The organism is Vibrio cionasavignyae (genome assembly GCF_050337155.1).
Taxonomy (GTDB): Bacteria; Pseudomonadota; Gammaproteobacteria; order Enterobacterales; family Vibrionaceae; genus Vibrio; species Vibrio nomapromontoriensis.
Map to the genome: position 1 here is coordinate 115,344 of NZ_JAKJSR010000011.1, position 57,671 is coordinate 173,014.

51 protein-coding genes, 4 tRNA genes and 1 pseudogene (2 of these 56 cut by a window edge) are annotated in these 57,671 nt (G+C 43.0%); 23 read left to right on the forward strand and 33 right to left on the reverse strand.

The features are described from left to right. Positions 1–1,099 carry the 3' portion of an aromatic amino acid transport family protein gene (locus L4D74_RS06335; protein WP_428751290.1) on the forward strand. The gene continues 173 nt to the left of window position 1, outside the view, so 1,099 of the gene's 1,272 nt are visible here — the last part of the coding sequence; the start codon falls outside the window, past its left edge; its stop codon occupies positions 1,097–1,099. A gap of 154 nt (positions 1,100–1,253) precedes the next feature. Further along, positions 1,254–2,681: a methyl-accepting chemotaxis protein gene (locus tag L4D74_RS06340; RefSeq protein ID WP_428751291.1), complete on the forward strand. Its 1,428-nt coding sequence runs from the start codon at positions 1,254–1,256 to the stop codon at positions 2,679–2,681. 101 nt (positions 2,682–2,782) lie between these two features. On the opposite strand, the gene L4D74_RS06345 is transcribed toward L4D74_RS06340, so the two are convergent. Next, positions 2,783–3,130, reverse strand: a complete 348-nt coding sequence (locus L4D74_RS06345; protein ID WP_428751292.1) for a DUF3024 domain-containing protein — start codon at positions 3,128–3,130, stop codon at positions 2,783–2,785. Between the two features lie 182 nt (positions 3,131–3,312). Between L4D74_RS06345 and L4D74_RS06350 the strand changes: the two genes are divergently transcribed. Both L4D74_RS06350 and L4D74_RS06355 read left to right on the forward strand, forming a co-directional pair. Then, positions 3,313–4,128, forward strand: a complete 816-nt coding sequence (locus tag L4D74_RS06350; protein ID WP_428751293.1) for a phosphate ABC transporter substrate-binding protein — start codon at positions 3,313–3,315, stop codon at positions 4,126–4,128. Positions 4,129–4,276: 148 nt separating this feature from the next. After that, positions 4,277–4,597, forward strand: coding sequence for a heavy metal-binding domain-containing protein (locus L4D74_RS06355; RefSeq protein WP_428751294.1), 321 nt, complete (start codon positions 4,277–4,279; stop codon positions 4,595–4,597). 126 nt (positions 4,598–4,723) lie between these two features. Here L4D74_RS06355 and pulA read toward each other — a convergent pair whose 3' ends face one another. The 3 genes from pulA to L4D74_RS06370 form a co-directional block, all read right to left on the reverse strand. After that, positions 4,724–8,377, reverse strand: coding sequence for a pullulanase-type alpha-1,6-glucosidase (gene pulA / locus L4D74_RS06360; RefSeq protein WP_428751295.1), 3,654 nt, complete (start codon positions 8,375–8,377; stop codon positions 4,724–4,726). Positions 8,378–8,910: 533 nt separating this feature from the next. Beyond that, positions 8,911–8,984: transfer RNA gene (locus L4D74_RS06365), tRNA-Cys, on the reverse strand. 69 nt (positions 8,985–9,053) lie between these two features. Beyond that, positions 9,054–9,140: transfer RNA gene (locus tag L4D74_RS06370), tRNA-Leu, on the reverse strand. 603 nt (positions 9,141–9,743) lie between these two features. On the opposite strand from L4D74_RS06370, the gene L4D74_RS06375 reads away from it, so the two are divergent. The 4 genes from L4D74_RS06375 (at position 9,744) to L4D74_RS06390 (ending at position 16,318) form a co-directional block, all read left to right on the forward strand. Then, positions 9,744–11,141 carry an aminotransferase class V-fold PLP-dependent enzyme gene (locus L4D74_RS06375; RefSeq protein WP_428751296.1) on the forward strand — a complete coding sequence of 466 codons (1,398 nt, stop codon included), beginning with the start codon at positions 9,744–9,746 and terminating at the stop codon, positions 11,139–11,141. 90 nt (positions 11,142–11,231) lie between these two features. Then, on the forward strand, positions 11,232–12,167 hold the full coding sequence (locus L4D74_RS06380; protein WP_428751297.1) for a transporter substrate-binding domain-containing protein: 936 nt from the start codon (positions 11,232–11,234) through the stop codon (positions 12,165–12,167). Beyond that, positions 12,164–14,494 (forward strand): putative bifunctional diguanylate cyclase/phosphodiesterase, encoded by a 2,331-nt coding sequence (locus L4D74_RS06385; RefSeq protein WP_428751298.1) that lies wholly within the window; start codon positions 12,164–12,166, stop codon positions 14,492–14,494. Before L4D74_RS06380 ends, L4D74_RS06385 begins: the two co-directional genes overlap by 4 nt. 450 nt (positions 14,495–14,944) lie before the next feature. Further along, entirely contained in the window at positions 14,945–16,318 is a 1,374-nt protein-coding gene (locus tag L4D74_RS06390; RefSeq protein WP_428751299.1) for an MATE family efflux transporter, read from the forward strand. 185 nt (positions 16,319–16,503) lie between these two features. On the opposite strand, the gene L4D74_RS06395 is transcribed toward L4D74_RS06390, so the two are convergent. From L4D74_RS06395 to L4D74_RS06430, 8 genes are all read right to left on the reverse strand, one after another. Further along, entirely contained in the window at positions 16,504–17,415 is a 912-nt protein-coding gene (locus L4D74_RS06395; RefSeq protein ID WP_428751300.1) for a galactosyltransferase-related protein, read from the reverse strand. A gap of 17 nt (positions 17,416–17,432) precedes the next feature. Then, positions 17,433–18,635 carry a type III PLP-dependent enzyme gene (locus L4D74_RS06400; protein WP_428751301.1) on the reverse strand — a complete coding sequence of 401 codons (1,203 nt, stop codon included), beginning with the start codon at positions 18,633–18,635 and terminating at the stop codon, positions 17,433–17,435. 23 nt (positions 18,636–18,658) lie between these two features. Beyond that, the gene (locus tag L4D74_RS06405) at positions 18,659–19,960 is read right to left on the reverse strand and encodes a DUF6271 family protein (protein ID WP_428751302.1); all 1,302 of its coding nucleotides are present in this window, start codon (positions 19,958–19,960) and stop codon (positions 18,659–18,661) included. Positions 19,961–20,412: 452 nt separating this feature from the next. Continuing rightward, positions 20,413–20,486 (reverse strand) — tRNA-Cys (locus L4D74_RS06410). A 62-nt stretch (positions 20,487–20,548) separates the two neighbouring features. Beyond that, positions 20,549–20,635, reverse strand: a tRNA-Leu gene (locus L4D74_RS06415). Between the two features lie 305 nt (positions 20,636–20,940). After that, entirely contained in the window at positions 20,941–21,510 is a 570-nt protein-coding gene (locus L4D74_RS06420) for a YceI family protein (protein ID WP_428751303.1), read from the reverse strand. Further along, positions 21,507–22,088: a cytochrome b gene (locus L4D74_RS06425; RefSeq protein ID WP_428751304.1), complete on the reverse strand. Its 582-nt coding sequence runs from the start codon at positions 22,086–22,088 to the stop codon at positions 21,507–21,509. Before L4D74_RS06425 ends, L4D74_RS06420 begins: the two co-directional genes overlap by 4 nt. Before the next feature lie 125 nt (positions 22,089–22,213). Beyond that, the gene (locus L4D74_RS06430; RefSeq protein WP_428751305.1) at positions 22,214–22,447 is read right to left on the reverse strand and encodes a DUF2164 domain-containing protein; all 234 of its coding nucleotides are present in this window, start codon (positions 22,445–22,447) and stop codon (positions 22,214–22,216) included. 203 nt (positions 22,448–22,650) lie between these two features. Between L4D74_RS06430 and L4D74_RS06435 the strand changes: the two genes are divergently transcribed. The 4 genes from L4D74_RS06435 (at position 22,651) to L4D74_RS06450 (ending at position 25,996) form a co-directional block, all read left to right on the forward strand. After that, positions 22,651–23,295 (forward strand): helix-turn-helix domain-containing protein, encoded by a 645-nt coding sequence (locus tag L4D74_RS06435; protein ID WP_428751306.1) that lies wholly within the window; start codon positions 22,651–22,653, stop codon positions 23,293–23,295. Positions 23,296–23,343: 48 nt separating this feature from the next. Then, positions 23,344–23,976 (forward strand): hypothetical protein, encoded by a 633-nt coding sequence (locus tag L4D74_RS06440; protein ID WP_428751307.1) that lies wholly within the window; start codon positions 23,344–23,346, stop codon positions 23,974–23,976. A gap of 128 nt (positions 23,977–24,104) precedes the next feature. Continuing rightward, positions 24,105–24,893: a lipase family protein gene (locus tag L4D74_RS06445; RefSeq protein WP_428751308.1), complete on the forward strand. Its 789-nt coding sequence runs from the start codon at positions 24,105–24,107 to the stop codon at positions 24,891–24,893. A 311-nt stretch (positions 24,894–25,204) separates the two neighbouring features. Further along, the gene (locus tag L4D74_RS06450) at positions 25,205–25,996 is read left to right on the forward strand and encodes an EAL domain-containing protein (protein ID WP_428751563.1); all 792 of its coding nucleotides are present in this window, start codon (positions 25,205–25,207) and stop codon (positions 25,994–25,996) included. 10 nt (positions 25,997–26,006) lie between these two features. Here the strand turns inward: L4D74_RS06450 and L4D74_RS06455 are convergent, their stop codons facing one another. Beyond that, a complete protein-coding gene (locus L4D74_RS06455; RefSeq protein ID WP_428751309.1) occupies positions 26,007–26,873 on the reverse strand; it encodes a hypothetical protein in 867 nt (288 codons plus the stop codon). Positions 26,874–27,089: 216 nt separating this feature from the next. Between L4D74_RS06455 and L4D74_RS06460 the strand changes: the two genes are divergently transcribed. Further along, positions 27,090–27,815, forward strand: a complete 726-nt coding sequence (locus L4D74_RS06460) for an AzlC family ABC transporter permease (RefSeq protein WP_428751310.1) — start codon at positions 27,090–27,092, stop codon at positions 27,813–27,815. After that, positions 27,812–28,126 carry an AzlD domain-containing protein gene (locus L4D74_RS06465; RefSeq protein WP_428751311.1) on the forward strand — a complete coding sequence of 105 codons (315 nt, stop codon included), beginning with the start codon at positions 27,812–27,814 and terminating at the stop codon, positions 28,124–28,126. Before L4D74_RS06460 ends, L4D74_RS06465 begins: the two co-directional genes overlap by 4 nt. Positions 28,127–28,149: 23 nt before the next feature. On the opposite strand, the gene L4D74_RS06470 is transcribed toward L4D74_RS06465, so the two are convergent. The 4 genes from L4D74_RS06470 to L4D74_RS06485 form a co-directional block, all read right to left on the reverse strand. Continuing rightward, positions 28,150–28,554 carry a nitrous oxide-stimulated promoter family protein gene (locus L4D74_RS06470; RefSeq protein WP_428751312.1) on the reverse strand — a complete coding sequence of 135 codons (405 nt, stop codon included), beginning with the start codon at positions 28,552–28,554 and terminating at the stop codon, positions 28,150–28,152. Further along, positions 28,554–29,030 (reverse strand): LabA-like NYN domain-containing protein, encoded by a 477-nt coding sequence (locus L4D74_RS06475; RefSeq protein WP_428751313.1) that lies wholly within the window; start codon positions 29,028–29,030, stop codon positions 28,554–28,556. Before L4D74_RS06475 ends, L4D74_RS06470 begins: the two co-directional genes overlap by 1 nt. A 170-nt stretch (positions 29,031–29,200) precedes the next feature. Next, positions 29,201–29,857, reverse strand: a complete 657-nt coding sequence (locus L4D74_RS06480) for a potassium channel family protein (protein ID WP_428751315.1) — start codon at positions 29,855–29,857, stop codon at positions 29,201–29,203. 16 nt (positions 29,858–29,873) lie between these two features. Next, a complete protein-coding gene (locus L4D74_RS06485) occupies positions 29,874–30,392 on the reverse strand; it encodes an NUDIX hydrolase (RefSeq protein WP_428751316.1) in 519 nt (172 codons plus the stop codon). A gap of 184 nt (positions 30,393–30,576) precedes the next feature. Here L4D74_RS06485 and L4D74_RS06490 point away from each other — a divergent pair, with 184 nt between their 5' ends. Next, positions 30,577–32,115 carry a DUF3943 domain-containing protein gene (locus tag L4D74_RS06490; RefSeq protein WP_428751317.1) on the forward strand — a complete coding sequence of 513 codons (1,539 nt, stop codon included), beginning with the start codon at positions 30,577–30,579 and terminating at the stop codon, positions 32,113–32,115. A gap of 250 nt (positions 32,116–32,365) precedes the next feature. Next, positions 32,366–32,623, forward strand: coding sequence for a putative hemolysin (locus L4D74_RS06495; RefSeq protein ID WP_428751318.1), 258 nt, complete (start codon positions 32,366–32,368; stop codon positions 32,621–32,623). A gap of 96 nt (positions 32,624–32,719) precedes the next feature. Here L4D74_RS06495 and L4D74_RS06500 read toward each other — a convergent pair whose 3' ends face one another. Together L4D74_RS06500 and L4D74_RS06505 are read right to left on the reverse strand one after the other, a co-directional pair. Further along, entirely contained in the window at positions 32,720–33,103 is a 384-nt protein-coding gene (locus tag L4D74_RS06500) for a nuclear transport factor 2 family protein (protein WP_428751319.1), read from the reverse strand. Between the two features lie 127 nt (positions 33,104–33,230). Next, positions 33,231–33,941, reverse strand: a complete 711-nt coding sequence (locus L4D74_RS06505; protein WP_428751320.1) for a pseudouridine synthase — start codon at positions 33,939–33,941, stop codon at positions 33,231–33,233. Between the two features lie 204 nt (positions 33,942–34,145). Between L4D74_RS06505 and L4D74_RS06510 the strand changes: the two genes are divergently transcribed. Then, complete coding sequence (locus L4D74_RS06510; RefSeq protein ID WP_428751321.1) at positions 34,146–35,381, forward strand: leucine-rich repeat-containing protein kinase family protein; 1,236 nt, start codon at positions 34,146–34,148, stop codon at positions 35,379–35,381. 186 nt (positions 35,382–35,567) lie between these two features. On the opposite strand, the gene L4D74_RS06515 is transcribed toward L4D74_RS06510, so the two are convergent. After that, a complete protein-coding gene (locus L4D74_RS06515; RefSeq protein ID WP_428751322.1) occupies positions 35,568–35,849 on the reverse strand; it encodes a hypothetical protein in 282 nt (93 codons plus the stop codon). Between the two features lie 152 nt (positions 35,850–36,001). Here L4D74_RS06515 and L4D74_RS06520 point away from each other — a divergent pair, with 152 nt between their 5' ends. Further along, entirely contained in the window at positions 36,002–36,703 is a 702-nt protein-coding gene (locus tag L4D74_RS06520; protein WP_428751323.1) for a tRNA (adenine(22)-N(1))-methyltransferase, read from the forward strand. On the opposite strand, the gene L4D74_RS06525 is transcribed toward L4D74_RS06520, so the two are convergent. Both L4D74_RS06525 and L4D74_RS06530 read right to left on the reverse strand, forming a co-directional pair. Continuing rightward, on the reverse strand, positions 36,683–36,928 hold the full coding sequence (locus tag L4D74_RS06525) for a hypothetical protein (RefSeq protein WP_428751324.1): 246 nt from the start codon (positions 36,926–36,928) through the stop codon (positions 36,683–36,685). The two genes, L4D74_RS06520 and L4D74_RS06525, sit on opposite strands and share 21 nt — an antisense overlap. 305 nt (positions 36,929–37,233) lie before the next feature. Continuing rightward, positions 37,234–38,931, reverse strand: a complete 1,698-nt coding sequence (locus L4D74_RS06530; RefSeq protein WP_428751325.1) for a bifunctional metallophosphatase/5'-nucleotidase — start codon at positions 38,929–38,931, stop codon at positions 37,234–37,236. Positions 38,932–39,184: 253 nt separating this feature from the next. Here L4D74_RS06530 and L4D74_RS06535 point away from each other — a divergent pair, with 253 nt between their 5' ends. Next, a complete protein-coding gene (locus tag L4D74_RS06535; RefSeq protein WP_428751326.1) occupies positions 39,185–40,816 on the forward strand; it encodes a DUF2813 domain-containing protein in 1,632 nt (543 codons plus the stop codon). 193 nt (positions 40,817–41,009) lie between these two features. Here L4D74_RS06535 and L4D74_RS06540 read toward each other — a convergent pair whose 3' ends face one another. After that, a complete protein-coding gene (locus L4D74_RS06540) occupies positions 41,010–41,486 on the reverse strand; it encodes a DUF1097 domain-containing protein (protein WP_265674016.1) in 477 nt (158 codons plus the stop codon). A 128-nt stretch (positions 41,487–41,614) separates the two neighbouring features. Next, positions 41,615–42,520, reverse strand: a complete 906-nt coding sequence (locus L4D74_RS06545; protein WP_265674017.1) for a LysR substrate-binding domain-containing protein — start codon at positions 42,518–42,520, stop codon at positions 41,615–41,617. A 387-nt stretch (positions 42,521–42,907) separates the two neighbouring features. On the opposite strand from L4D74_RS06545, the gene focA reads away from it, so the two are divergent. Continuing rightward, positions 42,908–44,356 (forward strand): formate transporter FocA, encoded by a 1,449-nt coding sequence (focA, locus tag L4D74_RS06550; RefSeq protein WP_428751327.1) that lies wholly within the window; start codon positions 42,908–42,910, stop codon positions 44,354–44,356. A 236-nt stretch (positions 44,357–44,592) separates the two neighbouring features. Here focA and L4D74_RS06555 read toward each other — a convergent pair whose 3' ends face one another. Then, positions 44,593–44,829 carry a hypothetical protein gene (locus L4D74_RS06555; protein WP_428751328.1) on the reverse strand — a complete coding sequence of 79 codons (237 nt, stop codon included), beginning with the start codon at positions 44,827–44,829 and terminating at the stop codon, positions 44,593–44,595. A 433-nt stretch (positions 44,830–45,262) separates the two neighbouring features. On the opposite strand from L4D74_RS06555, the pseudogene L4D74_RS06560 reads away from it, so the two are divergent. Beyond that, a pseudogene (locus tag L4D74_RS06560) lies at positions 45,263–45,814 on the forward strand (CBS domain-containing protein); the annotation flags it as partial. A gap of 117 nt (positions 45,815–45,931) precedes the next feature. Here L4D74_RS06560 and L4D74_RS06565 read toward each other — a convergent pair. Both L4D74_RS06565 and L4D74_RS06570 read right to left on the reverse strand, forming a co-directional pair. Continuing rightward, positions 45,932–46,519, reverse strand: a complete 588-nt coding sequence (locus tag L4D74_RS06565) for an outer membrane beta-barrel protein (protein WP_428751329.1) — start codon at positions 46,517–46,519, stop codon at positions 45,932–45,934. A 315-nt stretch (positions 46,520–46,834) separates the two neighbouring features. Beyond that, a complete protein-coding gene (locus tag L4D74_RS06570; protein WP_428751330.1) occupies positions 46,835–48,856 on the reverse strand; it encodes an alkyl/aryl-sulfatase in 2,022 nt (673 codons plus the stop codon). Between the two features lie 117 nt (positions 48,857–48,973). Between L4D74_RS06570 and L4D74_RS06575 the strand changes: the two genes are divergently transcribed. Next, on the forward strand, positions 48,974–49,885 hold the full coding sequence (locus L4D74_RS06575) for a LysR family transcriptional regulator (protein ID WP_428751331.1): 912 nt from the start codon (positions 48,974–48,976) through the stop codon (positions 49,883–49,885). Positions 49,886–50,599: 714 nt separating this feature from the next. Here L4D74_RS06575 and hflX read toward each other — a convergent pair. Continuing rightward, entirely contained in the window at positions 50,600–51,937 is a 1,338-nt protein-coding gene (gene hflX / locus L4D74_RS06580; protein WP_428751332.1) for a GTPase HflX, read from the reverse strand. Positions 51,938–52,220: 283 nt separating this feature from the next. After that, complete coding sequence (locus L4D74_RS06585; protein ID WP_428751333.1) at positions 52,221–52,520, reverse strand: hypothetical protein; 300 nt, start codon at positions 52,518–52,520, stop codon at positions 52,221–52,223. 360 nt (positions 52,521–52,880) lie between these two features. Here L4D74_RS06585 and L4D74_RS06590 point away from each other — a divergent pair, with 360 nt between their 5' ends. Further along, on the forward strand, positions 52,881–53,411 hold the full coding sequence (locus tag L4D74_RS06590; protein ID WP_428751334.1) for a DUF4823 domain-containing protein: 531 nt from the start codon (positions 52,881–52,883) through the stop codon (positions 53,409–53,411). A 186-nt stretch (positions 53,412–53,597) separates the two neighbouring features. On the opposite strand, the gene L4D74_RS06595 is transcribed toward L4D74_RS06590, so the two are convergent. From L4D74_RS06595 to L4D74_RS06610, 4 genes are all read right to left on the reverse strand, one after another. Further along, a complete protein-coding gene (locus tag L4D74_RS06595) occupies positions 53,598–54,041 on the reverse strand; it encodes a hypothetical protein (RefSeq protein WP_428751335.1) in 444 nt (147 codons plus the stop codon). Beyond that, positions 54,025–54,369 carry a hypothetical protein gene (locus L4D74_RS06600; protein WP_428751336.1) on the reverse strand — a complete coding sequence of 115 codons (345 nt, stop codon included), beginning with the start codon at positions 54,367–54,369 and terminating at the stop codon, positions 54,025–54,027. The genes L4D74_RS06595 and L4D74_RS06600 overlap by 17 nt, the downstream gene beginning before the upstream one ends. A 431-nt stretch (positions 54,370–54,800) precedes the next feature. Beyond that, positions 54,801–55,847 carry a GMP reductase gene (locus L4D74_RS06605; protein ID WP_428751337.1) on the reverse strand — a complete coding sequence of 349 codons (1,047 nt, stop codon included), beginning with the start codon at positions 55,845–55,847 and terminating at the stop codon, positions 54,801–54,803. 501 nt (positions 55,848–56,348) lie between these two features. Next, positions 56,349–57,671: the 3' portion of an NAD(P)H-hydrate dehydratase gene (locus L4D74_RS06610; RefSeq protein WP_428751338.1), read on the reverse strand. Its footprint extends 291 nt past the window's final position; the window shows 1,323 of its 1,614 coding nt (coding positions 292–1,614); its start codon lies off the right edge, out of view — the gene reads right to left on this strand; the stop codon is at positions 56,349–56,351.

The window sequence follows — 57,671 nt, forward strand, 5'->3', positions numbered from 1 at the left end:
CCAGCATGCCGACCACTCAGCTACTCTGCATACGCTTGCAAAACAAATTTTAGGTAAAAAAGGTCAATACATTGCGAGCATCGCTATGCTGGTCTTATTTTACGCCTTATGTGCTGCTTACATTGCAGGCGGCGGCGGTCAGTTTCGTGAACGTGTGGAAATGATCTTAGGGGTTGAACTGTCGAGCACCGTCGCGACGCTTATCTTTACCTTCTTAGTAGCGTTAACTGTTGCCTTAGGAACACACGCTGTCGACAAGCTCAATCGAGTTCTGTTCACCATCAAACTTCTTGCGATGGGTGGCGTGCTTTTTCTTCTGGCACCGAGTGTCACTCACTCATACCTGCTGAGCATGCCAGTACAGCAAGGATTAATTCTTGCTGCAATCCCTGTTATCTTCACTTCATTTGGCTTTCACGGCAGTATTCCGGCGATAGTCAACTACCTTAAAGGTGACACTCGCTCACTGCGCAAAGCGGTCATGATTGGCTCTAGCCTTCCATTGGTCATTTATATTTTCTGGCAAGTTGTCACGCTTGGTGTCGTCAGTCAAAGTAACTTATTGGACAATACTGGCCTTAGTAACCTTATCGCGTCATTAGCCCAAACCGTACATATTGATAAGTTAGCAACCGTCATTGGCGTGTTTGCCGATCTTGCTTTGATGACGTCTTTCTTAGGGGTGAGTCTAGGGTTGTTTGAATATCTTCGCGACCTCGGTAGCCGCTACAACACATCAGTAAACACCACGAAAAGCACAGTGAATAGCACTAATGCTAAGGACGATGACGTAGGTACACTTACTACGCAGCAACGTATTATCGCGGCACTGGTTACTTTTATTCCGCCGCTTTGCTTTGCCCTTTTCTACCCACAGGGCTTTATTATGGCACTTGGCTATGCGGCTATCGCACTCGCTACCCTAGCGATCTTTTTACCAGTAGCAATGATAAAGAAAGTACGCAAAACGTCGCTAGACAACGACCAAGCTTATGTTGTTGCTGGTGGGCAAGTGGCGCTAAACCTATCGTTTGCGGCTGGGCTAATCATCGTCGTATCACAGGTATTGATTTCGATGAATATCCTACCTAGCTTGTAAATATAGACATTAGTCACATTAACAATGTAAAAGCTCTCAAGAAATTACATCTTCGCCGATATCAAAGATAGCATGTGGAACAGGAGGCCTTCATTCGAAGGCCTCCTGTTCATTTGTCTATTCAAACAAATTATAAGAAAGCAGCGGAGTCTCTATGAGAGAAGTTCAATTTAGAAAAATCGACTCAATTTTTATTAAAATGTCGATAAGCGATAAGGTTTGGGTACTTTTTGCCCTCTTTTTACTTGCCCTATCCTTTACTGCGATAAATCGATACCAAGATGCCGTCATTCACGCGGAACAGCTAGCGCTCACCGCAGCGGAGTCACGCTTACAAGGTTACCTTGAAACAACGCCAAGTCCTGAGCAACTTCGTGCTCTAGGTGTTACAACAACATCAGCGCAAGTGAGCTCCATCAACAACGGAACCGTACAGGCAGTCGCACAAGCAAATAATGGCAAACGGTACGGCTTACATCACTCTGCATCTACCAGCATCGAAACAGCCAAATCTAATGCGTTAACCTCTCTTGCTCTCACTTCTCTTTGGATACTACCATTTGGTATTTTTGCGTATTGGCTAAGCACCTTTTTAGGTGGTGCACTGTGGACACTTTATGCCACCACCAAAAAAATTGCTGATGGCGATCTCACCTCAAGGTTGAACTTTGTCGCAGGTCGAGACGAGTTTGGCACGATTGGTGTGGCACTTGATCAAGCCATGGATACGCTAACCGAGCTTGTTGTGACCGTAAAGTCGTCTGCAACCAGCTTAGAGCAAACCTCGGTACAGTTTCATTCAGAGTTGGCCCGCAGTAACAGTCAAATTAGTAGCCAATATTCATCCCTTGACTCCGTGGCAACCGCAATGGAAGAAATGACCGCATCGTCACAAGAGGTCTCTAACATTTCGCAGCAATCAAACCAACAAGCCGAAGATGACGCTAAGCAAGTTGAACAAAGCTATCAAAGAGTTCAGCAAGCTATTGGCGACATTAACAAGTTGTCTAATTTCATCCAAGAGGCGTCTCACTCCGTCTCTGCACTAACAGAAAACACGACTCAAATTAATGAAGTGATTACCACCATTAATGCCATCTCTGAGCAAACAAACCTGCTCGCGCTCAACGCAGCTATCGAAGCCGCCCGCGCAGGTGAACAAGGTCGTGGGTTTGCTGTTGTCGCTGATGAGGTTCGTACTCTTGCTAGCCGAACTCAAGCCGCCACGGTTGAAATTCAAACGATGATAGAGAAACTGCAATCTGAAAGCCATAACATCGCCTCTATTACTCAACAAACCGTTGAACAAGCGCAATCGAGCAGCGCACTTATTTCTGATATTGGACATGATATCAATTCAATTTCTGATTCGGCTCAAGCGGTAATGGATATGAGTACCCAAATTTCCACTTCAGCTACGGAGCAAAGCTCAGTTGCTTCCAGTATTGCAAGCGAACTCAGTGATATACGCTCACAATCGGCGACGATTAAAGAAGTCGCCCAACGAAGCGAAGCCTCTATTACCACGCTATCGGAAGCAACACGCTCACTTAGCGAAGTCCTTATCCGATACCGTACTTAATGGCGTTTTCCTAGACATCGATACTCAAAAGGGAGAGCTAACGCTCTCCCTTTCTATTTCTATTTCTATTTCTAGCAATTTTTCAAGATATTACGGAAAAATTACCAAAAATAGGCTTTTGGGTCTTTCTCAATTTCRCGCATGATCGCAGTAAGATCGCGGCTTTGCGACAAAAATGGATATGGAATCCATTGTGATTCATCATCCTCAAAAGGAATCGACAGATGCCAAGTTTTATCAACACTATCAAACTCAACTTTAGCAACTGGATTGGTATAATCAGAAAACGTCGAATCGAGCAAGTAATGGGCGTTAGAAAACAACACGCCGTTAGGAATCGTTTCAAATAAAGACTTTCCAAGCTCAACCGGGATACTTTTATTCCGGTTCATACATACCATTTCGGCACAGCGTTCAAGCCGACATTGGGACATTTGAATTAATGTCATACACTCCCACCCTTCTATCTCACTGTCATTTAATATAACTGTTTTTTCAGGATTTTGTTAGACGCCTAATCTCGATGTAGAAAAATATAACCGCCGAATGCTGAGTTCTTTACCTTAATCACAAAAGTGTCATACAAACGACATATGATGTGTCGAATCGTTACTTTATATGGAGTTATTCTATGCTACGCGTCGCTATGGCCGCCCTTATTTCAATTTCAGCCACTTCCTTTTCTTATGCTGAAGAAGTGAATATTTCCGGCTCTACCTCCGTCGCTCGAGTGATGGATGTGCTGGCTGAACAATATAATACCTCTCATAAAGACACGTTTATTGCCGTTCAAGGTATAGGGTCTACCGCTGGTATCACACTCGTTGAGAAAGGTGTCGCCGACATTGGTATGAGCAGTCGCTACTTAACCGAGCGAGAAAGCAGTGAAGCGTTAGACGTCTTCCCTATCGCTTATGATGGTTTAGCCATTGTGGTTAATATCACCAACCCAGTGCCTAACCTTTCGCGCGAACAGGTTTTTGATATTTATAAAGGCAAAATCACCAACTGGAAGCAAGTCGGTGGTGAAGATAAAGAAATTGCGGTTGTCACTCGTGAAGCGTCTTCGGGGACACGTTATAGTTTTGAGAGCCTATTAGGGTTAACTCGAATTGTGAACGATAGATTGGTCTCTGATATCAACCCGACAAATTTAGTTGTTAACAGTAACAGCATGGTGAAAACTATTGTCAATCACAACCCACATGCTATCGGTTTTGTTTCTGAAGGCTCGGTAGACCGTTCCATCAAAGCGATTCAATTTGAAGGTGTCGAAGCGTCGACACAGAATATCGCGCAAGGAAAGTACAAATTAGCGCGCCCATTCTTGTTGCTACATAAAAAGGACGACATAGATGACGATGCCGATAAATTCATTAAATATGTGCTTTCAGATAACGGACAAGCATTAATCGCGGAATACGGCTATACCCCTATCAAGAAGTAGTCTCAGCCAATTTTGTGTTTACGATATAAGGAGAGCAACGCTCTCCTTTTTATTGCTTCTAAAATAGGCAAAGTTAGTCATTTCACATCTCTACCTGACCTGCTATGTTGTAATTTGGTTTGCTATTACTCAACTCAGGAGAGTTTTCATGATTACTACAACGACTCAAAGCATTGAAGGCAAAAGAATTGTCGCCTATAAAGGCGTAATTGCAGGTGAAGCAATTTTAGGTGCAAATGTCTTTAAAGATATGTTTGCCGGCTTACGCGATATTGTCGGGGGTCGTTCGGGAACTTACGAAAGAGAATTACAGCGCGCTCGTGAAATTGCTTTGAAAGAGCTGCAAGAGAAAGCTCATGAGCTTGGCGCGAATGCGGTTGTTGGCGTGGATTTAGATTATGAAGTGCTAGGTTCCGGCAATGGCATGTTGATGGTCTCCGCAAGTGGCACTGCCGTTGTTATAGATTAGCTATAGACTCGTTACCGCCAGTTACTCATCCCCATCACTTTAGAAAATAGGCAGCAAAACCGTAGTTTCGCTGCCTAAATAACCAATAACCTATTAAGCTATAAGCTATTCGAACGATCTCTAGTACTACTGCTTCGTCACACTCACTATCGCTTTTGCAATCTTGTCATCTTGCATATAACGCGCATCAAACACAAAGTTATACTTGCCCGCTTCAGCAACCGTAAGCTTACAATTCTCACTGTCACCCAGACTTAGAGAACCCTCTGCTAGCGTGGCGGCACCACAACCGACATTTGGTGCACTCCAGCTCGAATCAGCAAATTTAAACTCGTGTGTACCTGCCTCTAACGTTGCGGATAACTGATACAAGCCATTGCCGACAAATGTCATCGCCCAGTCATTACTATCTGCCCAGCTATTCATACTACCTTTAACGTACACAATGGTGTCACCAAATGGCGGAATAGAATCCACGTCTTTATCTGACATATCAACGGGTAGGCCTGCACCTTGAGCGCCCGATTGTGGTTGAACAAACACCGCCGTTGTTAATGCAGGTACTGAGAAGGTTCCCTCACTAAACGAAGCCGATTGCACCGTCGTGTCTGCCGAGTTTTTCTGTACGCTGTGCAGTTCAAAGCCCGTGACACCCGATATGACAGCACCTTGCTGAGTTGATGTCGAGTTAATCACAACCACAATCGCATCATAATTGTTATCTAGATCGGCACCTGCTGTCGTTCCATCATCGATGGTCATGACAATCAAACCTTGGGTTTGACCTTTGCCCACATTTCGGAAATCAACTCGGTTCATCACCTCCTCAGCGCTGTTTAGCCTAAATAGCGGGCTCTCACTACGAATGGTTAATAACTCCAAAAACTGTGCTTTGGTCAAGGCGATATCGTTTTGATCAGGCTCGGCGGTCGTGTCTGCTATGATGGTTTTAATTAACCCCCAGTTTGCACCGTCTTTATCTTCTCTTGGTAGACCCACATTCCAGTTGTTGTCAGAGCCGTCAAAGCGAACTCGGTTATACCAATCACCTGAGTCATAAGAATCTCGCTGCATCGACTTAGAACGCAGTAATTCAGAGCCCATATGAATGAATGGAATCCCTTGCCCTAACATAACCGTAGACAGAGAAACACTTTGCATGCGCGCTCTGTCGGCAGACGATGTGCCAGTCGCAATCTTATACGCGTTATTGTCCCACAGTGTTTGGTTATCGTGCTTTGACACATAAGAAATGTTTTCGGATGGGAACTTAGTATAGCCCGCAGGTGCGCCGTTATAGTCCACATCTTTGCCTCTTTTAGTACTCCCTGTATAATCAATGAGAACGTAATCCGCCAGATTTCCAGCCATACCTAAACGCACAATATCTTGATTATGAAGCATGGCCCTGGTAGTTTCTGGTGAACTTGTCACTTCTTCGTTGATATACGCAGCATTACCAAATCCTTGGTTGAAACGAAGAGGATGTTTGCCGTCAGTGTTTTGACCGCCGTCAAACGGGCTCCCGCCTCTAACCGCGTCACGCAGTCTATCTGAGAAAGTACCGATCTGAGTACCCGCCATGTTTAACTGATTCGCTTGATCAAAACGGGCATTATTTGAAACTTCACCGAAATCCCAACCTTCACCATAGAACAGCGTATTAGGGTCAATTTCACGAACGTCTTTCAGTGCTTGGATCATTACCGAAGCAGGTTGATGCCCCATCAAATCAAAACGGAAACCATCCACTTTATAGTCATCTGCCCATACTTTTAGCGAATCCACCATCAACTTACCCATCATTAGGTTTTCTGTTGCAGTGTTATCACAACAGGTTGACGTTTCAACACCGCCAGTATTCACATTGAGTCGGTGGTAATACCCCGGGACAATTTTATCCAGAACAGACTTTTCATTCACTCCTGAAGCGTTGGTATGGTTGTACACCACATCCATGACAAGCTTTAGCCCCATATCGTGGGAGGCTTTCACCATTTCACGGAACTCTTTGATACGAACAGCGCCTTTCGCGTCTGTTGCATAGCTTCCTTCCGGTACGGTGTAGTGATATGGATCGTAACCCCAGTTAAAGCTGTCTAGCATACGAAGATCGTTCATCAATGCTTGCGCACTGCCTGTTGCCGGATCATAGCTTTCTAACAAATCTTCTATAACCTGTGACGAATCCGCACTTGCACACACCGAAGCCGAAGGTGAAGCAGCACACAAATCACCGACCGTGTCGGTAATATCCACGGTTTTCTCTTCATCTATTGTCGCGATATCGAAAGCAGGAAGCACATGAAGCGTGGTTAAGCCTGCGTCTTTAAGCGCTTGCAAGTGGGTAACCGATTCACGAGAAGGCTCCGTCAATGCCATGTATTTGCCGTTCAGCGCGGTTGTGCCTAATGTGTCACTAAAGCTGAAGTCTCTAATATGGGATTCATACAGAACATGATCTTCATCATTCTTTACGGTAGGTCGTACATGTTCAGCACTGCCCCAACCCTCTGGCATCAATGCAGGATCGTCTAGATTAACCACATGAGAATAGCGCGAGTTAACAGAAAGGCTAACAGAGTATGGGTCAGTCACTAAACGCTGTTCAATTATCTTGGTTGTGGGATGGTAGACTTTGACATTGTAGCGATAGAACTTGCCCACGACACCACTCACCACATCAGAAGACCAAACACCGGTATCGCTATTTTCAGTCATCGCAACGGTTTGCTCTAACTGTTTGTCAACGTCGTAGATTTCCAACTGAACACGCTGAGCCGTTGGTGCCCAAAGCTTAAAGTTCGCATCGTTACCGGTCACGATTGCACCCAGAGTTTCATTGATAGCATTGCCAGTATTTTCATCAACAAACACCGCATCGAGCACGCCCGGCTTCTGTACCTCTGTCGCGGCCATCACTTCATCATTACCGTTGTAAGCCACCACGACAATTTGTGATTTTAAAATGGTTCGCAGTAGCTCGTCAGTCGTATTTAATGTGACCGACTTTAAACTTCCTAGGTGTCTAAATCGTTTTTTTAACGCTTCCGACAAATCGCCTTGCACCGTCATGTCAACGGCAGTGCCACCTACTATGTTCCTGTCTTTATCCATCGTGATGGCGGCTGTTTCACTGTAAAACAATTTCACTTTCTGAGCACTGGCCGCCGCTTCCCACGCAAGCGTGTCCGCATCTAGCCAGTGAGCTTTTTGCCCATCAATAACAACCGGACGTTCGGCAATAGGTTTGTAGTACAGCTCACTGCTACCATGGAAGCCAAATAGCCCTTTGCTTTCATCAAGATTGTTAAGTTGCACTTTTGAGTTTGCACTACCAAAGGCTTTTTCGTCACCTTTATGTAAAATGAAATTCATACAGTTGTGAGGATCAGATGCATCCGGATCAACGTTCAATACGTAGTACGCACCGTAAGTATCACTTACGCCATTGGCTAGCTTAGGTGCCCCCCAAGCTGTACCTCCATCGGCGATCCCCATCGCTTGAAGATCAGTACTGGTACACCCCTCACCGTTCCATAGATGTAATCCCCATCCGTCGTACGGTGATCCTGAAGAGGCAGCAATATCTTGTTTATAGTAAACCACGACTTCGTTATCACCCGCTTGATATAGGCCTGTTATGTTGCTGCCATTATTTCCGCCGGAGTTACCATCCGCGCTACCACCACTATCATTACACCCTGCAATGACGGCGACGGAGAGTATTGGAATTAAGCTTTTAGCAATCATCGATAATTTGAATGTTTTATTGTCCACTTGGCAAACCTTTTGTTATTGATTATTTAAACTGATGTGCAGTACAGCCTCCATGTTAAATAACAGTGGCAACAACAAAATGAGATGACGCTTTGTAAACTTTTTGTATCTGGAAAAATTACCGCCGTCTTGAACTGCCCTCACAGTAACAACGCTTAACCATATCGTTTACTGAGAGCCGTGGCACAGAGTTTTGGTACTTAGCGTGGGGGCGTAGTAAATACGGATGAGCCTTAAAGGCGTAGATTTCAACCTTCAATGAGAGAGTTGGCTCACCTTTGGCGAGGAGCTTTATTGATGACTAAAATTAAGTTCCTTGCATCAATGACCCATTTCAATAGATGGCGCAATAACAAGAGTCACGGTTATAAATGAACTAATTGCGTCTAAAACTATACACTTAACGTAAAACTAAGCGCTTAATGTAAATCTATAGTATAAATGAAATGAACGTGCCTATGTAGCATCCGAAGAAGGTAATCAGGATTACGAATGTAGCGGAAGTTTAGCTTGAATAGGGAAGCATTAAGAAATGGAGGCGCCTCCCGGAGTCGAACCGAGGTCCACGGATTTGCAATCCGCTGCATAGCCACTCTGCCAAGGCGCCTTTTTATGTCGTGTTTCTAAATTCATTATGTGGTGAAAATTAACGGCTGTTAATCACAGAATAATGAGATGGTGCCCCGGGCCGGACTTGAACCGGCACAACGCGAACGTCGAGGGATTTTAAATCCCTTGTGTCTACCAATTCCACCACCAGGGCATGCATATAATGCTTGGAAACACCATCGCTCCCACATTGAAATGCGGCAACGTTGGGCACTATATTCGAATGAGAATTATCGTCAAGCAAAAATGTTAACTTTATGGGTTACCTGGCGAAAACTCCAGCAAGCTGGATAAATCCTCTTCACATTCAAAAAGAAAGAGACAAATCAATGCCTTTAACGTCAGATATTAATCCAACCGCAATACCAATAAACAACCCTATTTCTAATTCTAACTCAGGGCAATCACCAGCACCGATGTTAACTCCCTAAGATCGCTTCATCGCTTACCGTGCAAACAATGTAGATTAAGGCTTTCAAAGTCCTAATCTATTACTCTGTGGAGGCCATCAATTAAGATAATGACAAAATTGAGGATAGTGACAATCGCGTTCAACGTGTGCCTCTGCGCTAGATCGCGAAATAGAACGCTATCATGTTGATTTTTAGAAAGCTTTTAACTTGTTTTGGAGTCAAGATCACCTTTGGCTAATTTATTTTTGGCCCTGTAGATACTAAGCTGTTGAAACAGCGAACTTTAATTAACATAACTGTAAATAAGCATTATCAACCTCACTCAATCATAAAGGACTGTGCAAATGAGTAAAGTGAACAAGGAAGTAGAATCACTTAATCGACGTAATTTCATGAAAGGTAGTGCGGGCGTAGCCATTGCTGGAGTTAGTAGTACCCTGTTTAGTTCAGTGTCAAACGCCGACGAGCTCGACTCCCAGTGGAGCTCTCATCGCCACTCAACAGGCAAAGCATTTTGGGCCAATATTAAATCCCAATTTATTCTCGATAATTCGACGACATACATGAACATCGGCACTACAGGATCTATGCCTAAACAAGTGTTAAAACACTATAACAAAAACAACAAAACCGTTGCAAAACACCCTTGGGATATGGACGGAAAATTTGGTTCATGGCCCTATGTCTCAGACATGGTATCGGATATTGCTGCAGGGTTTGGTGCAGACCCAAGTGAGATCATCTTAAGCCGAAACACGACCGATGGAATGTGCTCGATAATCAACGGTCTTAACCTGCAATCTGGTGATGTGATTCTTACTACACATCACGAACACATCGCCGCAATGTCACCATTGAATATGGTTAAACAAAGGTATGGCGTTGAAATTATCGAGATTCAGTTGCCAATTTATACGGGCAGTGAAGCTGTCACAGAACAAGATTATGTAGAAGCGTTCCGTGAAGCGATTGAACAATATTCTAATATCAAGCTTATTACTTTCTCGCACATCACCTATAAAACGGGCACGCGCCTACCAGCGAAAGAAATTTGTCAGTTGGCGACACAAAGTCAGATACCTACCCTTGTTGATGGCGCGCATACAATAGGCATGCTCGACCTCGATTTCCATGATCTTGATTGTGATTTCTACGCAGGTTCTGGGCACAAATGGCAATGTGGCCCCGGAGCCACTGGTATTCTTTACGTCCGTGACAACATGAACCGAATCAAAGAATGGGCCAACGGAGAAAAGCCTTACTGGGCAATAAACTCATCATTGGGCCATTTAGATTATTTGGGTATTCAATATCAACTCCAATATGTTGGCAATGATAATTACCCAGCAAAACAAGCTTTAGCTGACAGTTGTAAAATGTGGGACGATATCGGCCGCGCTCGTATTGAAGAAAGAGTGCTGGCACTTGGCTCACTGTGCAAAGAGCTTTTGCAAAAGACTCTGCCAAACGTCTATATTTTTTCGCCCAACGTAACTGGCCTAACTAGCGGCCTTACTACGTTTAACCCGTTTGAACTTAGTGTGCCCGAAAGCGTACTGACAGAGTTCAGGGATCGTTTACGAGAAGAATATGGTTACATAATCCGTACAACGAGTTTTAAATTGGAAGTCGGGGGACCCGATACTTATTCATTAAGGATCTCTACCCACCTATTCCATGATAAAAACGATGTAATTGGTCTGATCAATGCTATTCAAGATCTATATTACGACATGGCTTAGTTACGACATGACATAGCTACGATATCGCCTAGTTACCATACGCCCAATGCTATATTGGGCGATTATCACCTGAGCTTTAAGAGGTTTACTATGAAAGTTACTCTATCGTATAGTCAAATACCGGCGGCTCTTGCCACGGTTGCCCTGACCTTTTTTAGTTCAGCACTCTTAGCTGATGATTTGGAAGAAATACAAAAACGTGGGGTTTTAAGACACCTTGGGGTCTCATACGCCAACTTTGTTTCCTACATTGATCAAAATGACTTTCAATATTTAACTGGATTAGATGTCGAAATTGTACAAGGGTTCGCGGAATCAATCGGAGTGGAGTATCAATATGTACCTGCACAATGGAACAATGTATTCGGCAAACTAATAGGGCAAGATGCTCAATTTACCAACAATGCACTAACGCTAGGAAAACAAGTTCCAATTGAAGGCGACTTAATTGCTAACGGCGTGACAATCTTAGAATGGCGAACACAGATCGCTGACTTTTCCACAGATTACTTTCCATCAGCAGTATGGTTGATAGCAAAAACAGAATCCGACTTGAGACCCATTCAACCATCTGGTTCGAGCGTCAAAGACATCGTACAAGTTAAAAAACTGATGCGGGGTAAAGATGTCCTTGCAATGGAACATTCGTGCCTAGACCCAAATTTGTATCAACTTTATGACACAGGCGCCAATATCATTCTTCCTGAGCAACAAAGAAAACTCAGTGAAATGGTCCCTGCTGTACTAAACAGTAACGCAGAAAGTACATTACTCGATGTACCAGATACGCTAATTGCACTAGAAAAATGGCCAGGTGAAATTAAAGTTATTGGTCCAGTTTCAGAAGAGCAACGGATGGCTGCCGTTTTTCGCAAAGACTCTCCGAATCTCAGAATTGAATTTAATAAATACTTATCTAAAATTAAAAAAGATGGAAGCTACAATAAACTTGTCGAAAAATACTATCCATCCGTTTTCTATTTTTATGAAGGTTATTTTACAGAAGGTAGTAAACCTAAACTATGACTAAAAATGTAAAAGCCAATCGATTGATATTATTAGCCTCTCTATTGCTGGCAGCTTACTTAATGTTAATTCTTGGTGTTACTAACTTAGGTCAGACTCGTTTAGAAGAATCTCAGCACCGCGAACTTGAGTTAAAAGTAGGAAATTACGCCAGTACTTTAGAGTATTTCTTTTACGTCACCAATGAAGATATGGATACGCTGGCCGAAGACAGAGTAATGCATGCTTTCTTCGCAAACTTAGCATCAGGGATGTCCATGCAGTATGGCTTAGGCTCGAGTATCCTAAGGCTAAAAAACAAACTTGTAGCAACACAAAAAAACAAAACCATCAATAAAAAGAACATATATGACCGTTTTGCTCTTGTTGGGCTGGATGGTTCTATCATTGCCGATACATACCCAAAATCAAAGCTGCTATTTAATGCCTCTCGCCTTAAGCACAACAAGTCAAGTGATGTGATAATTCGAACGGTCAATCGACTGGGTAACAATGAAGTTCAGCTTGTCAAAATGGTGACTCAATCTGGGCTTCCAACAGCCTACTTAGTCGCAATTCTCAACAAAGACGTTATTTTTGAACAGTTGACGGCTCAAGAAAGTAAGGACAGTCAAAGCAGGATTGAACTGGTTTCCCAAAATGGCCACTCTTTTGTTTGGGACTCATTATCAGGAAAAAATCCTATATCTGAACCTAATAGTAATGCGACGATTAACTTTTCTATTCCTATCAAAAATACGCCTTTCGTGTTAAATAGTTGGTTTGAATCCGTCAACGAAAAAAGCATATTAACCTCTAGCTGGTTTATTATTGGCCTATCCTTCCTAGCGCTACCTGTTATGTGTGGTTTATTTTATATTTTTATAATTAATAACGCTAATATCATTTTAAGAACAAAAGTGACTGAATCAAAAAAACAGCACGCTATATTATCGGTAAAAAATCATCAGCTCTTAGACGAGATAGAAAAACGGAAAATATCAGAAGAAAAGCTCTCCTATCAAGCCACTCACGATGCCCTAACCGGCTTGCCCAATCGCAGTTATGGTAACCAACAACTAGAAAGTGAGATAGAAAAGGCTAGCGTAAACAACTCAAGCTTACTGGTAATGTTTATCGATCTCGACAACTTCAAACAGATCAATGATACCTTGGGTCACTTAGCCGGTGATGAAGTGCTCAAGCAAAGCACTTCCCGCTTAATGGATTCTGTTGGCAGCTCAGAGCTATTGTCTCGTTTAGGTGGTGACGAATTTTTACTCATTGTCCCTAACCTCAATAACCAAGTATTGGCCAAAGACTATGCAACCCAAGTATTGGCCCTTTTCAATCAGCCATTCAACTGGAATAACCAAGATTTTTTCGTTTCCATCAGTATTGGAATGTCTGTTTACCCGCAAGATGGTCAAAATACAGAACAACTCCTCGCTAATGCTGATATGGCCATGTATAGCGTTAAACAAGATGGTAGAAATGCTTTTAGCTTTTATAGTTCAGATATGAGCAGTAATGTGCAACGGAGTTTAAGCTTAGACGGACGACTGCGCTATGCGATAGCCAACAACGAACTGGAAATTTATTATCAACCGATCCTAAATTTACGCACTAATGAAATCATTGGCGCAGAAGCACTTATGCGTTGGAATGACAAGAAATTTGGTATGGTGCCGCCCGACGAATTTATACCTTTATCAGAGAAAAATGGCCTAATCCATCAAATTGGTGAGTTCGCTATCATGACGGCTTGTCAACAAGCAGCGCTTTGGCAAGCCATCGCTCCAATACACATGTCTATTAACTTTTCCAGTGTCCAATTTCGATTTTGCGATAAGTTGTTTACGCAAGTTCGCTATGGATTGATGAAATCGGGGTTGCCCGCCGATCGACTCGATATAGAAATCACCGAAAGCCTACTTTTCAACCACAACGAAGAAGTCATCAGCCTGCTGAATAAATTACAATCCATGGGAGTGAAATTAACCATCGATGACTTTGGCACCGGTTATTCAGCGTTAAGCTATCTTCAAAAATTTCCGTTTGATCAACTAAAAATTGATCGTTCATTTTTGAAAAATATCCGTAAAAATAAATCTGACCGCGAGCTTGTCAACGCGGTGATCGCCATGGCAAAAGCGCTAAACTTAAAAGTAATCGCAGAAGGTATTGAAAATCAATGGCATGTTGATTATCTCAATTCCATTGATTGTGAGTATGGTCAAGGGTTTCATTATAGTAAGCCAGTACCTGCTAAAGAGTTTGAGCGCCTACTTAGAGACAATGCCAACAAAGCATATAGAGAACCTCTCAAGCTTAACATCGTGGAATAGAGGGGAATCATTGGCCACCAGCCAAACTTTAGGCCAGTCAGACTGAACTCGAACCACACGAGCATCAAGGTGAGTTACTGCTATCACCTTTAGTTGATTACCTAATTACTATGCCACTACAAATAATTCCCTCCGACTCGCATTTTTTACTCAGTATCGTACTTAGCAAGCTGAGCTTGCGTAATAATATGGAAAACTTATCGATATACTCGTCTCAGCCCCCTTAAAAAATCTCCCTCGAACAGTACAAAAGTTCAAGTTTGCTAGGCAAATAATCATATTGAGTAAGCGACGTTTAGAATGAACTAGCGTTATTTTAGGGTGCGGTTACAGGTGAGTAAATAATTCGAGATTGTATCTTAGTCGTTTGAATACCGGTCACGCTAGGCAAACTTATTATGCTGCTGGGAATGATGGATTCATGCACACAAAACTTAAAGGGACATTAAGATGATAGCCATGTGGCGAACCGCAGATAGTAATTTTTGGCGTAAAGTATGCAGTATCGCTATTCCTGTTGCTACTCAGTCCATCCTATACTCCTTACTATCCTTAGTGGATGCGCTTATGGTGGCTCCTTTAGGTGATAGTGCCGTCGCTTCTGTAGGGCTAGGCGGTCGAATTGTGTTTTTCAACTTACTTGCCATTTATGGGTCGTGTGCAGGCGTGACTGTATTAGCAGCACAATACTTTGGCGCCAATGATATTTTAGGTGTGAAACGTTCTTTAGGACAATCGATAATTATGTCCGCTATCGTTTCATTACCTTTTGCTTTGCTATATACAGTCGCACCTAGCTGGGTCATTGGTCTAGCGAGTAACGATGTTGAATTTAATCAAATGGCGACGGACTATTTGCTATTTACTGGTTGGACTATCTTGCTCACGGCAATTGTTGTTCCTTTAGAGTCCATGTTTAGGGCGGTTGGCGAAGCTACTGTGCCCACGTACATCAGCATATTTGCCAGTCTATTAAATGTTGGGTTGAATGCACTATTAATCTTCGGCCTATACGGGTTTCCTGAAATGGGGGTTGTTGGGGCTGCAATAGGTACTGCAATATCACGAGTAGTGCAAATGCTGATCTTAGGTTGGTACTTATATAGTCGCCGGCGCCAATATTGTCCGAATAAACACGATGTAAAGAGCGGTCTTACTCTAAAAGCTCGCCAACTCTATCTCAAAATTGCCTTTCCGGCATTGCTACAAAACGGCGGCTGGGCGGCGGGTATTTTAACTTATAGTATACTCATGGGGCACATTAGCGTGGGCGCGCTGGCTGTAGTGAGTATGCTAAGCCCCGTGGAAGCCGTGATACTCTCCCTCTTCTACGGAATAAGTGTCGCAGCATCGACTCTCATTGGCCAGGAGCTGGGAGCGGAACGGTATCAACGCGCATGGTATGTCGCTTGGCGACTGATTATCGTTGCGGTTATCTTAGCTTTCTTTATTGGCCCGCTGACTTACCTGTTAAGGGATGATATTCAGCAAGTCTTGAATTACATGAATACGCCACAACTGGATGTCGCGATTCAGATATTACTAATTATGGCCTTCGCTGTTCCATTGCGGGCTCTTAACATGCTTGGACTGTCGGGGGCATTGCGTAGTGGCGGGGACATGAAGTACGCACTCTTTATCGAGTTATTTGGCCTTTGGGGTATCGGTATTCCAGTTGCAGTATTCACGATTTTTGTTCTTGGTTGGCCGCTAATTTGGGTAATGGTCGCGATCCTACTAGAAGAGGTCGTCAAAGGATGCTTAGTTGTACACCGAATCTTTGCTAAACGTTGGCTAACCAACTTAGTTAATGAACCAGCTTAGTTAATGAACCGGCTTAATTAATGAGCTAGCTTCAACGTAAACGTAAGGTTGATATCGGCGTCAGATACTAACAATTAGTGAGAGTTACTGTCGATAAGTGCCACTTCTACGTGAAATGGCACTGGCGCTCTCTAAAAAGCAGGGAAGCTTTTCTAACAATACTCACTGTTATACCCTTAGTTTGGCTAACTTAACTGTATTGTTGGATAATAGACAACCTTCCCATCTTCAATTAAGTCATCTAAATTGACTCTTTCATGTCGGATAATTAACTCTTTAGCAAGATCATGACGAATAGGATTTGATAATAGTTCGTTCACAGGGAACTTAACGAGTGCCTCCTTGCTTTTCATACAATAGTCTATTAATTGAGTATCGGTATAGCGAATTATCCGGTCCATAGCTTCACAATTAGCTAAATACTCAGGGTTCTCTGCAACCGTCTCGTAAGTTGTACGCTTATGGTAAAGGTGATAAACGGGATTTTTGAACGTTTTAAACTTCAAGAAGCGTTCAATTTTGTAAGCAAAAACGTCATCTTCTCCTCCCCACCCCCAGAACTCTTCAGGCCAGCCGCCAATTTGAACAAAGTTTGATTTTCGAATCAGTACCATACCGCCACTAAAATTAAGAAAATCTCTACACTCAGATTTATCTTTTTCAGCAATGGGATAATTTAACTTCATGTCGGGTGAGTTATGAATCATCTCACTTAAATCTTCAGGAAGATCTATAACGACATTAAAGGGATTCACTGCCTCAAATTCCTGTTGGCAACTGATGATACATCGGTTTAAATCTTCTGGGTCAATAATAATATCAGAATCAAGAAATATGAGCACATCATGACATGCAAGAATGGCGGCTTGATTCATGATTTTACTTTTATTAAATGGCTCAAGTTCATTTCCTACATAAATTTGATTAATGGTTCCTAGTTCGAGTGGAAATTCGGTCTTAGAGCCATGTTCAGCCAGTATTATTTCGCAATTAGGGTAATGGGTAATTACCCATTTCAACGTAGAAAAACAGTTTCTTTCTCGTTCAATACTTGCGTTCCTAAATGGAATAATAAAAGACACCACACGTTCATTCATTCATTTACCCTCTATTTTTAACTCAAAGCAGGTTGTTCAATTAAGCTTGCTAGCATCGAACCATGCTCACTCCCGTTTTGCAAACTGTGCTTTAACGGAGCAAAACCATTGAAACCGACAGTAGCAAAACTCGCAGAATATGCCCCACATGAGAGTATTAATACAGGGTCTCCCGATTGTAGGTCTTCAGGAACGAGAATTTGACTAGTTTCATCATTAATCACATCATACGAGTCACACGTTGGCCCAGCAACAATTGCCGGTACTAGCTTACTGTCCTTTCGCGTGGGGAAGCGCATTTTATATCTGATTTTGTCAGTTTCAAATAAACCATTAAATACTCCACAAGACAGATATAACCACCTATCTCTAGTACCACATGGTTGAATCCGCTCAGATAAACGCACCACATGCGCACGAATCATGCCACTATCAGCAACAATATAGCGGCCCGGCTCAGCGATAAAACGTAAGGAGTAGCCTATGTCTTTTTTCAGCCGCGACATATTTTCACGAATTGTGCTAAATATTTTTTCTTCTGGTGGAGATAATTTATTTCCCTGCTTATCTAAATAGCCACTGCAAGGGAATCCGCCCCCTAAATTAATATACTCTAACTTTATGCCTTTATATTTTAGGTTAAGCAAAACCTCTCTCCAGAGAGTAAATAACTGTTCCCACGCTGCAACTTCCATTTGTTGCGAGCCAACATGTGCAGAAAGCCCCGCAGGCTTCAAACCGCTTCTCTTTGCTTCTATTAAAACTTGAACCGCTTCCTTTCCTGAGCAACCAAATTTTCGACTTAACTCCCACAATGCGCCTTTGCCTTCATTAGCAATACGACAGCAAATTCGGCTGCCACTCGCGAGACGTGCTATCGCTTGAACATCGCCTATGTTATCGGTCACAAAATCACGAATATTTAAATAATAGGCATGACTAATATCTTTGTCCGACTTAATGGTATTGCCATAGTGAATTTTACTAACATCGCATCCAGATTTAATTGCTTGTAAAATTTCATTCACTCCTGCTGCATCAAAACCAGAGCCTTTTTCAACAAGCGACCTCAATACGCCATCAACCGGGCATGCTTTGATAGCAAATCGTATATCTACATCAGGTAGTTCATGCGATAACCTATCATATTGACGCTCTATTCCTGCCAAATCGAACGTAATGGCATCGAAATTATCATCATTGTCTTCTTGATACTTCATCGTAATTTATCTTCCGCTGATAATTAAATGCTAACTTGCTTCTTACTTGAATTTATTAGGGAAGACCAAACCCCCGTTAGAAATCTAAAGTCCTCCATATCAGCTTTGGCTTCTGATAATAACTCACTGAATCGAGCACTAATCATGCATGAGAGTTTTTCATAACGGCCGCCGAGTTTGGCATATTCTTTAATAATTATATTCAGCGTTTTTTTAGCTGTTTCCTGATCGAGTTTTAGACTCTCTTCTATCACCGCCAAAACAACTTCCGAATTAACTTGGTAATCATGGTCTAGTAGCTCTAATCCAAGCTCATCTAATCTGGAAAAAATAAAACCGAAGTAATTAAGAGATACATAATACTTAACCAACCTAATTTGATAATCGAAGAAACCATCATCTGTTTTTCTTTCTGGGGTATGGTAGTTATCTATATGTCTATTGTGCTCTACACCTGGAAGTTTTGAGCTATTAATCATATGTATAAGAAAGTAGTCAGAAGCAATGGTAGACTTCGCCGGAGGAAGCGGTATTTTTTGGTGCACTTTATAGAAACTGACATTGCACATATCGACCGCATAGGGATCAACAGAGCATAGGCTCGACCTATCGCCGTTAAATCGTTTTATTCCGTTACCTTTAAATGACTTCTCTACAAATTCTTTCCTCTGGGCCTCAGAGTAGCTGTCTGGAACATCAAGGCTAACAATTGTTTCATAAACATCTGAGTTTATGCTTTGCATCTCTTGAACATCTACAGACATAGCGCCAATAAAGGCGCCTCCGACCAATGAAACAGGCATCTGCTCTTGCTCAGGTAACAAGGTCACATAATCAACATTTCCAGATACATCATGAGCATTTTGAGATAGAGAGCGAAGCTCCTGGTAGATAGGAAAAATATATTCACCGTTGACTCTCTGTAATCGACTATCAGAATCTCTTCGGTGAATACTGTCACAACCAAAAGCGGTACTGATTAAAAAACCTCTATTCGTGCACGCCCCATAAGAACAGCCTTCAGGCAACATTATCGCTAACAGCCTTGCCATCACGTCATGCTGTTTTGCATCATTTATCACATTACGGATAAAGCTTTTCTGTCTCTCATCATCAAAATAAGAAACTGATACTTTATTTACGTGGTCATACTGCTTAACAGCGTCAAGGTTTGATTTATATTCATCCCCACTTGAAGTATCTAAAATTAAAACATGAACAAGCACATTAAAATTATCAACCGCATATTTAGCTTCTTTGATCATCAAGCCAATCGCGTTGGCGCATTCTCGGTTGGTGGGTAAAAAAAGACAAATTTTCTTCACTAAAGCTCCTTATTATGCGAAGCCGCTGAACTAAAAATGTCATGCCTCACCGATTTGTACACATAGACTGAATTGCGCTAAGTTTCTATTGCATATGCATACTCTTCCAGTTGCATGGCAGAAGTTTGCGAGCAGTACAACAAAAGAAACTAAGCCAACAAAATAGTGGACATTGCCAAGTGTGACTGGGACAACGTGATACTGAACGCGGAGTGAGTATGTTGAATACGCGCTCACTGGCAAGTTAAACCTGAGTCGAGATTGGAGATGGGTATTCTTATGTGAAGACAGCAATAGCATACTGCTATAAAAGCGCTGCATGCTCTTAGAATAGGAAAGCCCCCGCCAGCATGTACTGGCGAGGGCTTCAAATTTCAGGCATAAAAAAACCAGCCTTAGCTGGTGACTTTATCTCTCATCATCAAGGTATCATGCAATTTGATGATGAATATTGGAGGCGCCTCCCGGAGTCGAACCGAGGTCCACGGATTTGCAATCCGCTGCATAGCCACTCTGCCAAGGCGCCTTTATTTAGTGTTTATCGTTCACTGCACAAGTAGACTTACCTACACAACTGTAACAATGAGATGGTGCCCCGGGCCGGACTTGAACCGGCACAACGCGAACGTCGAGGGATTTTAAATCCCTTGTGTCTACCAATTCCACCACCAGGGCACATGCAAACACCATCATCCTCTCGCTTCACCGTGAGGACGAGACGTACTTTACCCCAAATAGAATTTTGGTCAACCGTAAATTCTTACTTTATGAATCATATGGTTAAAATCCCAACTAACTGCACAAAGCCCCACCAAAATGACGATACTAACTTGCCCGTAGTTAGTGTTGTAAATGGCGAGGTTTTAATTCTCGAAGATTATCCGGCAGTGTTAACCGGTCGTTATTCCTGAGACATAAAAAAACCCTGACCGTCTAAATCAGGGTTTACCTCTAAGAAGTCACTAATTAAAGATTCACGCTTATTTTTTCACACCTTCAATGTGCAGTTCCATATCAACGTAGCTTGATGCGCCCATAACAGGAATCTTAAAGTCCACTAACTCCAAACGAGTGGTTCCATAAAACCCAGCGCGCTCACCGCCCCATGGGTCTTGGCCTGCGCCAATGAACTCAGCGTTTATGGTAATCGGCTGGGTCACGCCATGAAGGGTAAGATCACCCATAATGTCTAACTTGCCATCACCATTGTCTTTCACACCTGTACTTTTAAACACTGCCTCACCGTACTTACCTGCATCGATAAAATCTGAGCTACGAATGTGCTTATCACGTTCGGCATGATTCGAGTCCAGACTTGTTGTGTCAACGGTGACTTCCACCGAAGAAGCAGCAACGTTTGCTGGATCATAACTAAACTGACCAGAGAAGTCGTTAAAACGACCTTGAATAAAGCTGTAACCTAAATGGCTCACCTTAAAGTTCACTGAGGCGTGTGCGCCTTTAGTATCAATAGCGTAATCAGCGGCATTTGCACCTAGTGGCAACATCATTGCCACTGCCATTCCTGTAGCGATTAGTGTCTTTTTCATTTCGAAACTCCTAACATTTTTCGAAGAGTATTATCTTTATTGATAAAGTGATGCTTTAAGGCAGCTATTGCATGCCCTGCAGCGGCTAAAATAACAAACCAAGCGGCATAAAAATGAACCTCTCCTGCAATATCAGATTGATTTGCAAAGAGCTCACCTAATGCTGGAACCGTAAACCATTCAAAAACATCGATACCTCGACCGTCTGAGGTTGATATCAAATAACCACTGATGAAAATGACAAACAGCGCGATGTACATCATCAAGTGACCAACTTTTGCACCAATCTTCTCAATGGGAGAACCCTCTGCATTTGGTGTTGGTGTCATCTGTTTCCAAATTAACCTGAAGACGGTTACCACCGCTAACAGTATGCCCACAGATTTATGCCAGTGAGGCGCAGTTTTATACCATTCACTGTAATATGTAAGATCAACCATCCAAAGTCCGACTGCAAACATACCAATAATCACCAAAGCGGATAGCCAATGCAGTGCCATTGAGACTGAGTTGTAATTTTGAACCGAGGTTGTTGCCATTTTCTGTTCCATGTATTGATACCAATTCTCATTCGTCATATTAACGACTATTTAACGCTTGAGATACAGTATTTACTTAAATTGACATTACGACGACATGGGTAGCTTGATAAAGTCATTCAATTTTTTCGAACTAACTTAACGACAACCATTAAACCCAAACCTTAGTCTAGCGGCATCTCTATTTCATACAGCTCATCACCAATATCAAGCACTCTACGCTCGAGTACAGCTTTCGCATCCTCTAAGCCCTTATTGTAAAAGGCCGGACCAAGTTTTTTGATAAGGAAATCCAATAAAAACTCAGCATCAAATTGCCCTAACTCTTGCTCCAATTCATCAGAAAAGTACTGTTGCAATTGAATAATAATGTCATTTCGTTGCTTTGGTTCAAACATCGTGCCCTTCTCTTTTACTCAATAGGTATCACATAATGTTACATTTTAGTCGCCATCACGCACAGGGTTTTTAATGATTCAAGTTTTAACACTCCATCCATATAAGTTATTCCAAGCACCTCTCATTATTACGATTATTTATGAATCCTTGTTTCATTTTTGAAACCAAACCACTATGCTGAGAGCAAATTTACGGAGGAACCATGGATACAGGGTATCAAGAACGCATCACTCAATTATTAAAAGAAAATGGAGTGACCAACCACGAGCTCGCCGAAGCTATTGGAAAAGGTAAGGCGACCATTGGACGCTATCTAACAAAAGGTGCCACACGAACCTACCCTTCAATAGAGGATCTCTCCCTCATTGCTCAGTATTTTCAGGTTCAACCTCACTGGTTATGCTTTGGCATTGGCGATAAACATACCCACGCACAAACCTTAACAAACGCGGTAAACATCGGAGCATCTACCGTTAGTGTTTATACAAGATCTGAAGTCCCACACCTACTAAGCGGCGAACAAGCCAACGCTGTTGGCTCGATTCCAGTTCCTACAAAACATAACAACTGTTTCGGGGTGTTATACCCTGTGTCTGGTGCTCTATCATATAAATGGGACTGCGTGGCACTTGTCGAACAAGGTAAAGAATGGGTGAATGACGATATTGTCTTAGCTCGTTTGCCAGGCAATGATTACCCCGAGTTTTTCACATTAGTCAAAATTGGTGCCGTTATTCATGTTTGGTATGGCGATGACACATCTAAAAATGCCATTCATCAAGTGATGGATGATGAAATAGACATTATTGGTGTGGTGCGCTGGGGAACGTGGTCCAAGCGTAGCTAATTGAAAAACGCTGTATTTTATTAATGCCGCTAGGTTAAGGAATAGACCGTGCTTCTAGATGTTGTTGTTCATAGCTTAAATCAATTTGAAGAAGACTGCTTAAAGCTATGTGCTCATCACTACCCTGCTGTTCACAATAAGGGAATGACTGAGCACCACTTGGCTCTAGCATTTGTCAAACGACTCGTAGCAAACCAAACTGGCGTAAATCAACACTGTGAATATGCGTCGATTGAATTAAATAAGCGCTCAGAAGCACCACAGCATTACCGAGTCTCTTCATCTCAGGGCACTGTTTGGGTGATCACGCATCACTTTGTTAACGCTAGCCCTTCGAGCCGAGAGCGTTTGCTTGAAAAAATTCAAGAATGGCAATCAGAATATCGATTTGCCATCCAACCCCATGATTTACTCGTGCTCATCGCCGATCACTGGATGAACCGCAATATTTTTAGTAGAGAAATTATCCACTGGTGGACACATCAATTACCAGAAGACAGTGATTTATACGCTCAGCAAGGCGTCAAGCTTGCCGAAAGCCCAAGTTATTTACGCCAACGTCTAATGGCTCGCAACCAACTAACACCGCGTTATATTTACTATTCTCACCCTATTAAGCGTGCTCGGCACGGAGATTCACTTAAAAAATACGTACAACTTTATGCCATTGTTCAAAGCTAGTTCATGAATCTCAATCAAGTGAACACATGACTGTTCCACTCCAGTTATTGTCATCAAAGGTTAATGAGAGTTTCGCATAGTAAGCAATATATTTGCATTCGCTCTGTTAGCTCTGGCCTCACCTATCCATGAAAAGCCTTAAACGATATCAATATGAACGTTACGCCGTACTCTGCAACCTTGCTTACCCTCGCATATTTAAGCAAACACGATATGGATTTGACCCCAACGGTCAAAGAACAGTGACTAACCGAGCGGGTAAAACCGTCGTTAGGATTTTATGGAGCAAGCATAAAGAAGAAGCCATTATCGTCATCAAAGGTTCTCATAGCTTAAGCGATTGGTTACTTAATTTCGCGTTATGGCAACGTTCATGTGCTTCATTCGGTCTCGACTACTCTATCCATGCAGGGTTTCACTTTATACTCAATCAAGAAAGCCAGCCAAGCCATAAATTGGACGCACTCGGTTTATCACTGTTTGAGCGTACCATGATGATTGCCAGTGGGCTCATTGAAAACGGTAAGAGAATTACGATTACTGGGCATTCATCGGGCGGAGCGATAGGGTGCGTGATAGCAGATGCATTGGAACTGAAACACCCTAAATCAATTAAACGAATAGTGACATTTGGGCAGCCTGCAATCGGAGGATGGCGCTTCAAAAAACGTTTTAAACTGGCTCACAAGACCTATCGAATCTGCTGTGATCTGGATATCGTCACTTTTCTGCCGCCACTACCCTTTGCTTATTGGCACGTTGGTAAAATGTTATGGCTCTATAATGGTCGTATTTTTGAGAATACTCCCTCGGTCGTTCGATTTAGCCGATCGGTCATTTCTTGGCTCATTCGACCATTTTCTTATCACTTAATGAGTAAATACATTCGCAATAAAGATTATTTTGACAACCGATAAATGAGAGGTCTGTCGATATTTTGGTTAAATATAAAATAATTTTTAATTGCTCGAAAAACAATCAGCTATTTTCACCGTCATTGCGCTTCGTCAATTTTTAAATAAATATTGCTATTTATAAAATGGATTCTATAAGAAACAATGAATTGTATCACTAAAATTGCTAGGTATGTTTGCCGCATACACCATTTTCAAAGCGCTAACATTCAATATCCAAACCAACTGACCACCTTTCATAACAGTAGTGAATTTGACTTATTTTTCACCCATGACATTATTATATGAATACCTTGAATATAAATGCCACTTTCATGCTACTCACAGACAAGCACCAATTTACACAACGAATTAAAATCGATCATACTGGATGCTATGTCGCAAAATATAAAGACCTTACACTAAAAAGTGTTTTTCAACCGATCTTCTGTCGTGCTGGCACTATTATTGGTATGGAAGCTTTGGTTCGCCTTTATGACCAAAACAATCAACCTATCCGGCCTAATCTCTTTTTCCAGAACGAAGACATTCCTTTATCTGATCAACTTAACGTCGATCGCTTGAGTCGAGTCGTTCATATTCGAAACTTCAGTATGTCCGCCTATCGTGAAAGGCTGCTATTTCTGAATTTCTTGCCTATCTCGAGCGAACGATTAGCCGCGGAAGGACTGCAATCATCGCTGTTGATGTCTCGCTTAAAAGCGCTGCAGATCGACTGCAGGCGTGTCGTAGTGGAATTGGTCGAGCTTACCGCGTTCAGCCCAAGAACATTGGCTTCTGCGGCTAGGCACTTAAGTGACGCTGATTTTCTCATTGCAATTGACGATTTCGGCTGTAAGGAATCAAACCCAGAAAGGGTGGCGTCCGTTTCCCCAAACATACTGAAATTTGACCGCCAATTGTTGTTAGATTATATCGCAGGTAATCAAGCACCACTCATTGATGGTATCGCGCTCGCAAAAGAAAATAACGCAAAAACAGTGATTGAAGGAATCGAAACGGAAGAACAATTAACCTTGATGAGATCGTTAGGCTTTGATTTTTATCAAGGTTTTCACCTTGCGATGCCAATGATGCTTGAACCCAGGCTCAAGCAAGTCGTCTAACCAAGCTCTACTAGAAGCGCTTACCAAGCATAAACGTCACACCTTCACGCGTTTTTCCGCTTTGCGCCATCAAAGATGCTTCCCAGTTCTCTGCAAAGCCTTTTTGAAGCCCCACCATCGTCGACCAACGACTAGAAGATTGCGTCGCACTAAACTTAATATCACCCAATTTACCCTTTAGCTGTCGTTGATAATCCTGATATTGACCACCGATCACAATTCGCCAACCGCTATCACCAATATTTAAACCAACGAGAGGAGTAATAACCAACGCATCTAAGCTCACGCCCACTCCGGAAACCGACGTAGATACATACTGCGCATCAATGGTTCCAAAAAAATTCTTATGCCCATATGCTAGCGTACTGCCCACTGCTGTGACGGTAGAAGTGGTTGCCATACCATTCATTTCCAAGCGAGCTAAGTTGCCATTAGAGAAATCATTTACCCCAATTGAAATATTAGAAGATGTCACCGCTTTACCAATCATGGCATTGAACCCCCAAAAAGGCAGCACCCATACATCACCGCGAACTGCGACGATACTGGTTGTGTTGGTCGTTGAACTTCCACCGCTCGGTAAAAGGTCATCAACAGACTCGCCATCAATTTTGAAATCACCCAAGTTCATTAGGTCTTCTTGCTGGTGAGTAAACAATGAGATGCCGATCGGTTTCGGCAGCGTAATTCCCATATCACGCACTCTATCGCCAAAGAACGGTAATGTTCGCCCATAATCTTCATCTTTTGATGGCGGCGTCTCTACTGCCCAACATGTTGCTGCTGTCAAAGGAAACGCTAAAGCCAAGTAAACCCCTATCTTAATGACTGAGTTCAATAAATGATTAAGTGATAAAAAGTAAGTTGGTATATTCAAGCGAAAGCGCCTAACTAAAATTTGGGTGGTGATTCTAGCAAGGTTATTAAAACAAAAATAATTCACATTTAGCATGCCTAACCACTTGAAAATACACAGCACCGATGCAACATAACCCTTATCAACCGTAAAGCAATAGCCAGTGACAGTAACAATTACCCGCGAATTCAACTCCGAATACGCAAACAAATAAACAAGTAAGTAAGCAAGGAACGCATGCCAAACCATATCGCAAGAAGTAAACGTCAGAATGATGCCCCCGCCGAGAGGTTGCCTTTATTTCTCAAAGGGTGCCTTTCGATGATGCCTCTAAGTTTAGCTGTCGTGCCATGGGGCTTTCTAGCTGGTTCCTTTGCTATTGAATCAGGGTTAACTTTATTTGAAGGTCAAGCCATGAGCGCCATATTATTTGCCGGCGCCGCGCAGCTGGTTGCCATGGGGATGATCAAATCTGGTGCGACGCTGCTGACTATGGTGGTAACTATTTTCTTTATCACCTCCCGACATTTTCTTTACGGCCTATCTATGAGGGACTCAATCTCTCCGTTGCCGTTAAAATGGCGCCTTGGACTTGGCTTCCTATTAACGGATGAGTTATTCGCTCTATGTGGGCACCAATCGCCGCAGAAATTTAACCGCTGGTTTGCACTCGGTGCAGGGCTATCCTTTTATTTGATTTGGAATATCGCGACATTGATTGGTCTTATTATCGGTAGCCAAATTCCTGACTTACAGCAATATGGCTTGGAGTTTGCCGTCGCAGCAACATTTATTGCCATCGTCATTCCAACAATAAAATCTTTAGCGACATTACTCGCCACCTTTTCCGCCCTCGTGACCGCTGTTGTATTAGCAGCAATGAACGTTGAGATGGGGTTAGTCATCGCCAGCGTTGTTGGGATGAGTGTTGGCTATATGGTGGAAGGGAGAGTTAAGTCATGATTTTCGCGATAATTTTAATTCTAACGTCCATTGTCTTCGCTAGCCGTTATCTATTTCTTGAGCCTAAACTACCGCTTCGAATCAGTGCCAGTGCAAAACGCTTTCTAAGCTACGCCAGTCCAGCAGTACTCACCGCTATTTGGGGACCCATCGTGTTTCTTCCACATGGAGAGCTTAACTGGAGTGACAACTGGCCGTACTGCTTAGGCGCTATTTTTGCCATTATCTGCGCTAAAGTCACAAACAATGTCTTGTTAACCACGATCGTCAGTATCGCGTTCTTTTTGTTATTAAAGCTCACCGTATTTTAAGCGGTGAGCCTTGATAGAAAAGATTACTCACCACGTTTTTTTCGCTGCGAGCGATTTGATAGACCCGCTTCTGGCTTGGCAGGGACTGCCCTTCTCTCGTGTAAGAGGTGGCGAATAGACAAGATAGGATGAGGAAATAACATCCTCGGACCAGCATAACGCATCACGGCTTGCATCTGTTCTTTAGGTTGCGGTTTATAGCAATGGATGGGACATTTATTACAGGTGGGCTTAGTCTGCCCATACGGGCATCGATCTAGACGCATTTCTGCGTAGTCAAGTAGCTCACAGCATGACTCACATAACCCCGTACTTTGACGAGTGTTCTGGTGATGATCACGGCAATATATTGCGACCATCGCTTGCACCGTTTTAAACTCTGTTGCTAGCTCCCCGGATAACAAGCTTAACTCAGATTTAATCGTCATTAGTAAATCAACAACGTATCATCAATAGGTTGATAGTCGTCAGCAACTTCAATCAAATTATTCGCGGTTAATGAACGCGCACTTATGACTGTCACTTTCTTACCGAGACGTTGCTGGATTCGTTCCACGAGAATTTGAAAGTCACCATCTCCTGACAATAAAACAATGCGATCAACATCGGTAGCAAGTTCGATCGCATCTAAAGCGATCCCAACATCCCAATCCCCTTTTGCACTGCCATCTGAGCGCTGGATAAATGGCTTAAGATGAACCTTAAAACCAATGCCTCGCAAAATGTGATGGAATTGTCTTTGTTTAGGATCGGTAGAGGAAATGGCGTACGCATTGGCCGATTTAATTTGATAGTGCTCAGACAGTTGGCGCCATAGCGCATTGTAGTCAAAACGACTTTTGAAAGCTTGGCGTGTGGTGTAGTAAATATTTTGAACGTCAACAAGGACTGCGATGGTTTCCATAACTTCGACCTGAGCGGATTTTGTCACATCATAACAGATCTCTGTTGCCCGTGGATGCATTCCATCACGACGTATCGTTATACCATCGAAAAAGCCTCCAATTATGACCATAAATTGGAGGCTTGCTCTGCATAAATGATTAACGAACACTACGTTAAATCAATAGTAGATTACTCATTTTTCTGTGCCAGATGGCTACTCACTAGGCTCGCCACCATGATCGCAAGGTAAAAGCTGCCTGTGATTGACTCCAAAAAGACGAAAAATTTGGGAATCGCGAGCGTTGGCGAAATATCACCATAACCAACTGTCGTGAGCGTGATAAAACTAAAATAGATCACTTCAAACAAGTTATCTAACCATGGTTTATGTGTTATCCCATTGAAAGGATCGACAAACAGCTCCAATTGAATCAGGTAGATAAACGTAAAGCTCAATCCAAACAGCAAATACACACAAATCGAACCCACTATTTGATTCAACGTGACTCTTTTTGCCATCACTACCTGCTTTAGCGCTGAATACGTTTGTGCGAGTACAAAACACAACATCGCAGACATCGTTACTAAAGATAAATCTTTATTTTCAAACAGAGTAATCGTACCCGAGGTAACAATAACCACCAGCATCACGGCATACCAAGAGCGATAGAAAGTCTGCTTACGATGAACACCAACAATCGACGTAGACATACAAAGTACAAGTAGCGCCAATACATACGACTGCGCATCGTCTTTAAATTGGTGGACAACGGCACTCAGGAAAAATAGAACCAATAACGAGCCCAGCAAAAAGAAAAAGTTATCGTCTTTAGTCACTAGTTTCAAAACTGTCTCTCCTCAATTACAGCATTTCTTTGGCGATTAAATGCAGCAGGTATGTTTCTCTTTCGATACTCATACCTTTTTTATCACTTTCAGCAATGGTCTTCTCATTGAAAGCTATCGCTTCATGTATATTAATCCAAACTGGCTTCATACCATTTTTGATTTCATAATCCTCGTAAGCGGTTTTACCCAGCTGTCGGTCAACCTTACAAGAATAACAGTAGGACACCATATGAACGACATCCGCATCCTGTTTATGCCAAGGACGAAATTCTTCATAAATACCAAACGGTTTAATACCATGAATATTCTTAGCACCCGTTTCTTCTTCTAGCTCTCTGACCATACCAGCGATGACATCTTCCCCCTCATCTAATCCACCACCCGGTAGGGAGTAGTCATGATAACGCTCGGTATACAGTAATAAGATCTGTTCTCCGTCTATCGCTATCGCTCGGGTCGCCTTTCGATGGTAAATATTTTTGTCGTCCAAATGATCAATATCTGGATGAATCGCGGTAGTAATCTTTCTCATGTTCTGCTCGACAACGTGGTAATACTGCGAGAAGTCTATCACACAAATGAACATTTACACTTTGACACAGTTTTATTGTTATTTCAGAAGGGACTATCATAAATGAACGCTGTATTATTACTCCCTCGCTTAAAGGGATGTTAAGCAACTAAACACTACACTGTGAGCTAAGTCCCTTTATATTATGAATGTTTATCCATCGCTAATTCCCGTCTCTCCCCAAACGACAACACCAAAGTCACTGGTAACGCTATCTGTCATCACTGTCGCGCTCGCTAGTCTATACACCCCTTGGGCGAATGCGACGCAGCAAGTAGACACCAGTACCGACGATTCAGCATTGACTCAAGAAGACTTGCTAAAACAAGCGGTCACGGCTGAAGAACCTTTGAGTCACCAAGCGTTGACTGCTCAACAATATCGCACTTGGAATGAGCTCGGCTATCGCTCTATTTCCACCAATAGTAGTTTTGAAGAATTGCGTCAAAACGAAACTACAGTTGAGCAAGTCAGTTTTTATGACTCACCTTATCAAGTGTCTCTATTCAACCCTCAAAATGGTGAAGATAGTGAGCGCCTTTGGTCGCAAACTAAGTCTATCTTTGCTTATGGTGTGGGTGTTGCGGGTGTGTTGGCACTTATGCCTGAATCCATTACAAACTGGGAAAAAGACGACGTTCAACTCATGAATAAATGGTGGGACAACGTTCAATCCGGTCCGGTATGGGACCGAGATGACCACATTATCAACTACATTGGTCACCCTTATTTTGGTGGAGTTTATTACCAAGCAGCAAGAAAATCTGGCTATCGCCAATGGGATGCTTTCATGTATTCCACGTTAATGTCCACATTTTACTGGGAATACGGCATAGAAGCATTCGCTGAAATACCATCCATTCAAGATCTTGTCGTCACCCCTACTCTTGGTTGGGTATATGGTGAATGGGCATTTAATAAAGAAAAAGAGATTCGCCTCGGCGGCGGAACAGTTTGGGGATCCGACGCACTCGGCTCGACAGCACTGTTCTTCTTAGACCCTGTCGACAGCCTTGGTCGCGGCGTCAACAACGTTGCGGGCAGAGAGATCGTGAAGGCTGGTACTGGCTTTGTCGGTGCGCATTCCAATGTCCTTAGAAATGGCGAAGTGGAAACCAAATATCAAGTTCAAGTGCAATATGCCTTTGGCGCTGGTGAGACCGATGACAGCTTGAAGCGTCGCCAGAAGAAAAACTACCATCAATACACGGATGATCCAGTCACATACGGCATTGTTGGTGTCAGCGCTGGATTTGCCTACCCTCAGCTAGATAAAGAACGTAACCTCAAAAACGACTTTGCCCCAGCATTTACACTGGGACTTTATTTCACAGAGCAGTTCTCGACGCGTCTTGGCTATATGCAAGGCAACTACGAGTCAACCGTGAGCAACCAAAAGCATGTTTATGAAAACTACAGTTTAGATTTTCAATACTATTTACTCCCTGGTAGCCCAGTAAAGCCATACCTCAATGCCGGTGTGGGTGAGGCAATGCTTGATAAAGATCGAGATACTAAAAAATTACAGTGGAATATTGGTACGGGTGTTCATTACTCAATCAATGCCAATTGGTCTCTACAAGCGGATTGGAAGTATGCCTACCACCGCAATTCTGGTGCGCGAGATCATCTATTGGGCTCTCGTTTGATCTACCGATTTGGTGAAGGCAATAAATACATCTAACTCAACAAATACATCTAACTCAATAAACGCTCCCTTCGCTTTTCGTTAGTTAACACAAAGCCAGGGAGAGCCTCTACTTGCTATCGTTAATGGGTAACCTAACCAGATCATCTTGTAGGAATTTTAGTCGCAAGTACAAAATCACGGCAATTTGGTGAATAAATGTAAATATTTTGACCGAATCAAAACATTTTTTCTCTGAGATCTCCTACACTTAACCGAAAGTCAGATTTCCAGTTTAGGAGAACAAATGAAAACAGCAAAATGGATGATTGGTGCGATTGCAGTGGGTATTATGGCAGGTTGTGCAAGCGAGCCTGACGAATATGATGTCGATGAAATCACAGCCATTAGCGATCCTGCTTACGTTTATTGTGTTGAGCAAGGCAATAAACTCGCGCGCGTATCAGAAGGCGGCAAACGTGTCCCATACTGCATAATTTCAGACGAAGAAAAGTACACAGTTTGGGACTACTACGAAAATAGAAACAAAAAAGAAGAAAACTAATACCAACATAATGGGCACTCGACAGCAGTGCCCATTATTTAACCACCTTAATTTAGCCACTTTAGTATCCGTACCTACTCTTCCACAATAATCTTATTAGAACATTGAATGACCATTCAATGAACGATCCGGTATCTGTTGAATCGCGTCCCAGTGCTCCACAATTTTTCCATCATTATCAAATCGGAAAAAATCCATGGTGACGTACTCGTCTCCATCGGGCCACTGTTGGTGAGTATGCAATGCGACTAAATTTCCTTCACCAATCACACGCAAAAACTCGATATTCTTTTGAGGATATTCCGTAGCCATTTGTTGAAAGTAATCTATAAACCCTTGCTTGCCATCCATGACAACGGGGTTGTGCTGGATGTATTCGTCGCCAACATACTGCTCTACTGCTTTTTCCGGACAACCTGAGTACGACATCCTGTAAAATTCGACAGCATGCTTTTTATTTTGCTCAACTTGACTGTTCATCGCCAACCTCCCAATTCGCATTTACGCTAAACCGTAGGCGTTGTTCGCAAGAAATACCAGTTCTCGTACCACTGTAATTGGCAGGTCTTAGGTTCCCAAACCTAAACTGTAAATAATTAGTAAGGCATTATTCACCCTCTTGGCGATCTCTATGAAAGAAGCTTTCTACTTCTAACTGCGTTAAATAGCGCCATTCCCCAGGCTCAACGTCCAGCTGTATATCACCAATCCGCTCACGGTGAAGTTTCACGACTTTATTGCCAATGCTTGCAAACATACGTTTCACTTGATGAAATTTGCCTTCTGTTATTGTTAAACGTACATCCTGAGGGGTAATAATGTTTAAGATGGCTGGCTTCGTCAGGTGTGTTTCTCCTTGCAACTGAACCCCATCTTTAAACTTACCAACGGCATCGGTATCAATAGGTTTTGATAAACCGACACGATAAACTTTGCTACATTGTTTCGAAGGCGTAATAATATTGAAAGACCAACGCCCATCATCGGTAATGAGTACCAGCCCTGTCGTGTCAGCATCTAAGCGGCCAGCGATATGAAGTTCATCACGGTGTGCGACATCAATATTGTTGAACAGTGAGGGATAAACTTCATCAATATTTGAGCAAATCGTCCCTGCCTTCTTATTCAGTAGTAGGTAACGAAACGGACGACACAATAGCTTCACTCCGTTCAATGTCACTTGGTTATTTTCATGTACCTGAGTACGTTCACTTGTCATCGTTTGCCCATTAACGCACACCTCGCCGCGTTCAATCACTGAGCAGGCTTGCGCACGTGTCAGTTCGGTGCTTTTACAGACAAATCGATCTAAACGCATTTCATTATTCTCCTAATAGTCTTCGCCGCCATTATGCGCACTAAGCAATATTTAGCAATGCTTAGCAAGTCCACTGATGCCAGAAAAATCGACAACTTTAGAAGACGTATTGCGACTTTAATTGCGCCTAGCTCTACACAACCTACGGGTATTTCGCGTAGACTAGCCACGTTTAAAATCACTACCTAGTATGGACAAATCATTTTGCAGACGCTTTCACAGCTCCAATCCGGCGAACTTTCTGGCACAACTCATCTCAAATTATCCGAATCACTGACCACTTTCCCATCAGAGATTTTATCGCTTGCCGATAGCTTAGAAGTTCTCGATTTGTCGAATAACTTACTCACATCACTACCTGATGAATTAGAAACATTTAGCAAACTCAAAATCGTGTTTGCCTCCAACAACCTATTTGACACCTTGCCTTCCGTCTTAGGTCGCTGCCCTAACTTAGAAATGGTCGGCTTTAAAGCGAATAACATCAAGCATGTCCCAGCAGAATCATTACCAAAGCGTTTACGTTGGCTTATCTTAACGGATAACCAGATTTCATCTTTGCCTGATTCGTTAGGTGAACGACCTCGATTGCAAAAGTTAGCCCTAGCAGGAAACCACTTAACGGCGCTACCAAGCACTATCGAGAACCTGCATAACCTTGAACTGGTGCGGATTTCTGCTAACCAATTAACGCAATGTCCAGACTTATTACTATCATTACCTAAGCTGGCATGGCTTGCCTTTGCTGGCAATCCATTTTGTCAATCCGACATTAATATTCAGTCTGTTCCTAAAATCAAAGCCACGAGTTTTACTTTGCAAGAAACATTGGGGCAAGGCGCATCGGGTGTGATTTCTAAGGCGACATGGAACCAAGCGCAAGCAACGCTACCGCAAGAGATCGCGGTCAAGGTGTTTAAAGGCCAAGTGACGAGCGATGGTTACCCAGAAGATGAACTGCAAGCTTGCCTAAAAGTCGGTAATCACCCCAACCTCGTTCAATCTTTAGCGCAAGTGCATGAGGAAAACTACTTAGCTTTGATCATGAACTTAATCCCAGCTCACTATAAAAACTTAGGCTTGCCCCCTTGCCTAGACAGCTGCACGCGAGACACTTTTGAGCCAGACTTTACCTTGCCTATTGAAAAAATTGAAAAAATTGTTACGCAGATGGAAGACGTATTTGAGCATTTACACTCAAATCAAGTGTGTCATGGCGACCTGTATGCGCACAACACGCTTGTTGATGAAGCGGGTAATATTATATTTGGTGATTTTGGTGCCGCCACCATGTATCACATGCTATCAAGCCAGCAACAAAACAAAGTAAAAACCATAGAGCAACGCGCACTTAAACACTTCATTGATGACCTGCTAAGTATTTGTGCTAAGCAGGACATTAACACCAAAAAATACAAGGCGTTGCGAGAAAAAACATAACCGCCTTTCTCGATATCAGGCTGAGATAATTTCCGCATATGCGAATCGTTATTTCCCTATTAGGTGGAGCACATCTAGTGCCCAGCCTAATGGGTGGAATAACGTGAAGACTCAGCCAAACTTGGTAATCGGCGATGAACTAAGCGATACAGCGCTTACATTCAAAAAACCACAATTAAGTGAGTATTAAATTAATGACACGCCTTCCACTTCAATGACTGAACTGGCATTGGCACGCTCAATAATCTTAACTAACGCTGACTGAATCACTTCATCATTTCGTGCATCGGTCGTACTCGCAAACAACTCCTCTTGGATTTGAGCGCCTTCAGCCAATACAAACTGAACCACGACCTCAGATGCCCTCTCTGCTGTTTCACCACGATATTCCAATGTGATTTGTGGGTAGCCTTTAAATCCCTTTTTCACTTGTTTAGCAATGCGCTTTTTTGCTTTATCTACGTTCATATCATTCCTTGTTCTTGTCGTAAGTTCTAGTAACGCGAAATTGCCCTAGCTAAAAACGATATAGCCAGACTACTTCGCTAACGCTAAGAAAACCATTACAATGCGCGCAATTTACTAAAATAGTTAACTGTCTAAACGTATAGGTACTTTCCTTGAAGTTAAGTAAAAGACTCTCGCAGATCGATCGCATGATCGCTTCAAACTACACCCATATTTGGGATTGCTGCTGTGATCACGGGTTTCTTGGTGCCGCTCTACTAGACCGTAATGCCGCGAAGCATATTCATTTTGTCGATATTGTTCCGAAGTTAATGACGGCACTTGAAGATAAACTCGAACAGTTTTATGCAACGTGTCCATCCGAATATTACGTCCATTGTATTGACGTCGCCAAGCTGCCGTTATCCGACTACAAAGGCAAGCATTTAGTTGTCATTGCTGGCGTAGGGGGAGACTTAATGATGGATTTTGTCAGCCGCCTTTGCCAACGCTATCCACAGCTAGACATCGATTTTCTATTGTGTCCTGTTCACCATCAGTATGCGCTTCGCCAAACCTTGATAGAAAGCGGCTTGCGTCTTCTGAGTGAGGCTTTGGTTGAGGACAACCGTCGCTTTTACGAAGTGATACTAGTGACAACCAATGCCGACCAAGGCAATATCCTTAGTCCCGTCGGCAAGGAACTATGGCAGACACGCAGCCCTGAACATACGGCCATGGCGGAAAATTATCTCGATAAAACTTTGCGTCACTATAAACGCATTCAAAGTGGGGGTAAATCTGACGTCAGCACGATCTTGGAAGCCTACAAGCAGATCTCGGTTAATAGCGAATCAACAGCCCAAAAAAAGTAAGAAGTCACGGCTCGACTGAGCACCAAAAGTGTTAAGTGCACCGCACATCTTTAGGTAACCGTATGACATCTCAATATTCAACGCAGTTGTGGCGCTTATTGGCTTGACTGAACGAGCGGTATTTCTTAACTTGATACCGAACGCCTTTGCTTGCGCGTCTGGAATGGCCGAGAGAAAGTTGTACTCGGCCACTTTCTTTCCCTTTTCTTCTGTTTGTTCGCTCAAGGCAATCATTAATGTGTAAACACATTTCAGGACGGGACATACAAATGAAAAAAGCCGATGTCACCATCAGCTTTTAATTTTTAGATTGTGCCGCCACTTGGCATAAAGTACAGCATCACTAGCCATACCCCAATCCAACCAGCCACAACCGCAACGTCCATCCAATCTTTATTCCACATATCGCCTCCAAAGAGCGCGGCAAGCATCCCTAACGAAACACATTCAATACTTCATGAGCAAAACAATGTCCCGTTACAACACTGCAATAAAGATACCAATTTGGAATGTGACGACCGACTTAATCGCTATAGGTTTCGATAGTGGCAAGCAGACGTTAGCCTTTCTGGTTTGTCTTTCAATAGCTTAATAAAACAATCAGACATAGACCAATTCGTTACCACCCCTTCACCTTGCATATTCAGGATCGCGTCATAGCCTTCTTTACCCTTCATGGTATAAGCGCTTGATGTGCCGTTATATAAGCGGGTACTGTCAAGTGGCCTTCCCGCAATAAAGACATCACTTACCCTTTCTCCCATGGGCGCGTTTTTATCATAATGAAACTCAAGTTGATAGGTGTAGGGGTAGCTGCCGGATCCGGTTCCTACCACACCATTATCAATGGCGTTATTAATTGCCCCCTCAATGATGAGAGGTATGTAACAACCTTGTATGCCATAGACCCCGATAGGAACGGCAAACGGCAGTAGCTTTCCGGCAATATCGGCAACCGAAATATCCCCCGCGTTAAGAGAGTTTCTTACGCCGCCTGCATTATGAATGGCAAACTCAGGTGTATGACCTAATTTGGTCATCGCATAGTGAAACGACTCCGCCACCAATGGCGCGATTTGACTGCCACCTTGTGCATCAGGTAACCGTACATGCCGCAACGGGCGACGCAACGACGCGATAGTGCTTTGCTGCAATGCCCTGACTCTGGGTTGATATTTGTCTCTTAAAATCGCTTTAATTCGATCGTCCTTGCGACACTGCACAACATTTGAGTGGCCTTGTACTGTTGATTTTACCGCATCATAGTCATCATCAGTTAGAGCACTATCGACATCCATAAATATACGGCGCCCGACTAAGAGCTCGTTCTTACCACTAAACTCCGTTACAACGCCATTCGCATCAAATTCAATCTCACAGTGCCCCATTGTCATAGAGTGATGCCCAGCCTGAACAACATGGGTATCTCCTACTTTCACGCCATACTGGTCTCGACTTACCAAACCCAAATTCGAAAAATCCCCTTGCAGGACATGACTATGACCACCAATAATCAGACCTAAACCTTTGACTTTATTTGCTAGATCAAGGTCAGCATCGTAGCCTAGATGGCTCAGTAGAATGATCTTATTGATACCAGAATCATGGATGGCTTGAATTGTGTTTTTCGCTGTTAAGATTGCATTTTCAAAACCAGTGTCACTATCTGGATTGGCTATATCAGCCATCTTATCAATTGAGAGCCCGAAAATTGCCACCTTGTCCCCTTTAACGGCTTTCTCTACCCAACGTGCCGTTTTTGTGGCGGGTTCATAATCATAGACGTTTGGCTGCCCTCTAAGGGAAAAGGCCTTATTACCTTCTTGTGACAGATTCCAGTTACCGGCTAGAAATGGGAAATGAATACTACGAACAAATTGTCCAACCGGATCGTTCCCCATATCAAGTTCATGATTGCCAAGTGCCATCGCATCCAATTCTAAGGCATTGAGCAGTTCAGCGTTCGCTTCGCCTTTGAAGAGTGAAAAATACAAGGTGCCTTGAAAGCAGTCGCCGGCATGAAGGAATAGAAAATCATCACTCTTATGCGCCGCTTTAATTTGTTCGACGCGGGTTTTGATACGTGCAAATCCCCCCGCACTGACGAAGGGATGAAATTCATGATTTGCTACCTGAACCTTGAGCTGTAAGGAAGTCGGTTCAAAGTAAGAGTGCGTATCGTTGATATGCGCGATGGTCAATTTGAGAGGTGTTGTTGTTTTTATCATATTATTATCTCTTAATTCTCCCCTCTGATGGTAGCCACCATTATGTGACATTCAAATGAATTTTTTGAAATCACGAAAGCATTATACAGGTCTTAGTAAGATATACATCACACTAAATATCTAAGGTTATTAGATAACTTTATGAGCAAACATCCAACAAAATTGGAATTAGTTTCTTATAATTTAGATAGATAGTTAGCACCGCGCTACGATTTTACTTAGATAACTTTTGCGAAACACTCGGGAGAGTTGGATGAAATTAGAACGAATCGATATATCTGGTTTCCGAGGCATAAAGCGCCTGTCTCTTGCATTAGACGATTTAACCACGCTCATTGGTGAAAACACTTGGGGCAAGTCGTCGCTACTGGATGCAATTTGCGTGGTATTACCTTCAGATGGCGAACTCTATCAGTTTGAAATGACCGATTTCCATGTCGACCACTCTGTCTCACATCCACAAACTCGCCACCTACAAATTGTTCTCTCTTTTATCTCGACTGAAAAAAATGAAACTCTTACTGGTCGATACCGAAAATTAAAACCCGTATGGCAAGTCGACGAAAACGGAGCATATCGGTTTTACTACCGCATTAGTGCCACCCTCGAAGCGTATAACGTGACACAACACTACGCCTTTTTGGATACGCAGGGACAGACTTTACGACTTCACCATTCAGAAAAAATTGCCCAAGAATTGATGACATTACACCCTGTAATTAGGCTCAGGGATTCACGTCGATTCCGTCATCCTATGGAATTAGAGCGCTTGCACAATTCACGAGCAGAGAAACGAATTAACAACACATGCCGCCGCCTTCTCGCCGTGCCGGGGCACGTTAATAAAGGCGAAATAAAAAGCAGCTTGAATACCATGCGCGATTTGGTTGAGCATTACTTTTCATTTAAAAGTCATTCTCGTGAGTCTGTCACCAAAAACCGTGACGGCGTATTTTTTAGCCGCCCTCACTCTGAACAAAATCTCGTCAACATTATCGACGAAACCAAAAACCATCAAACTCGTTTACTTCTGCTCGGGTTACTTAATGCGTATTTGCAAGCCAAAGGGCCCAATGACCTTCGCCGCTGCGCTAGGCCTATACTGATATTAGAAGATCCAGAAGGTCGCTTACACCCTACCCACTTGTCTCGCGCATGGAGCTTATTACAAATGCTCCCCATGCAGAAAATCCTAACGACCAACAGTAGTGATTTATTAGGTACGGTACCCATACAGTCCATACGTCGTTTGGTTCGGCAGTCAGACCGCACGGTGGCGACAAGCCTCAGCACCAAACACTTGTCTAAAGACGAACTGCGACGAGTCGGTTTTCATATTCGCTTTCATCGTTCTCGAGCACTATTTGCTCGCTGCTGGCTACTGGTCGAAGGTGAAACTGAGGTTTGGCTGTTCAATGAACTGGCTAATTTGAGCGGTTATAATTTAGCGGCAGAAGGCGTGCAAATCATAGAGTTCGCACAGTCCGGATTGAAATCTCTGATCAAAGTGGCCAAAACCTTTGGTATCGATTGGCATGTAGTCACCGATGGCGATGCGGCAGGGAAAAAATACGCAGCGGCAGTGATGAATCAGCTCGACGGAGAGCACCCTCGCCATCACTTAACCGAATTACCCGAGCGTGATATTGAACATTACTTATATATCAATGGGTTTGAAGACTTTTTTAAGGGGTTAATCAAGATTCCTAATGACCACCCAATTCCGCCTCATAAAGTGGTTGTGCGAGTGCTGAAAAAGTTCGCCAAACCCGATCTCGCTTTGGCGATTGTTGGGGAGTGTGAAGACCGAGGAGTCGATAGCATTCCGCTGCTCATTCGTTGGATCCTCAAACGAGTCATTACCATGGCAAATGGAAATACATAAGTTTTTCAATGCATTAAATAACAAACATCACAAAACCCCAAGGACAGGCGCAATCGCTAGTATTTCTCGTATCGCTGCTGTTCATGAGAATATAACCGAACTAAAAAGGGCTCATCACTAATCTTGATGAACCCTTACAGTGTGAATTTACTTTCCTTTTCGGCGAGTATTGTCCGTTCGAGTATTTCAGATTCTATTGCTTTAATAGCTGAGCATCTCGTTGCCCAAGATTGGCATGTAGCCATAGTCCGCTGGATTTCATTGCGTAGCCAAACAAGCCACCTAATACCAATGAAGGAACGACTAATTGCCAATTTCCATCCGCAGCAAACGTTGCACACGCTCCAATAAAGGTACCGGGAATGTAACCAAGCCACGCACGCTTAGCTTGTATACACATGCAAAATGAGACCAATGCCGTCATGATGTAACCTGCGATTTCCATGTTAATCAGTGAGGAGCCATGGATAATAACCAATGCCCACACCACGCCAGATAAATTGGTTAGCAAGCTTTTAGCCAATCCTTTAGCACCATCCGTAGGAGAGGCAAAATAACTAGTGCAACCCAAAAATCCAGCCCATGAAAGCAAACCAAACGAAATGGCAATCCATCCCCAAATTCCCGAAAGAATACCTGTCGTTAGCGAAATTGCGATCAATTGACTCATTACTTTGCACCAGTATTTGTAAACACAGGCACTACAATAGCCAAAAGATCGCCAACATTAAGCGATCAAAATCCCACCAATCAATGTACGGATGAATCAGTTGCAACACAAATGAGACATGAATCACACTATAAAATTGATGGACGACCTTTCATCATTCGCATACCTTCACGTTTAGCACATTCCGCAAGTGGGTTTTCAGCCATATCTGCACGCCAAATAAAGGACAATGTTCGCTCCATTTCTAACTCAGGGACATTTAGAGCCACCAGCTGCCCTGCCTCAATGAAACGCTCAACATCTAAATAAGGTAAACAAGTTAAATACTGGCTATTGGCAACCATACTGCGTAGTACAGGAACATGCTCATATTCACGCCAAACATCGAGATCGCCAATAAGATGGTGAATGGAGCTATCAAATATTTTACGTGTACCTGAACCATGCTCTCTTAGCACCCAACGAGCTTGTTCAAGTTGAGAAAGACTGACTCGGTCACGTCTTGCAAACGGATGATGTGCAGCAGCAACCACGGTTAAGTGATCTCGACACCACGTCTCTTGGTGAATTCGGTTGTCATCACAACGCCCTTCAATAATGCCCAAGTCGTATTGATACTCCAACACCCCTTCAATAACAGAGTCGGTACTTTGCACACCTAACGTAATGCGCATTTCAGGAAAATCATTATCGATGGCACTAATGAGATCCGGAACCAAGTGTTCCGCTGGCGTTTGGCTCGCACCCAGTTTGAGTTCTCCACTCAATAAGTGTTGCTCGTAAAAACCCATCTCAATTTGCTGCGCATCTTGCAATAAGCGTTTTGCTTTAGGTCTAAGCCAAACTCCCCAGTGCGTGAGGGCCATTTGCTTACCTTGTCTTTCAAAAAGTGGGCGACCAAGCATTTTTTCTAGCTGAGCCAGAGACATGCTGGTTGCAGATTGAGTTAAAGACAATTTATCTGCAGCTTGACTAACACTACCGCTATCAGCCACGGCATCGAATACGGCGAGTTGTTTTAATGAGTACCGCATAGTTGTTCCTTACTACAGGTCAAAATAATGAAATTGATACAAATAAACGCACTTCACTGTGCGTTTATGTCATTCGGGGACATCAAGTTTTCTTATTAGTTATTGCCAATGTCTTTTAGTGGTCAATTAACCGCCAATTCGCGTTATAGAGCCACCATGCAAAATAACAAGAAAACAATGTGTTACCCCTTGAAACCCTTATTCTACCTAGTGCACAGCACTTATCAATAAATTTGATGTGGTTTTTAAAAATTATCAATTTTACCTCTAACCATAAACTCCCTTAATCTAGTTTCGAACACGGCAACCAGCCTTGTTTTCGCAAATAGATTAAGGAGTTATGAAATGAGCGAACGACTACACACACTAATTGAAAAGGAGTAACCCATGGCAACTTCCAACTCCGATAATCACCTCTTATTTTCTCCTGTCGAAATGATGGCTGAAGCAGAGAAGTTTGCATTAAGTAAGGCTAAGAAAACCAGCGGCATGACAATGAGCCTAGCCATTATGGCTGGTGCCTTTATCGGTCTCGCATTTTTATTCTATATCACTGTGACGACGGGTAGCGCCGACGCAGGATGGGGCATGAGCCGCTTCGCTGGCGGTTTGGCTTTCAGTATGGGCCTAATTCTTATTGTGATCTGTGGAGGTGAGCTATTTACCAGCTCAGTGCTTTCTAGTATTTCCTGGGCAAACAAACAAATCACCTTCGGCAAAATGCTGTCGGTGTGGGGAAAAGTCTACGTCGGTAACTTTATTGGCGCGATGTTCTTATTACTTATTGTCTCTGCCGCTGGTTTGTACCAAATGGACAACGGTCAGTGGGGTCTTAATGCCCTCAATATCGCGCAACATAAGTTGCATCATTCATGGGTACAGGCATTTGCTCTGGGCGTACTTTGTAACCTCTTAGTGTGTCTAGCTATTTGGCTTACCTTTAGCTCCGCTAATGCCATGACCAAAGCGGCGATGACCATCTTGCCTGTGGCTATGTTCGTTAGCAGTGGCTTTGAGCACTGTGTTGCCAATATGTTTATGGTTCCTCTTGGCATTGTTATCCAAAATTTTGCGCCAGCTGAATTCTGGGCATCGGTCGGCGTCAGCGCTAGCCAGTATGCCGATTTAACACCATTCCACTTTGTTTCTAATAATTTAGTTCCAGTGACACTCGGCAATATCGTCGGAGGCGCCGTGTTAGTGGGGCTGGCCAACTGGAGCATCTACCGTAGACCGCAATTAAAAGCGGCGAATGTCACTGCAATCACGCAAACCACCACTCTAATGTCAGTTAAGGAAAGCACTATGAATAATACCATCGTCGTAAAAGAAATCATGACTCACCAACCCGTAACGCTAAGTGCTGAAACACTGACAGCTGTTGCGCTAGACACACTTCTTGACCACAACCTAACCAGCGCGCCAGTTGTAGATGTTGAAGGACGATTGGTAGGTTTCTTCTCGGTTCATGACGTAATGGTTGATTTGTGGTGTGAGAACTACAACCCGAAAGCAGGTCAAAAAGTGGTTGACCTAATGAACCGTGATGTTGTTGCTATTCACTGCAATGAAAAGCTGGTCGACGTAGCTGAATTCCTTTGTATTGATAAAGAGCAACTGTTCCCTGTCACTTCAATGGGTATCGCGACTAACTACACGACATTGTCTTTAGAAGAGCGTGCTAAATCTATGAAAGTGAATAAGCCACATGTTCTGCCAGTACTAGACGATGGAAGATTAGTTGGCGTGCTATCTCGTGGAGACGTCATGAAAGCGATTCGTCCAGTATACGGTGAGCGACTCAATGTGGTCGAGCGCAGTTTAGAAACCGCTTAATGCTCACATCGCAGTAAAAGTTAAAAAGTTTTTGGTTGGAAAATAAGTCGTTTGGCCAAAAAAGCCCCAGTGTAAAAGCTGGGGCTACCCTATTTCTAGTCCTTCAAAAAACCTTTACCTCGTTCCAACCACCCTCATAACCCTACTACTCGCGCTGGCTGTATTTCTGCTGGATTCGACATTTGATATTCGACCACGAATAAATCGCTACGTTCATTAAGCGCCACTTAGCTACCCTAAAGCCCAACCCGATAGTAGGTGTCTGGAAACAGATAGACTAACAAACGTCCCTCACTACACATACAGCCAATAACAAATAACTCGCAGTAGCTTACCGCTAGCCACATTTTCATACCGCTCAACTGCTTTTTTGATTCACCAATTACCATTCGCCCCAAGGTGCAAAGGTGCACCATTTTAAAGACGACAATAACCATCATCATCCCTTTAAGGACATATAGACCATCGCACAACGACTCACACCTATAGCCAACAAAAGACTTAGAAACGAACACGCTCACTAAAACCTAATCGACACGCGCCAGAAATAGGAATAGGAATAGCTAGAGATGACATTGCTTGTAACGGTCAAATAACGTCAACATCAAAGATTCTTACTGCGTATATTCATCTTTGTTATTGATAAAATAACTGACCCAATACGCGACTGCGCGAACATAAAAAAATCACTAAACTCCCGGCCAAAATATGCCGTAAACCCCGTCATAGCGAGCTTCACTAGGCCATCAATTATGTTGAACACCCTAGTCAATATTACCCATTTTACTCAACAGGTAATCATCCCTTAATCTAGTTTCGAACACAGCAACTGCCGACATTATCACGTTTATGTTTAGTCGTATCGGCACGCAAACAACCCAAAGCGGCTCACTTAAATAGCGGCTTATAACAAGATTAAGGGAACCAGATATGAACAACATCATTGTAAAAGACATTATGAACAACCAACCTATTGCTCTTAGTGCCGAAACACTCACGTCCGTTGCACTGGATGCCCTATTAGACAACAACCAAACCAGTGCCCCTGTCGTGGATGCCAATGGACGTTTAATTGGTTTCTTTTCTGTGCACGATGCATTGGTGGATCTATGGTGCGAGAATTACCTTCCGCAACAGGATCAGAAAGTCGTCGACCTAATGAACCGTGATGTTGTCGCGATTAACGCAAAAGAGACGTTAGTTAACGTTATAGAAGCGCTGTGTATTGATAAAGAGCAGTTATACCCAACATCATCTATGGGCTATGCCACAAGCTTGACCACAGCTACTGTAGAAGAACGTGCGAAAGCAATGAAAGTGAACAAACCACAAGTGCTGCCCGTGCTTGAAGACGGAAGACTTGTCGGCTGTATCTCTCGCTTAGAAGTGATGCAAGCGATCCGCCCTACCTACGGCAAGCGTTTGAATATCGTCGAGCCAGAACGCGCGACGGCATAATGAACTCATTTTAAAAGTTTTTGGTTAGGAAATAAGTCGTTTGGCCAAAAAAAGCCCCGGTGTAAAAACCGGGGCACTCTCAATTATAGTTAGCTAATACTACTCTTTCACTATAACTTAAAACTTATAACCGACCATAAATGTTGTTGTAGAGCTATAATCAGTATCACCCACAAATTTAAACTCAGCAGGCGCACCGACATCGATTTGTTCAACGTGCCCGATTGTGTGATGAACGTTAAGTGAAATATTCTTATAAACTTCATAACTAACGCCAACAAAGGGTTTTACTTCACTCGCATCAAAAGAATGACTTTCGGAATGCGGTTTTCCGCCCTTGGTTCCTTTAGCTGAAGCTGTCAACTCAGCTTGAGCCAACGTAGCACCAATCTTCAGCGAAAGTCCTTCAAATGTTCCTTCCGAAAAACGGTAACCGCCATATAATGAATATTGGCTAGTAGCGCGATCCATTTTAAAAGAGTCAATTTCAGAAATTGGTTTTGTAGCCTGGAAATAGGTTTCACTTTTATTAAAGTTAGCTTGTAAACCGATGATATAAGTTTGGTTTACATGAGTTTCAAAACCAAGAACTGGTGCACTATTCGTATCAACACCTGCATTTACTTGAAAATCAAAATCGGCGGCATAGGCAGATAAAGAAGACAATGATGATAGTAATGTGAGTACTGCTATTGATTTTTTCATTTTTTAAACTCTTTGTATCTAAAAGGTAAAGGAAGATTAAGTTGGCGATAATCCTTCCGCCCTTAACAAAGCGACGGCCATTTAGAACATGACTCTGCGCTTCAACTGAATGCTGTATTCCCATAGCATTTGGTTTTCGGTGTTCGCTGCTGAACACGGGGCGCATAGTAGAAACAAAGTGTTTTGTAGCGTATTAGAAAGGGAGTAGTAATACGTAGGAGTATTAGACTTAACTGACTGACCTGCTGTATTTTTATTTGAAGAGACGGAAAAAGCCCCGCTACGATGCGAGGCTTCTACTTAGGCTATAATAAATTACTTTGTTGGCATGGGTAGGATTTCAAACATGCCGTCGAACTTATCAAGCGTACCTGCTAGCTGCTTAAGTAGTGAAGCATCACCCTTAACGCCTGCTTGACCGGATTTAAATAACTCGTCCAATGTCGTCTCACCTAATACGACTTTGGTGAAGTCTGTTTTGTTGATAATCAGTTCAAAATCAACCGCAGGAATAGCGTCTACTTCAATGTTCGACATATTGGCATTCGATACTTCACCGTAGTAACGCTCTTCAAGATCTGGGTGGTAAACAGCGAAGTTAAAGTCCAGTCCCGCCGCCTCAGCTTTTGGTGCGTTCATGCTTACCGCAATGAAATCTAAGAACATGCCAGTTGGCGTGTTAGCAATCACATCCGATGACGCCAGTTTAATTGATGGCTGAATATCACCAGTACGCAGCTCTACCGCACCTTGCAGATAACTGTTACGCCATGCCATGGTTTCTGATTGGTAGCCTTGTTGTTCAAAGCTGTCGGCCAATGCAAAGCGGTAATCGATATTATTTGGGTCGCACTGCACTAGGTCATTAAACAATTGAGACGCTTCTTGGTACTCACCCGCTTTGAAATGCGTCATACCTGCTTTGTAGAGCGTATCTGCACCTGCGGCATTCACGTAGACACAAGACTGGTCTTGAGTCTGCAGCGGATTGGTATTTACCGGGTTCATGTCGTGGTAACCCAAATAAAGGTTAACAACGGCACGAGCATTATGACTGTATGAGCCGTGGTACCCGTTAGTATGCCAAGTATCAATTTGAGATTGAGGTACTATACCCTCAATTTCACGGCCTACGTCGTGGATCGTCACACCATGATTAGCTAAACGCATCGCTTGGTTATGAATAAAACCATAGTTATCACGTTGTAGCGTCATGTACTCTGAAATTTCGTTAACGTCAGTATCAGCGTTATTCCACACTGGCGCAGAGTGAGCCGCATGGATATTGTCGACTAAACCGCTATCAACAAAGCGCAGTTTCAATTCTGTTAGGTATTTCGTCCATACCAATGAATCACGCACTTTAGCGCCACGGAAAGTGTAGATATTGTGCATACCATCATAGGTAAGCTCTGCGGTATTCAACGAACGATACTGCGGAACATACAAAACAATCTCCGCCGGCGCTTCTGCACCAGGCATATTAATCGCATGGAACTCGAGCCCATCAATAGTCACGGTTTTTTCGCGCTCTTGAATCTCAGTCGTCGGCGCCACTAACGTCACTTCACCGCGAGAAGTCCCTAACCCTAACGCGTTATCCACTATGCCTTTAGTATTGTTATCTAACGTTGTGCCATATTGATAGTTGGCACGACGACCCATCGCAGTCCCTGCAATCACATTTTCATCGGCTAGCTCTTTAATGAAGTCTTTAGGTGCGTATATTTTCGCACCATCAGCAAAGTCACCAGACTCTACGATACCACGTGAACCACCAAAGTGATCAGCGTGCATATGAGAGTAGATCATACCAGTGATCTTGTGCTCACCATTAATCGCAGGGAGATGCTGCTTGGCAAAGTCCCAAGAAGCCGCAGCTGCTTGGCGTGAAAGTAGTGGATCGTGAATGACATAACCGTTGTCAGTACGATAGATGGTCATATTTGATAAGTCTGCACCACGGATTTGGTATACACCGTCCGTGACTTCATAGAGACCACCAGCCGCGTAATTGAGCATACCTTGACGCCAGATAGATGGATTAACCGAAGGGGGTAAGTCATCAACTGACATATCCGTCATATAATTAAAGCGCTGTTTAAGTTCCCCGGCTTCGTGAGTGCCAAATTCCGCAATGAGTCCACGTTTGGTACGCTCAAATGCAGATGTATCTTCCCATGGTAAAATCTTAGCAACCGCTGCATTGGCCATAGCGGTATGCGCGGATGCTGGTTTGCCTTCATATGTGTCGATAGAAGCGTAATCATTGGCCGCAGCGCCAAACGACACGAGAACAGCTAATGATAGGACTGAAGGAGCAAAACGAGTTTTCATAGGGAACCTCTTTATCATTCGATATTGGATATGAGGCTAATTTAAAGGTTTGACACATAACAATACATGCATGAAACTGTATTTATTACATCATGTTTTGTTATGTATGAGGCCGTAATGTTTAATGACTTTGATCTCAATCTACTAAAAGTGTTTGTCGCCGTTTATCGCCATCAGTCAATAACCCGAGCCGCCGATGAAATGGGGCTGACACAGCCAGGTGTTAGTGGTTTACTAAAGCGATTACAAAAACAAGTCGGTAGCCCTTTATTTGTTCGCTCGGGACGAGGCATTGCCCCCACACAACACGCTCAGGAACTCATTAAGCAAGTAGAGCCTGCGCTCATTCAAATTAATAACGCGCTAGAAAGCTTAGAAGGCTTTTCTGTTCTGCATCCTAGAAAGTTTGTTGTTTATACTTCCGAACCGATTATGCTGATGCTGCTACCAAAAATTGAAGCCGATACGCAGTTAGGTAATGTGTCGATTGAGCTGCAACCGGCGCATGCTAACGAAGAACATCTATTTCAAGGTTTAAATCAACATCAAGCCGATCTAGCGATTGATTTTACCAACTACTCTTCTGCGTCTTATTTTACCGAAGCGTTATTTACCGATGATGTTTGCATCATTGCGCGCAACGCTCACCCACGAATTAAAGGCACTATTAGCAAAGAGCAATATTACCAAGAAAAGCACATTACATTAAAGTTACGCAGGGAGGATGCGTATTTAGCGGATTATTTTACCGAAGAAGCGTTACACGACCGTATGGTAGCCGCAGAATGTACCTCACTGGTATCGCAAATGTCGATGGTATCGGCAAGTGACTGTGTCGCCACCATCGCTAGAAGTATCGCTCACATGTTTGCCGATAAATTTGATACCCAGGTTTTAAATACGCCGTTTACTGGAATTCCGGTTCACTATCAGTTGGTTGCCCACAATAGGGAACGTAACAGCCCAGCGAATATGTGGTTGCGCAATAAGATTCAAACGTATTTCTCTATACCACCCCAAAATACGTAGCGCTATAAATTGACAGAAATCACAGGCAGATTAACCTCTGCCTGACCATGACGCTATTGCGCCACGACCATTTTGAATATGACTTTTCACTTCAACTGAATGCGGTATTCCCATTGCATTTAATGTTAGTGCTCGCTGCTGAGCACGGAGCGCATAGTAGAAGCAAAGTCTTTTTAGTATATGGTGCGAATATTAATAATACTTAACAAAGCCACTTTAATCGAAACCGCTTGAATAGAAACCGCTTATTAGCTAATAATTATGTTTTGTAGGATTAGATTTAAAAGTGGAATGATAAAAGACAGCAACATGTTCATAAAATGAAGACACCTTCCAAACGTAAAACACCCGTTTATTCTGATCAAACCAAATTTCTCTTATTCCAAATACGCGGTGATACCACTTCCTTCTCAGTCTAAACATGTAATGAATATCTCAAATCAATTTATAATTAATTTACTTTTATCTTAATTAAACAATCAACCCAAGCCAATAATGTTTATTATCAATTACATTTGATGCACATTCCAAAATATAACAAAATCAGGATCCGATAAACCAATTAAAAATAATTAACGATCAAACGCCTAACAGTAGTAACGAGACAATTCACAATAAGGGTTACTGACAGGAAATAAGGAGTCGCCTGACCTTGAACTGACCCCCTATCGCTGTGATGCATCATCCTAGACACTACACCACAGCCAATCGCGCTTATAAATTCCGCATACGCTTTTTCAGCCTTGCCAGTTCAATTTCGCTGGTGCGTACGGTCAATTTAATATGCTCATAATCGTACTCTTCTTTCGTCACGCTCATGCTAGAGCGGATCTCTCCTACCACGCCATTAGCGGTATAAGGCACAATAATTTCTTCTTCAATCATCCCTTGCTCTGCCACACCAACAATGTAGTTATGCAGTTTTTTGATATCAAGGGGATCACGAGTGGACGTGAACATCGCATCAGGGAACTCTTCCAATAACGCTTGCTGTTGCTCTGTAGTCAAACGGTCGGACTTATTCAATACCAACAGCTTTTCGCTGTCTTCTACGCCAACTTGACCCAACACTTCGTGGACCACATCAAGTTGTGCACGGAACGAGGAATCAGAAGCATCAACCACATACAGCAACAATGACGCATCATGGGCTTCCGCTAGTGTTGAGTGAAATGAAGCGACTAAATCGTGAGGAAGCTTTTTGATAAAGCCAACCGTATCTGATACCAAGATCCTAGGTTGAGTAATGGGTTGCAGCGCACGAACTGTCGTATCAAGTGTCGCAAACAGTTTATCCTCACCTACCACATCCGTCGCAGTCAGAGCGCGCATCATTGAAGATTTTCCGGCATTGGTATAGCCAACTAAAGCCACACAAAATAGCTCAGAACGTTGTGAACGTCGGTTCTTCAATTCACTCTGTACGCTTACGAGCTCACGCTTTAAGTCTGCTAGTTGGTCACGCACTTTTCGGCGGTCGAGCTCTAATGATGTTTCACCAGCACCCTGACCCATCTGGCGTTCTTTATCGCCATTTTCGGTTTCACGAAGCCGTGGAACTAGGTAATTAAGGCGAGCAATTTCAACTTGTAAACGTGCGGTACGGGTACGAGCGTGGCGGCTAAATATCTCGATAATTATGCCCGTACGATCAAATACTTCCACCCCTAGTTGGCTTTCTACATTACGTAGTTGAGATGGCGTTAAGTCACAATCAAATACCACTACATCTGCAGTTTGAGAAGGCAAGGTTTCAGCATCAAGATCAGAAAAATCCGTTTCATCAAAAAGATCGTCATACTCCGCTTCTTCTATGGAGCCTTGATACCCCGTCAACTGAGCAATTTCAGCCAACTTACCAACACCAAGCACGCTGGCTTTTTGTGTCGAGCTTTGCTTTTGCGACTGGGTGCCAACCACTTTAAACCCTAAGGTTGTTACTAAACGAGCAAGTTCCGCGAGAGACTCTTTCGCTTCATCACCTTTAAATTCCGGCGTGGTAATGGAAATAAGTAAAGCGTTATTGCGCGCTGCTTTTGCGGTTAATTTCATGATTTAGTTTTTATGCACCTAAATGCAAACCTAGTATTTGGTCTAAAGTGGCGTGATCCTACGCTGTTATTGACAAGCTTGATAGAGCAATAACAGGCTAAATACAAAATGATTACTCTATACTGGTTGCCCAAGGAGGGAGTATGCCTAAATAAATCAAAAGGCAGACCTATATAGACATGCCCTTTCACTTTTCATACAGCAGCAATTCCATGTGCCACGGTCAATCTAGAATTGCCAAAGTAAAATTGCCAAAGTAAGGGTCTCCTCTAAATCTAATGCTTTAATAATCCATCATACTCAGTGCACTTGATACGAGTGCATTGAACTTAGGTAAGCTTGGGTACACATCCAATCGCTTACCATTAGGAACGGAATAACTGAATGCAACAGAGTCTTCCAGTTTTTCAAATTCTATGCTCTTCTTCGATACAAACACTCTTTCCTCTTCGAAGCCTAGCCTCTCCAGATTCAATAAATCATCGCGACTAAGCACCAAGTCATAATTTTTGAAATCGAAATCTAAACGAAAAAGTGCATTTTTTTTATCGATCAACTGGTAATTAGAACTGTCATCATTCATAAAACCCCACCCTCTGAACCAACCATACTTGTCGTCTCTTGATTGCGCAAATAACACTGTTTAAATATACAGTATTATTTATACCTTGTGTATCCCCATATCAAAGAAAGGAACACATTCGGCACATTCTGTTGGGCGACTCGAATGTTGAATGGGCTTTTCTAATGCTCGATCTTTTATCACCAAGGGTGTTAGTTAAGTCAGTCGCACACATTAAACAAGAAGCCCAGTTAGGCAAAAGACATACACATCTTCACACATGACTCACAGACTATTTAGCTCAGCGCTGATAACCTCTACTTCATTAACACACGAATGAAATCACCTACAAACATAGTGCTAGGTGATAGGAGCATCTCCATGAAAAAACTAATCTTTCTTATTTCAGCTTTAGCACTTAGCGGGTGTGCTGACACTCATAAATTGAACGTATCTGAACAAAGTAGCACCAATAAGATTGTTTCTTCTTCGTCCGTTTATATCGCACTGTCACATGATGGGAGCTACGGAGAAAAATATTATAACGGGTCAGGAAAAATGCTGAGTAACATCATTCGGGCTCGGGTTATTTCGCAAATAAACGATGTATCGGTAGCCACTACCCCTGAATCATTAAGGGCAGCTCTGGCAACAGCATCAGAAAAACACTATGACTATTTGCTGTACCCAACCATTATGCACTGGGAAGATCGAGCAACGGAATGGTCTGGGAAACCAGATAAAGTCGAGGTTAAGATTAGTACCTGGGATGTAAGCGCAGACCAAGAAGTAAATTCTGTTATCATCGAAGGTAAAAGCGGCCTCGGTACATTTGGCGGCGACCACCCTCAAGATTTGCTACCGCAACCAATCTCTGAATACCTAGATACGTTGTTTGATAACAAAGTGTAGTTTCTTATTGCACGCGCACTGCGTTATTAAGCGTTGATACTCCCGAGCAATCTTTGTACTCGATTTGCATTCAATGTGAATCGAGTGCAAAGATTGATTTTGCGTTTACGTTACCAACGTCTTAGTTAAATTGGTAACATTTGGCCGAGTTCAGGGACTCGACCAAACTCTTTGCTACTATTGTCTTTACTTCACAAATCCAAGCTGCTCACCAACTCTTCTGATAAAAAACAGATCCAATTCTGAGTCTATTTTATCAATTTCAGTTTGTTCTAAAGAAGCCACTTTATCTTTACTTGGTGGCAAAAACACGTCTTTGGGTCCCAATATTTCGCTCGCTATTTTGATATCCTCTTCACTAAATTGAGAAACAATCGCCAGTGTTTCTTTTTCAGTGCATTGGTACATCTTCAGCTCATTTAAATATATAACAACATTCTTCTGATCATCTAGCTCTAGATTTTTAAACCAATCAGTTTGAGGAAATACTGCTGTACTATTCTTTTGGTTGTCGTAGCACGCTTCAAACTTACTATTCCAAGTAGCGAGAAGTTCAAACCTATCTACTTTTGAAGTTGAGCTGCACCCTGCCAGTAGCGCCACAGCCACAATACTATAAAGCAGCTTCACTTACGCACCTCCAAAAACTCTGTTCTTTACCTGAAGTTTGCCATGTCATTGGCTCTGCGACGTTTAAGATCCGATTCTTTGTGACTTTTGATGTTGCGCTCAACGCGTTCCCAAACAACTCCCAGTCGTACTCACGAATTGTTACCATCGTTTCCGCGGCCCCACCAGTAACTGATGGGGTCATAAATATATTGTACAGCGGAGTAGCTGCAATAGCTCCGCTAAGTAAAATTCCATGATCTATTAAATCGCGAACTTCTCCGATTGCACGTTTGCTATTCGCACTAATTTTCAAATCGCTGATTTTACAATACCCAAGACTTGCCATAACAACCTCTTGATTTAACGCTAGTTTAGTATGGGTTTAAATCTGAAGTGAATATTAATGCATATGAGTCACAGGTTAAAATACCGATGCTAGAAATTGAATACATCTAACACTTTTATTTACATATTCTGTAATTTAGTGCGGACTATGGACTTGGTACTTTTCTAAAATGGCTCTTTGTAGTGATACGCTGATATCAAAATGACAATAAGATAGGCACACTTTGTACAAGATCATTTGGTCGAAGCAATCTCAAAGAACCCCATCACATCAATTTCATCTATTCATTCAGACAAATAAACACGCAAATTGTGTGCTTCCTTGCCCATTAACTTTAATTCTGTGTCGACAAGAGACAAACACTGTTTTTCAGGCAAAAAAAGAGCCGCTAAAAAGCGGCCCTTCTTCAACAAATTTTGCTCAGCGTTCGCTTATGCGTCTTTGCCGTAAACGTTGTTCTCTTGCTCTTGTACACGGATGAACGTGGTACGCTTTGTTAGCTCTTTAAGCTTTGCTGCGCCAACGTATGTACAAGTTGAACGTACACCACCAAGGATGTCTGAAATGGTGTTGTTTACGTCGCCACGGAAAGGAAGAAGAACCGTTTTACCTTCTGCTGCGCGGTATTGTGCAACGCCACCTGAGTGCTTCGCCATTGCGCTTTCTGAAGACATGCCGTAGAACTTCATGAACGTCTTACCGTCTTTCTCGATAAGCTCACCACCAGACTGTTCGTGGCCCGCTAGCATACCGCCAAGCATCACGAAATCTGCGCCGCCACCAAATGCTTTCGCAACATCACCGGCACAAGCACAACCGCCATCACCGATGATCATGCCGCCAAGGCCGTGTGCTGCGTCTGCACACTCGATGATTGCAGAAAGCTGAGGGTAACCTACACCAGTTTTAACACGAGTTGTACAAACAGAACCTGGGCCGATGCCCACTTTAACAATGTCTGCGCCTGCTAGAATAAGCTCTTCACACATGTCGCCTGTTACTACGTTACCCGCAGAAATTGTTTTCGTTGGGAATTCAGCGCGTACACGTTGAACGTAGTCAACGAGGTGCTCTGAGTAGCCGTTAGCAATATCGATACAGATGAATTCTAGATCTTCGCTTAATGCCAAGATTTCCTTCGTTTTCTCGAACTCTCTGTCAGAAGTACCAGTAGATACGAAGACTTTGTTCAACGTCTCTTTATCCGCACCTTTTACGAATTCAGCCCACTGCTCTACTGTGTAGTGCTTGTGCATTGCCGTCATAACGCCATGCTTCGCTAGCTCAGTTGCCATTTCGAAACTACCAACAGAATCCATGTTAGCTGCAATTACTGGTGTACCAGACCATTGACGACCGCTGTGCTTGAATGTAAACTCGCGGGTTAAATTTACTTGAGAACGACTTTTAAGAGTTGAACGCTTCGGGCGAAACAGTACATCTTTAAAGCCTAACTTAAGTTCTTGTTCGATACGCATTGTGTAAATTCCTTAATTTAGTAGTACATGTTCCAGTGGGCATCTATCTTGTCTAACTGTCACAAATGACATCTAAGCATAGTGCGTTGATAACTCGTTGGCAGACGATTTACCTTTCTTCGGACACAAAAAAACCGGAGCGTTGGCAGACGCTCCGGTTTTCAGCATTATAGGTCGGGATATTTTTCTTACAAGACTGCTTTTTTATTTTTTTTTGTGATACCATTTCGAAAATCTGCAAATCTGCTCATCGCACCCCGACTTAACCTCGCCCTAAACAAACTATAAGTTACTAATTTAAAACACATTAATTTAAATGCCGTTCATTTGGTCCATTCCCTACAAACGACCCTGCACTGTTCAAAAAATCAGCAAGCAAACGATTAGCTCACTTCCTAACCGCACCAATTGGCTTATTTGCTGTTTAATAAGTGCACAGCACACCAATTTTTGATGACCGTTTTCGTGAAAAAACACAAAACTACATATTTATTTACAACATTAACTCGTTAGATAATGAGCCGAATTTACCGTTTTGCGTAAATACGGCAGTAGATCACTGGCCATCATACCAATGCTTCCATGTTCATTCGCACTGTCATCAGCCGCTAAGCTGTGGATCAATGTACCCAAAACAGCCGCATCAAATGTGGCATAGCCTTGAGCAAGTAAACCCGCTATAGTGCCCGACAGGACATCTCCCATCCCTCCAGTCGCCATTCCTGGATTGCCTGCATGGCAGATCACCGTCATTTCACCGTTGGTGATTAGCGTACCCGCCCCTTTCAACACAACAACACCTCCGTATCGTTCAACAAGTTGATGACTTGCTTTATAACGGTCTTTTTCTATCGTGTCGGTTGAGACGCCCAATAACGTTGCGGCCTCTCCTGGGTGAGGAGTCAGTATTCGTGATGAACCCACACCATCGAACTTGCCATGATGGTTTTGGCTAGACAGCCAGTACAGAGCGTCAGCATCTAAAACTCTTGGAACATATCTGTCACTAAAAAAGGACTCGGTCTGTTCAAAAAGTGTCTTACTCCAGCCGTTTCTTCCTAGGCCGACGCCAATACAAGCCACACTCGCCCATGACAAACGTTCGGTGACCGCGTCACTTAGTGTTGCTGTTGTAGTAATTGTTTCTATAAGCGTTGTTTCTTCCGCCATTGCTTCTGTAACCGTTTCTTCGATAACCATCGCCTCTGGTAGTAACGATCTTATTGCGTTCACACTATCTGCGTGAGACACCGTTGCGACAAGACCAGCCCCAGTTCTTAACGCGGATGCGGACGCTAAAAATGCCGCGCCACTCATCCCCTTATCACCACCAATCACTACGACTTTACCATTGCAGCCCTTGTGGGCATCTTTGCGTCTTGATCTTAAAAACGATAACCACTGACGATTAGTCAACCCTCCAACCGCTTGAGTCACGTTGTCAAAGTACTGATTGACTTGCAGTCCAGCAAAAATTAATTCACCAACATACTGGCGAGCGTTACCCGTCACCAATCCCGATTTAATACCAATAAAGGTAATGGTATGTGTGGCTTCAATCGCATTGTGGTCAACATATCCAGTATTGGCGTTTACGCCTGAAGGAATATCAATAGCAATAACTGGCGCTGTCGATTGATTAATACGGTCGATAAGGTGGGAATAGTAAGGTCGAGGGGCCCCCGTTAATCCAGTCCCTAGCAGAGCATCAATAATAACATCCACATCATCAGGAATTTGGTTTCCCGGCGCATGAATATTTCCGCCCAACTGAAGAAACATGAGTTTAGCCCGCTGAGCATCACCTGTTAATGAGTTAGGATC

What these genes read in the sequence shown, in the direction of transcription:
- L4D74_RS06505 (WP_428751320.1), bottom strand. Translation starts at nt 33,941, where the DNA reads ATGCGTTTAGATCGATTTGTCTGTAAAAGCACCGAACTGACACGTGCG.
- L4D74_RS06475 (WP_428751313.1), bottom strand. Translation starts at nt 29,030, where the DNA reads ATGGAAACCATCGCAGTCCTTGTTGACGTTCAAAATATTTACTACACC.
- L4D74_RS06495 (WP_428751318.1), top strand. Translation starts at nt 32,366, where the DNA reads ATGAAAACAGCAAAATGGATGATTGGTGCGATTGCAGTGGGTATTATG.
- focA (WP_428751327.1), top strand. Translation starts at nt 42,908, where the DNA reads ATGGCAACTTCCAACTCCGATAATCACCTCTTATTTTCTCCTGTCGAA.
- hflX (WP_428751332.1), bottom strand. Translation starts at nt 51,937, where the DNA reads ATGAAATTAACCGCAAAAGCAGCGCGCAATAACGCTTTACTTATTTCC.
- L4D74_RS06540 (WP_265674016.1), bottom strand. Translation starts at nt 41,486, where the DNA reads ATGAGTCAATTGATCGCAATTTCGCTAACGACAGGTATTCTTTCGGGA.
- L4D74_RS06450 (WP_428751563.1), top strand. Translation starts at nt 25,205, where the DNA reads ATGCTACTCACAGACAAGCACCAATTTACACAACGAATTAAAATCGAT.
- L4D74_RS06500 (WP_428751319.1), bottom strand. Translation starts at nt 33,103, where the DNA reads ATGAACAGTCAAGTTGAGCAAAATAAAAAGCATGCTGTCGAATTTTAC.
- L4D74_RS06490 (WP_428751317.1), top strand. Translation starts at nt 30,577, where the DNA reads ATGAATGTTTATCCATCGCTAATTCCCGTCTCTCCCCAAACGACAACA.
- L4D74_RS06545 (WP_265674017.1), bottom strand. Translation starts at nt 42,520, where the DNA reads ATGCGGTACTCATTAAAACAACTCGCCGTATTCGATGCCGTGGCTGAT.
- L4D74_RS06355 (WP_428751294.1), top strand. Translation starts at nt 4,277, where the DNA reads ATGATTACTACAACGACTCAAAGCATTGAAGGCAAAAGAATTGTCGCC.
- L4D74_RS06515 (WP_428751322.1), bottom strand. Translation starts at nt 35,849, where the DNA reads ATGAACGTAGATAAAGCAAAAAAGCGCATTGCTAAACAAGTGAAAAAG.
- L4D74_RS06530 (WP_428751325.1), bottom strand. Translation starts at nt 38,931, where the DNA reads ATGATAAAAACAACAACACCTCTCAAATTGACCATCGCGCATATCAAC.
- L4D74_RS06350 (WP_428751293.1), top strand. Translation starts at nt 3,313, where the DNA reads ATGCTACGCGTCGCTATGGCCGCCCTTATTTCAATTTCAGCCACTTCC.
- L4D74_RS06575 (WP_428751331.1), top strand. Translation starts at nt 48,974, where the DNA reads ATGTTTAATGACTTTGATCTCAATCTACTAAAAGTGTTTGTCGCCGTT.
- L4D74_RS06605 (WP_428751337.1), bottom strand. Translation starts at nt 55,847, where the DNA reads ATGCGTATCGAACAAGAACTTAAGTTAGGCTTTAAAGATGTACTGTTT.
- L4D74_RS06470 (WP_428751312.1), bottom strand. Translation starts at nt 28,554, where the DNA reads ATGACGATTAAATCTGAGTTAAGCTTGTTATCCGGGGAGCTAGCAACA.
- L4D74_RS06340 (WP_428751291.1), top strand. Translation starts at nt 1,254, where the DNA reads ATGAGAGAAGTTCAATTTAGAAAAATCGACTCAATTTTTATTAAAATG.
- L4D74_RS06425 (WP_428751304.1), bottom strand. Translation starts at nt 22,088, where the DNA reads ATGACGAATGAGAATTGGTATCAATACATGGAACAGAAAATGGCAACA.
- L4D74_RS06435 (WP_428751306.1), top strand. Translation starts at nt 22,651, where the DNA reads ATGGATACAGGGTATCAAGAACGCATCACTCAATTATTAAAAGAAAAT.
- L4D74_RS06535 (WP_428751326.1), top strand. Translation starts at nt 39,185, where the DNA reads ATGAAATTAGAACGAATCGATATATCTGGTTTCCGAGGCATAAAGCGC.
- L4D74_RS06565 (WP_428751329.1), bottom strand. Translation starts at nt 46,519, where the DNA reads ATGAAAAAATCAATAGCAGTACTCACATTACTATCATCATTGTCTTCT.
- L4D74_RS06585 (WP_428751333.1), bottom strand. Translation starts at nt 52,520, where the DNA reads ATGAATGATGACAGTTCTAATTACCAGTTGATCGATAAAAAAAATGCA.
- L4D74_RS06430 (WP_428751305.1), bottom strand. Translation starts at nt 22,447, where the DNA reads ATGTTTGAACCAAAGCAACGAAATGACATTATTATTCAATTGCAACAG.
- L4D74_RS06445 (WP_428751308.1), top strand. Translation starts at nt 24,105, where the DNA reads ATGAAAAGCCTTAAACGATATCAATATGAACGTTACGCCGTACTCTGC.
- L4D74_RS06570 (WP_428751330.1), bottom strand. Translation starts at nt 48,856, where the DNA reads ATGAAAACTCGTTTTGCTCCTTCAGTCCTATCATTAGCTGTTCTCGTG.
- L4D74_RS06420 (WP_428751303.1), bottom strand. Translation starts at nt 21,510, where the DNA reads ATGAAAAAGACACTAATCGCTACAGGAATGGCAGTGGCAATGATGTTG.
- L4D74_RS06390 (WP_428751299.1), top strand. Translation starts at nt 14,945, where the DNA reads ATGATAGCCATGTGGCGAACCGCAGATAGTAATTTTTGGCGTAAAGTA.
- L4D74_RS06380 (WP_428751297.1), top strand. Translation starts at nt 11,232, where the DNA reads ATGAAAGTTACTCTATCGTATAGTCAAATACCGGCGGCTCTTGCCACG.
- L4D74_RS06600 (WP_428751336.1), bottom strand. Translation starts at nt 54,369, where the DNA reads ATGGCAAGTCTTGGGTATTGTAAAATCAGCGATTTGAAAATTAGTGCG.
- L4D74_RS06485 (WP_428751316.1), bottom strand. Translation starts at nt 30,392, where the DNA reads ATGAGAAAGATTACTACCGCGATTCATCCAGATATTGATCATTTGGAC.
- L4D74_RS06465 (WP_428751311.1), top strand. Translation starts at nt 27,812, where the DNA reads ATGATTTTCGCGATAATTTTAATTCTAACGTCCATTGTCTTCGCTAGC.
- L4D74_RS06385 (WP_428751298.1), top strand. Translation starts at nt 12,164, where the DNA reads ATGACTAAAAATGTAAAAGCCAATCGATTGATATTATTAGCCTCTCTA.
- L4D74_RS06590 (WP_428751334.1), top strand. Translation starts at nt 52,881, where the DNA reads ATGAAAAAACTAATCTTTCTTATTTCAGCTTTAGCACTTAGCGGGTGT.
- L4D74_RS06460 (WP_428751310.1), top strand. Translation starts at nt 27,090, where the DNA reads ATGCCAAACCATATCGCAAGAAGTAAACGTCAGAATGATGCCCCCGCC.
- L4D74_RS06400 (WP_428751301.1), bottom strand. Translation starts at nt 18,635, where the DNA reads ATGAAGTATCAAGAAGACAATGATGATAATTTCGATGCCATTACGTTC.
- L4D74_RS06395 (WP_428751300.1), bottom strand. Translation starts at nt 17,415, where the DNA reads ATGAATGAACGTGTGGTGTCTTTTATTATTCCATTTAGGAACGCAAGT.
- L4D74_RS06375 (WP_428751296.1), top strand. Translation starts at nt 9,744, where the DNA reads ATGAGTAAAGTGAACAAGGAAGTAGAATCACTTAATCGACGTAATTTC.